Annotated in this window: 53 protein-coding genes, 2 pseudogenes and 1 riboswitch (2 of these 56 only partly in view); of the genes and pseudogenes, 54 read left to right on the top strand and 1 reads right to left on the bottom strand. The window is 40.6% G+C overall.

From position 1 onward, the window contains the following. From DOZ58_RS04025 to DOZ58_RS03920, 20 genes and pseudogenes are all read left to right on the top strand, one after another. Positions 1-41 carry the end of a formate--tetrahydrofolate ligase gene (locus DOZ58_RS04025; RefSeq protein WP_111887131.1) on the top strand. The gene continues 184 nt to the left of window position 1, outside the view, so 41 of the gene's 225 nt are visible here — the last part of the coding sequence; its start codon lies off the left edge, out of view; the stop codon is at positions 39-41. A gap of 34 nt (positions 42-75) precedes the next feature. Continuing rightward, positions 76-414: pseudogene (locus DOZ58_RS04015) on the top strand (formate--tetrahydrofolate ligase); the annotation flags it as partial. A gap of 97 nt (positions 415-511) precedes the next feature. Further along, positions 512-1,843 (top strand): annotated as a pseudogene (locus DOZ58_RS04005) (formate--tetrahydrofolate ligase); the annotation flags it as partial. Positions 1,844-1,904: 61 nt separating this feature from the next. After that, positions 1,905-3,434, top strand: a complete 1,530-nt coding sequence (locus DOZ58_RS04000; RefSeq protein ID WP_111887127.1) for a CdaR family transcriptional regulator — start codon at positions 1,905-1,907, stop codon at positions 3,432-3,434. A 230-nt stretch (positions 3,435-3,664) separates the two neighbouring features. Then, on the top strand, positions 3,665-4,891 hold the full coding sequence (locus tag DOZ58_RS03995; RefSeq protein ID WP_242988599.1) for an MFS transporter: 1,227 nt from the start codon (positions 3,665-3,667) through the stop codon (positions 4,889-4,891). Positions 4,892-5,052: 161 nt separating this feature from the next. Beyond that, positions 5,053-7,587 (top strand): pyruvate formate lyase family protein, encoded by a 2,535-nt coding sequence (locus DOZ58_RS03990; protein WP_162624409.1) that lies wholly within the window; start codon positions 5,053-5,055, stop codon positions 7,585-7,587. 33 nt (positions 7,588-7,620) lie between these two features. Further along, positions 7,621-8,595 (top strand): glycyl-radical enzyme activating protein, encoded by a 975-nt coding sequence (locus tag DOZ58_RS03985; protein ID WP_111887124.1) that lies wholly within the window; start codon positions 7,621-7,623, stop codon positions 8,593-8,595. Between the two features lie 61 nt (positions 8,596-8,656). Further along, positions 8,657-9,991 carry an aldehyde dehydrogenase gene (locus tag DOZ58_RS03980; RefSeq protein WP_111887123.1) on the top strand — a complete coding sequence of 445 codons (1,335 nt, stop codon included), beginning with the start codon at positions 8,657-8,659 and terminating at the stop codon, positions 9,989-9,991. A gap of 158 nt (positions 9,992-10,149) precedes the next feature. Beyond that, entirely contained in the window at positions 10,150-11,067 is a 918-nt protein-coding gene (locus tag DOZ58_RS03975; protein ID WP_111887122.1) for a phosphate acyltransferase, read from the top strand. Between the two features lie 11 nt (positions 11,068-11,078). Then, a complete protein-coding gene (gene buk, locus DOZ58_RS03970; RefSeq protein ID WP_111887121.1) occupies positions 11,079-12,182 on the top strand; it encodes a butyrate kinase in 1,104 nt (367 codons plus the stop codon). 28 nt (positions 12,183-12,210) lie between these two features. Further along, the gene (locus DOZ58_RS03965) at positions 12,211-13,461 is read left to right on the top strand and encodes an OFA family MFS transporter (protein WP_111887120.1); all 1,251 of its coding nucleotides are present in this window, start codon (positions 12,211-12,213) and stop codon (positions 13,459-13,461) included. 404 nt (positions 13,462-13,865) lie between these two features. Next, positions 13,866-15,215 carry an aminomethyltransferase family protein gene (locus DOZ58_RS03960; RefSeq protein ID WP_111887119.1) on the top strand — a complete coding sequence of 450 codons (1,350 nt, stop codon included), beginning with the start codon at positions 13,866-13,868 and terminating at the stop codon, positions 15,213-15,215. Positions 15,216-15,505: 290 nt separating this feature from the next. Continuing rightward, entirely contained in the window at positions 15,506-17,056 is a 1,551-nt protein-coding gene (locus tag DOZ58_RS03955; RefSeq protein ID WP_162624408.1) for a CdaR family transcriptional regulator, read from the top strand. A gap of 311 nt (positions 17,057-17,367) precedes the next feature. Further along, complete coding sequence (locus DOZ58_RS03950) at positions 17,368-18,513, top strand: 2-hydroxyacyl-CoA dehydratase subunit D (protein ID WP_111887117.1); 1,146 nt, start codon at positions 17,368-17,370, stop codon at positions 18,511-18,513. A gap of 1 nt (position 18,514) precedes the next feature. Beyond that, positions 18,515-19,816, top strand: a complete 1,302-nt coding sequence (locus tag DOZ58_RS03945) for a 2-hydroxyacyl-CoA dehydratase family protein (protein ID WP_111887116.1) — start codon at positions 18,515-18,517, stop codon at positions 19,814-19,816. Positions 19,817-19,840: 24 nt separating this feature from the next. Continuing rightward, positions 19,841-20,647: an acyl-CoA dehydratase activase gene (locus tag DOZ58_RS03940; RefSeq protein WP_111887115.1), complete on the top strand. Its 807-nt coding sequence runs from the start codon at positions 19,841-19,843 to the stop codon at positions 20,645-20,647. 1 nt (position 20,648) lies between these two features. Continuing rightward, positions 20,649-21,437 carry a carbon monoxide dehydrogenase gene (locus tag DOZ58_RS03935; protein WP_162624407.1) on the top strand — a complete coding sequence of 263 codons (789 nt, stop codon included), beginning with the start codon at positions 20,649-20,651 and terminating at the stop codon, positions 21,435-21,437. Beyond that, the gene (locus tag DOZ58_RS03930; RefSeq protein WP_111887113.1) at positions 21,424-22,227 is read left to right on the top strand and encodes an AAA family ATPase; all 804 of its coding nucleotides are present in this window, start codon (positions 21,424-21,426) and stop codon (positions 22,225-22,227) included. The genes DOZ58_RS03935 and DOZ58_RS03930 overlap by 14 nt, the downstream gene beginning before the upstream one ends. A 165-nt stretch (positions 22,228-22,392) precedes the next feature. Further along, complete coding sequence (locus DOZ58_RS03925; protein ID WP_111887112.1) at positions 22,393-24,690, top strand: methyl-accepting chemotaxis protein; 2,298 nt, start codon at positions 22,393-22,395, stop codon at positions 24,688-24,690. Continuing rightward, on the top strand, positions 24,691-25,902 hold the full coding sequence (locus DOZ58_RS03920) for a M20 family metallopeptidase (RefSeq protein WP_111887111.1): 1,212 nt from the start codon (positions 24,691-24,693) through the stop codon (positions 25,900-25,902). Between the two features lie 118 nt (positions 25,903-26,020). Here DOZ58_RS03920 and DOZ58_RS03915 read toward each other — a convergent pair whose 3' ends face one another. Continuing rightward, entirely contained in the window at positions 26,021-27,970 is a 1,950-nt protein-coding gene (locus DOZ58_RS03915; RefSeq protein WP_111887110.1) for an FAD-dependent oxidoreductase, read from the bottom strand. Positions 27,971-28,315: 345 nt separating this feature from the next. Here DOZ58_RS03915 and DOZ58_RS03910 point away from each other — a divergent pair, with 345 nt between their 5' ends. The 34 genes from DOZ58_RS03910 to DOZ58_RS03760 form a co-directional block, all read left to right on the top strand. Beyond that, on the top strand, positions 28,316-29,218 hold the full coding sequence (locus tag DOZ58_RS03910; RefSeq protein ID WP_111887109.1) for a LysR family transcriptional regulator: 903 nt from the start codon (positions 28,316-28,318) through the stop codon (positions 29,216-29,218). Positions 29,219-29,673: 455 nt separating this feature from the next. Continuing rightward, positions 29,674-29,857: riboswitch (cobalamin riboswitch) on the top strand. A 180-nt stretch (positions 29,858-30,037) separates the two neighbouring features. Beyond that, positions 30,038-30,988, top strand: coding sequence for an iron ABC transporter permease (locus DOZ58_RS03905; RefSeq protein WP_111887108.1), 951 nt, complete (start codon positions 30,038-30,040; stop codon positions 30,986-30,988). A gap of 14 nt (positions 30,989-31,002) precedes the next feature. Beyond that, entirely contained in the window at positions 31,003-31,731 is a 729-nt protein-coding gene (locus DOZ58_RS03900; protein WP_162624406.1) for an ABC transporter ATP-binding protein, read from the top strand. Positions 31,732-31,751: 20 nt separating this feature from the next. Continuing rightward, entirely contained in the window at positions 31,752-32,696 is a 945-nt protein-coding gene (locus tag DOZ58_RS03895; RefSeq protein ID WP_111887106.1) for an ABC transporter substrate-binding protein, read from the top strand. 8 nt (positions 32,697-32,704) lie between these two features. Then, the gene (locus DOZ58_RS03890) at positions 32,705-33,451 is read left to right on the top strand and encodes a nitrilase-related carbon-nitrogen hydrolase (RefSeq protein WP_111887105.1); all 747 of its coding nucleotides are present in this window, start codon (positions 32,705-32,707) and stop codon (positions 33,449-33,451) included. A gap of 420 nt (positions 33,452-33,871) precedes the next feature. After that, a complete protein-coding gene (locus tag DOZ58_RS18645; RefSeq protein ID WP_204355466.1) occupies positions 33,872-34,039 on the top strand; it encodes a hypothetical protein in 168 nt (55 codons plus the stop codon). A 944-nt stretch (positions 34,040-34,983) separates the two neighbouring features. Continuing rightward, on the top strand, positions 34,984-35,139 hold the full coding sequence (locus tag DOZ58_RS18460; RefSeq protein ID WP_162624405.1) for a hypothetical protein: 156 nt from the start codon (positions 34,984-34,986) through the stop codon (positions 35,137-35,139). Between the two features lie 370 nt (positions 35,140-35,509). Continuing rightward, the gene (gene eutJ, locus DOZ58_RS03885) at positions 35,510-36,361 is read left to right on the top strand and encodes an ethanolamine utilization protein EutJ (protein ID WP_111887104.1); all 852 of its coding nucleotides are present in this window, start codon (positions 35,510-35,512) and stop codon (positions 36,359-36,361) included. Continuing rightward, positions 36,351-36,653 carry a BMC domain-containing protein gene (locus DOZ58_RS03880; RefSeq protein WP_111887103.1) on the top strand — a complete coding sequence of 101 codons (303 nt, stop codon included), beginning with the start codon at positions 36,351-36,353 and terminating at the stop codon, positions 36,651-36,653. Before eutJ ends, DOZ58_RS03880 begins: the two co-directional genes overlap by 11 nt. Then, entirely contained in the window at positions 36,654-36,941 is a 288-nt protein-coding gene (locus tag DOZ58_RS03875; RefSeq protein WP_111887102.1) for a EutN/CcmL family microcompartment protein, read from the top strand. It abuts the gene before it with no gap. Continuing rightward, positions 36,934-38,271 (top strand): 4Fe-4S dicluster domain-containing protein, encoded by a 1,338-nt coding sequence (locus tag DOZ58_RS03870; RefSeq protein WP_111887101.1) that lies wholly within the window; start codon positions 36,934-36,936, stop codon positions 38,269-38,271. Before DOZ58_RS03875 ends, DOZ58_RS03870 begins: the two co-directional genes overlap by 8 nt. Beyond that, positions 38,268-38,816, top strand: coding sequence for a BMC domain-containing protein (locus DOZ58_RS03865; protein ID WP_111887100.1), 549 nt, complete (start codon positions 38,268-38,270; stop codon positions 38,814-38,816). The genes DOZ58_RS03870 and DOZ58_RS03865 overlap by 4 nt, the downstream gene beginning before the upstream one ends. 25 nt (positions 38,817-38,841) lie before the next feature. Next, positions 38,842-39,351, top strand: coding sequence for a cupin domain-containing protein (locus DOZ58_RS03860; protein ID WP_111887099.1), 510 nt, complete (start codon positions 38,842-38,844; stop codon positions 39,349-39,351). 160 nt (positions 39,352-39,511) lie between these two features. After that, positions 39,512-39,796 carry a BMC domain-containing protein gene (locus tag DOZ58_RS03855; RefSeq protein WP_111887098.1) on the top strand — a complete coding sequence of 95 codons (285 nt, stop codon included), beginning with the start codon at positions 39,512-39,514 and terminating at the stop codon, positions 39,794-39,796. 117 nt (positions 39,797-39,913) lie between these two features. Further along, positions 39,914-40,258 (top strand): BMC domain-containing protein, encoded by a 345-nt coding sequence (locus DOZ58_RS03850; protein WP_111887097.1) that lies wholly within the window; start codon positions 39,914-39,916, stop codon positions 40,256-40,258. A 10-nt stretch (positions 40,259-40,268) separates the two neighbouring features. Then, positions 40,269-40,703 (top strand): EutP/PduV family microcompartment system protein, encoded by a 435-nt coding sequence (locus DOZ58_RS03845; protein ID WP_111887096.1) that lies wholly within the window; start codon positions 40,269-40,271, stop codon positions 40,701-40,703. Between the two features lie 8 nt (positions 40,704-40,711). Next, positions 40,712-41,293, top strand: coding sequence for an ANTAR domain-containing response regulator (locus tag DOZ58_RS03840; protein WP_111887095.1), 582 nt, complete (start codon positions 40,712-40,714; stop codon positions 41,291-41,293). Continuing rightward, positions 41,290-42,768 (top strand): histidine kinase N-terminal domain-containing protein, encoded by a 1,479-nt coding sequence (locus DOZ58_RS03835; protein WP_111887094.1) that lies wholly within the window; start codon positions 41,290-41,292, stop codon positions 42,766-42,768. The genes DOZ58_RS03840 and DOZ58_RS03835 overlap by 4 nt, the downstream gene beginning before the upstream one ends. 299 nt (positions 42,769-43,067) lie before the next feature. Continuing rightward, a complete protein-coding gene (locus tag DOZ58_RS19230; RefSeq protein ID WP_371414191.1) occupies positions 43,068-43,655 on the top strand; it encodes an ethanolamine ammonia-lyase reactivating factor EutA in 588 nt (195 codons plus the stop codon). 5 nt (positions 43,656-43,660) lie between these two features. Then, positions 43,661-44,545 carry an ethanolamine ammonia-lyase reactivating factor EutA gene (locus tag DOZ58_RS19225; RefSeq protein ID WP_371414190.1) on the top strand — a complete coding sequence of 295 codons (885 nt, stop codon included), beginning with the start codon at positions 43,661-43,663 and terminating at the stop codon, positions 44,543-44,545. A 229-nt stretch (positions 44,546-44,774) separates the two neighbouring features. Further along, positions 44,775-46,142: an ethanolamine ammonia-lyase subunit EutB gene (gene eutB / locus DOZ58_RS03825; RefSeq protein WP_111887093.1), complete on the top strand. Its 1,368-nt coding sequence runs from the start codon at positions 44,775-44,777 to the stop codon at positions 46,140-46,142. An 18-nt stretch (positions 46,143-46,160) separates the two neighbouring features. Further along, entirely contained in the window at positions 46,161-47,063 is a 903-nt protein-coding gene (gene eutC / locus DOZ58_RS03820) for an ethanolamine ammonia-lyase subunit EutC (protein WP_111887092.1), read from the top strand. A gap of 21 nt (positions 47,064-47,084) precedes the next feature. Next, on the top strand, positions 47,085-47,741 hold the full coding sequence (eutL, locus tag DOZ58_RS03815) for an ethanolamine utilization microcompartment protein EutL (RefSeq protein WP_111887091.1): 657 nt from the start codon (positions 47,085-47,087) through the stop codon (positions 47,739-47,741). Between the two features lie 4 nt (positions 47,742-47,745). Further along, a complete protein-coding gene (locus DOZ58_RS03810; protein ID WP_111887090.1) occupies positions 47,746-48,333 on the top strand; it encodes a BMC domain-containing protein in 588 nt (195 codons plus the stop codon). 3 nt (positions 48,334-48,336) lie between these two features. After that, the gene (locus tag DOZ58_RS03805; protein ID WP_111887089.1) at positions 48,337-49,842 is read left to right on the top strand and encodes an acetaldehyde dehydrogenase (acetylating); all 1,506 of its coding nucleotides are present in this window, start codon (positions 48,337-48,339) and stop codon (positions 49,840-49,842) included. A 21-nt stretch (positions 49,843-49,863) separates the two neighbouring features. Then, entirely contained in the window at positions 49,864-50,157 is a 294-nt protein-coding gene (gene eutM, locus DOZ58_RS03800; RefSeq protein ID WP_111887088.1) for an ethanolamine utilization microcompartment protein EutM, read from the top strand. A 68-nt stretch (positions 50,158-50,225) separates the two neighbouring features. Beyond that, positions 50,226-50,990, top strand: coding sequence for a cobalamin adenosyltransferase (locus DOZ58_RS03795; RefSeq protein WP_111887087.1), 765 nt, complete (start codon positions 50,226-50,228; stop codon positions 50,988-50,990). A gap of 93 nt (positions 50,991-51,083) precedes the next feature. Next, positions 51,084-51,725 (top strand): phosphate propanoyltransferase, encoded by a 642-nt coding sequence (gene pduL, locus DOZ58_RS03790; protein WP_111887086.1) that lies wholly within the window; start codon positions 51,084-51,086, stop codon positions 51,723-51,725. A gap of 51 nt (positions 51,726-51,776) precedes the next feature. Continuing rightward, positions 51,777-52,463, top strand: a complete 687-nt coding sequence (locus DOZ58_RS03785) for a hypothetical protein (protein ID WP_111887085.1) — start codon at positions 51,777-51,779, stop codon at positions 52,461-52,463. A 65-nt stretch (positions 52,464-52,528) separates the two neighbouring features. Beyond that, positions 52,529-53,539: a DMT family transporter gene (locus DOZ58_RS03780; RefSeq protein WP_111887084.1), complete on the top strand. Its 1,011-nt coding sequence runs from the start codon at positions 52,529-52,531 to the stop codon at positions 53,537-53,539. A 64-nt stretch (positions 53,540-53,603) separates the two neighbouring features. Further along, positions 53,604-53,885 (top strand): DNA-binding protein, encoded by a 282-nt coding sequence (locus tag DOZ58_RS03775; RefSeq protein ID WP_111887083.1) that lies wholly within the window; start codon positions 53,604-53,606, stop codon positions 53,883-53,885. Between the two features lie 198 nt (positions 53,886-54,083). Continuing rightward, the gene (locus tag DOZ58_RS03770) at positions 54,084-55,475 is read left to right on the top strand and encodes an APC family permease (RefSeq protein ID WP_111887082.1); all 1,392 of its coding nucleotides are present in this window, start codon (positions 54,084-54,086) and stop codon (positions 55,473-55,475) included. A gap of 315 nt (positions 55,476-55,790) precedes the next feature. After that, complete coding sequence (locus tag DOZ58_RS03765) at positions 55,791-57,161, top strand: sodium:proton antiporter (protein WP_111887081.1); 1,371 nt, start codon at positions 55,791-55,793, stop codon at positions 57,159-57,161. A 209-nt stretch (positions 57,162-57,370) separates the two neighbouring features. Further along, on the top strand, positions 57,371-57,671 hold the 5' end (the start) of the coding sequence (locus tag DOZ58_RS03760) for a methyl-accepting chemotaxis protein (protein ID WP_111887080.1). The gene runs 2,690 nt beyond the window's last position; only the first 301 of its 2,991 coding nucleotides appear in the window; its start codon is at positions 57,371-57,373; the stop codon falls past the right edge of the window.

Below are 57,671 nucleotides of genomic sequence, written 5' to 3'. Positions count from 1 at the left end.
TTACGGCAATCACAAAGCCAAGGTGTCACTATCGGTATTAAAAGACAATCAGGATAAACCAGACGGTAAACTGGTGATCAACTGGAGCTTTACGGCAATCACAAAGCCAAGGTGTCACTATCGGTATTAAAAGACAATCAGGATAAACCAGACGGTAAACTGGTGCTGGTAACGGCCATCAACCCGACACCAGCTGGGGAAGGAAAAACGACCACCAATGTGGGTCTGTCCATGGCGCTCAACTACATTGGCAAGAAAACCATCACCACCTTAAGAGAACCGTCCCTGGGACCCTGCTTTGGGGTCAAAGGCGGTGCTGCCGGCGGCGGTTACTCACAGGTTGTGCCAATGGATGATATCAACCTGCATTTTACCGGCGATTTCCATGCCATTACTTCCGCCCACAGCCTGCTGGCAGCCACTCACAGGTTGTGCCAATGGATGATATCAACCTGCATTTTACCGGCGATTTCCATGCCATTACTTCCGCCCACAGCCTGCTGGCAGCCACTCACAGGTTGTGCCAATGGATGATATCAACCTGCATTTTACCGGCGATTTCCATGCCATTACTTCCGCCCACAGCCTGCTGGCAGCCCTGCTGGATAATCACCTCCATCAGGGAAATGCCTTAAACATTGATATGGACCGGATTGTCTGGCGTCGGGTGGTTGACATGAATGACCGGGCATTAAGAAGGATCACTGTTGCAAGAGGGAGTCGCGCCAATGGGATTGCCCGGGAAACCGGTTATGATATTACGGTAGCCTCGGAAATCATGGCAATTCTCTGTCTGGCCTCCAGCCTGACTGATTTAAAAGAACGTCTGGGCCGGATGATCGTCGCTTATAACACCGACGGTAAAGCAGTGACCGCCAACGATCTGGAAGCTACCGGGGCTATGGAATTGCTGTTAAAAGACGCCATCAAACCCAATCTGGTGCAAACTCTGGAAAATACCCCGGCCTTCATTCATGGCGGTCCCTTTGCCAATATCGCCCATGGTTGCAACTCAGTCCTGGCCACTAAAACTGCTTTGAAACTGGCGGATTACGTGGTAACCGAAGCTGGATTTGGCGCCGACCTGGGAGCCGAAAAGTTCTTTGATATTAAATGCCGTTATGCCGGCATCAGCCCCAGTGTGGTAGTGATTGTGGCAACCGTACGGGCGCTGAAAATGAATGGCGGCGTTGAAAAAGCAGAATTGGCCAACGAAAATGTCAAAGCAGTGGAACTTGGCAGTGCCAACATTGTTCAGCATCTGGAAAACCTGAAAAAATTCAACGTGCCGGTTGTGGTTGCCATCAACAAGTTTCCCACCGATACGGTTGCTGAATTTGATGCCATCAAACAGGCCTGTGAAAAAGAAGATGTTAAAGTCGTGCTCTCCGATGTCTTTTCACAAGGTGGAAAAGGCGGGGTCGAGCTGGCTGAAGAAGTGGTCAGACTCTGTGATCAGAATGCGACACCTTACACACCGCTTTATGCACTGGAACTGCCCATCGAAGAAAAGATCGAAACCATTGCCAAAGAAATTTACCGGGCTGATGGCGTGGTCTTCAGTTTAGAAGCCAAGCAACAACTGGATGAGATTGTTGCTCTGGGCTTTGATCATCTGCCGGTGTGCATGGCAAAAACCCAGTATTCCTTCTCAGATGATGCCGCTCTGCTTGGGGCACCCCGAAACTTTGACATCCACGTGAAAGAAATTCGTCTATCCGCCGGCGCCGGTTTTGTGGTAGCAATTACTGGTGCAATCATGACCATGCCCGGTCTGCCAAAAGTGCCGGCAGCCAACGGTATGGATATTAGCGAAGATGGGGAAATCATCGGTTTATCATAGCTAAAACAGCTATTCAAATGTAAAAAATTGTATAGGTAAATAATTTTGAGGAGCGAGATCCATGAAGCTAAGTATGAGTATTATAAAAAACAGCATCGAACCCTATATAAAATTTGGTCATATAAGCAATGATGAGTTGCAGCTTGATTCTTACGAATTATATGTTGCAGGCTCAGATGATTTGGATACTTCCAATCTATATATTTTTAAAGCCGCAGAATTCCTTAATCCTCAATATTTACCAAATAATTTGAATATCTTATGCTGCGGCATACCTGGAGATTTCAAGATGGAAAACTATTTGTACTTGAACATCCTTGTTGTCAGTAATATTTCAATTGAAATGATCCTCAATATTACTATTTCCACATTTAAAAAATACAATAATTTAAGTGAGAAATTCAATAAATTGGTCTATAAGGATGTCAATTTTCAAAAACTCATCGACTTAGCTACCGAAATATTAGAGATGCCGCTTTGTATGTTGGATTTAAATCATAACGTTCTGGCGATCAGTTCAAAAATGGATGCGCCTGATGATCTTATCTGGCAGGCAATGAAAGAAGGTTATGGTTATGAACATTATGATTTAGTTTCTATCAGCGAACCTAAAATTAAAGATATTATTAAATTAGATCCGCCAACAATTGAAATACCTTCGAATATCAGCGGTCATTATTTAAAAGTCTCAGCACTACTAAATGGCAGACATGCAGTGGCGATGATCGGCATGCATAAGAAAAATGATTTTTACAATCCCTTTGAAAAACATACGATTCAGCTATTTAATTATATTGTTGAACATATCAATGAAAATATTAATGCCTTTTATGATAAAAAGCCAGATCGGGGGTTTTTCTATGAGCAATTTTTACTGGATACCATATCAGGAGAATTATCAGATCGAAACGCCATCAATAAGCATCTCTTAAAGCTGGGGTTCAAATTGAGCTCAAAATACCAGATGGGTCTTATTTCATTTCGAAAAGGTATGATAAGAACGGATTATTATATTACAATTATGAATTATATTGAAAGAATCATAAAAAATTCAAAATGTGTTTTTTTGGAATCCAATATTTATATTATTATCCCACTTGAAAAGGAAAGATATTTAACCGATGAAATTCAATTAAAACTATCAGATTTTTTGGATTGCAATCATTGTTATTTGATTTTGAGCTCTGTTTTTGTAACCTTTCAGGAACTGCCAAATATAAAAGAAATATTTGACTTTATTGTAAAATTCGTTGATAAAGATAAGAAAAATATTTATCATTTTCATGAATATGTCAGTATTTACAGTATGGATTTATTGGCAAAAAAAATATCAATGGACAATCTTTTCCATCCGCTCATTCAAAAATTGATTGATTATGATCAGGAGCACAAATCGAACTACTATGAAACATTCAAGATTTTTATTCGAAATCAAAGCAGTTACACAATCACATCGAAAGACCTACACATGCATAGAAATTCGTTAAAAAATAGAATCAACCGAATTGAGGAATTGCTTGGAGATGATTATAAAAGACCTGAAATAAGAGAAGAACTGATATTTTACATGAGATATATGGATGAATTTTAACACGGCTAAACCGTAGCTTATAAATTTAAGCTGCGGTTTAGTATTTTTTTGAGGGTTTTGTAATGTGCATAATGAACAGTGTTAATTTTATGTCTGTGCACGATAGCATTGATTGCGATGTTCTGAAAACGATAAAATACCGCTATGAAGATTCGCGCGCGACGAATACGAATGAATTTTTCAATCCTTAACGGTGTTACTAGTGTAATCGTTAACGATTGTGTGTGGCAATGTTTAAACTAAACATAAACAACGCTGCGGAAAGGGGAAAAATGCAAAATAAGCAAAAATTAAAAATTGGGATTTATAGTGCTGCAATACTCATGATGGGGGTTATCGGAGTAGCTGGTTCATTATCAACAATTGGTGCTAACTTTCCGGATCTTAATCAAACAATGATAACGAGTTTAATTTCGATTCCTTGTTTGATAATCATACCAGTAACATTAATAACTGGAAAACTAATGGAAAGTGTTGCAAAAAAAGTACTCTTAATTATTGGAATATTGGCATTTCTTTTTGGTGGTATTATTCCAGGGCTGATGACAGATTTTACCATGATTTTAATCATGAGGGGTATCTTAGGTATTGGTATCGGGATTATCCAAGTTACGTGTTCAGCTTTAGTTGCTGAGAATTTCGAAGGGGCTGAACGTGAAAAAGTCCAAGGCAACATGACGTCGGCTCAAATGCTTGGATGTGGTGCAATGGTGTTTATTGGAGGATGGTTAGGTTCAATTGCATGGAATATCGGGTTCTACGTACATTTTATTGGAATTATTTCCTTAATGGGGGTAATTGCCCTGGTACCATTTAAAAAACCAGAAAAAAGCGTTGTTTCTAAAAATAGCGAAAAAGTAAAAATTACAACTCAAGCATGGGGTTGGATAGGATTGATGTTTATCTTTTTTATTGGCGGTCAAATCTATTCAAATTCGCTTTCTTTTTTGATCAATGACTATCAGCTTGGCACGGCAGCAACCGCCGGTTTAGGCTTAGCATTCTTTGCTTTCGGTGGTTTTGTTATGGGAATGTTGTTTGGGAAACTTGCAAATACCGCGAAAAGTCTAACTTTTGCGATTGGTCTCCTGTTATTGTCGGGCTCATATTTACTAGTAGCATTTGCCGGCAGTATGACGATGATTTATGCGGGCAGTCTTATTTGCGGAATTGCATTTTCAATTTGTATGCCGGCTCTGTTTATCGGTGCGGCAAGCTCAGTTGAACCGCTGGCGGTTGGGATGGTAGTCGCAATTGCAACATGTTCACTGAACCTGGCCATGTTTTTGTCACCATATGTTGTTAATCCGATCGCCGCTATGTTAGGACAAGGCGTAAATAATAACCAGATGGCATTTATCTTTGGCGCAGCGCTCATCGGGGCAATGGGAATCATTGCTTTAATCTGGGGATTTCTAAAAAGCAGGCGAGAAATACCTGAAATTGAAATGAAGTAGAATTCTTAAATATTCAATTGATATCTTTTTTAAAATTGATAAATGATACGTATCCGTTTTTCGATCTAGTGAAAAAAGATTAATAGCATCAGCAATCATTAATGCGGTTGGGTTGCATGATCAAATCGTGTAACCCAACAAATTTAGAGGAGGAAAAGAATATGAAAAATAATAGAGTAAGCAATATCGCTTCTGCTGTTGAGCCCTTCGACAAGGTGTGGGGTGTGGGTGCAGTGGGTAAAGTAACCGATCCTTCACCATTTCCAAGAATCAATGCGATCCTGGATGATACTCAAAAGACAACAAATGGTGAGGTTATTCCAGATCGGGCAATGATCATGACCGAAGTTTATAAAAAACTGCACGGTCAGCCGCATATTATTGTAGTTGCCGAAGCCATGGCAGAAGTGCTGCGCAAAATTCCTATTTATATCTACGAAAATGAATTGGTGGTTGGTACGTTAGGCTGTACAAAAAAGAATGCGTCAGTTTTCCCGGAATTTGGATTAAATTGGTTAATTGATGAAATGGAACAGGGGCTGCTGGGCTACAGTGAAAATAGAACTCATGACTATTTTACGCATTCGGAAGAGACATATAAACAATTAAAAAGTATCGAAGACTATTGGAAAGGCAATACGGTTGAAGAACGATTAATCCCAATTTTGACTGATGATGAAATCAAAGGATCCCATATGGAAAAAGGTGTTTTCTTATGCAATGGTTACATCTTCTGTGGGGCGGGCCACCTTGGCGTAAATTACGATCGATTATTTAAAATGGGTTATGGCGGGATAGCAACAGAAATTCAGGAACAAATTAAAAAATGTGATCAAACAAATCCTGATGATATAAAGAAAATGAATAATTTAAAAGCTGATCTAATCATGAATGAAGCAGCTTCTGATTTTATTCTTCGCCATGCTGCCCTGGCAAAAGAAATGTCTGAAAAAGAGCAAGACAGCAATAGAAAAGCAGAACTGGAAAAGATTGCCGGAATTTGTGAACAGATTGCCAAGGGAACACCAAGAACTTTTTATGAAGCAATCCAAGCCGTTCATTTTGCCAATACGATGGTAGAAATTGAATCAAACGGTCACTCTATTTCTTATGGCAGATTCGACCAATACATGTATCCGTTCTATGAAAACGACATTAAAAACGGGATTGCTACTAGAGCAGAAATGCAGGAATTAATTGAAAATTTCCATATCAAGATCTGGGATATGAATAAAATCCGCGATCATATCAGTATCGATATCTTTTCAAATGGCGGAATTGGCGGACCCGCGTTAACGGTTGGCGGTATTAAGACTGACGGGATGGATGGGACAAATGATCTGACCTTTATGGTCCTTGATGCCGTCGCCCATACCAGAGTGCCAACCCCATGGACAGCAGTTCGTTTGCATGCCAATACGCCTTATGAATTAAAAGTTAAGACCGCCAATTTGATACGGCTGGGGCTGGGTGAACCTAAAATATTCAATGACGATGTGACCATTCCGACAATGATTGCCAATGGAAGAAGTGTTGAAGATGCAAGAAACTACCAGGTAGTTGGCTGCGTAGAACCAGATGCAACAGGAAAAGAATACGGTTGGCATGATGCGGCGTATTTTAATATCAATAAAGTGCTTGAACTGGCTATCAATCATGGTCATTGTATGGAATGCTCCAATGACTGCCCTCGCTATGAACGGTGTGCAGGAGTGGGGAAATCTCTGGGGATTGATACGGGGAGTTTGGAAGAATTTGAAAAATTTGATGATGTTCTCCAGGCCTATGACACCCAGATGGAATATTGGTGTAACAATATGATTGCCATGCTGAACAAGACTGATGTTATTCATCAAGAGATTAAACCATTACCTTTCTTATCCAATCTCATCGAAGGCTGTATAAGCTCCGGCACTGATGTAACGGCCGGCGGGGCAATTTATAACTTCACGGGACCGCAAGCTGTTGGGATCGGCAGTGTGGGAGATGCATTGTCAACAATTAAGCAATTAGTTTTTGATGAAAAGAAAATAACCGGAAAAGAATTATTAACAGCAGCTAAAGATAACTGGGTTGGCCATGAAAAATTGTATGCCTATGTCAATAGTGATCAGGTCCATCATTATGGCAATGATGACGATTATGCCGATATGTTAACCAAAATCGGACTCGAGACATACTGTAAACACGTAAACGGCAAACCGACGGCCCATGGCGGTCATTTTCAGGCGGGGGCCTATTCGGTCGCCGTTAATGTCGCATGCGGACTAATGCAATACGCTTCCATTGAAGGCCGAAAAGCCTATGAGCCGATTTCAGATTGTATGGGAGCAACCCATACATTATGCAGTCCCCATGATGTTAAAGGGCCAAGCGCAATTGCAAATTCGGTTACCAAGCTTGATCACAGCCAGGCGGGCAACGGTACATTATTAAACTGGAAGTTTTCACCCGCAGCGTTGGATGGCGAGGTTGGCAGAGATAACTTAATATCCCTGATCGAAACATTCATCCAGAAAAAAGGAATGCATAGCCAATTTACTGTGGCCGATAAAGAAACGCTGCTGGCAGCCCAAAAAAATCCTGCCGACTATACTGACTTACTGGTTAGAGTCGCAGGTTACAGCGCCTATTTTGTGGAACTGAGTAAAGAATTACAAAATGATATCATCGGAAGAACGGAATTATCGTTCTGAGATTCTTAAAAGAAATTGGAGTCAGTGGAAGCTATGAACAGTAAAGCAGGTCTGGTGTATAACATTCAAAGATATACAATCCACGACGGCCCAGGAATAAGGACCGAAATATTTTTAAAGGGCTGTCCGATGCATTGTAAATGGTGCAGCAACCCTGAAAGTATTAATCCCAAACCGGAACTAGGTATTTATCCAATCAAATGCATCGGAAAAGACAAATGCGGTCTTTGTCTTGACGTCTGTCCACTGCAACCTGAATCTCCGTTGCTTTTTATGGAAAATCGGATTCAAAAAATTGATCGCCAAAATTGCCGGGACTGTCAGGTCTGTGCAAATGTCTGCTATTCAAAGGCAATTAAAACATGGGGCGAGCTGATGAGCGTTGAGGAAGTCATGAAACAGGTTTTAGCCGACCGGGCTTATTATCAAAAGTCCGGCGGCGGAATTACCTTAAACGGTGGTGAAGTCACTGTTCAATGGGAATTTTCCCTTGAGTTGTTGAAAGTATCTAAGCAAAATCATGTCAATACGGTGGTCGAAACAAGTATGCAATGTGATTTCAAAATACTAGAGAAATTTTTTCCGTACACGGATTTGATTATTACAGATATCAAGCATATGAATTCAGATCGCCATATGAAGTATTGCGGTGGCGGGAATACTCGAATTCTCAGTAATATCCAAAAGACCGTTAATGCGGGAATACCGCTAATCATCAGAATTCCGATTATCCCGGAAATTAACAACGATGAAGATAACATTAGAAGAACGGCAAGTTTTATCGCAGAAGAACTGCAAAATAAAGTGATCCAGGTTCAATTGCTTCCCTACCATAAAATGGGAACGGAGAAATATGAATCACTTGGTTTAGAATACCCACTGGGAAATGATTATAAGATGCCGGAGCGTGAAGTCTGGGAAAACAATATTTTAGAACTGGTTGAAGTGATGAAAGAATACGGTGTATCGGCAGTGGCAGGATCAAATGTGAAGTATCGTTTAGCTTAAGATAAGCAAACTGTTTTAATAAAGACAGCGAAAAATCAATGTAAATAAGGAGTTTATTAATATGACCAAACAATTAGGGGTTTTCGAAAATGCAAAAGAAGCTATTGAAGCGGCTAGAATAGCACAGCTCGAGCTGATGAAAAATCATACAATCGATGATCGGGAGGCATATATAGCCAATATTAAAAAAGTATTCATGATGCACATCGAAGAATTGGCTCAGCATGAGCTTGATGAAACCGGATATGGACGGTATGAAGATAAAATTATCAAAGATACCGGGGCGATCATGCTTGCCGGTGGGACCGAAACTTTGCCGAATCGTATATATTCGACAAATCAGGGGCTGACGGTAGAATTTCCAGCTCCTTTTGGTGTGATTGGCGGCGTAACTCCAGTAACGAATCCCGTAGCGACGGTGGCCGGAAATGGAATTGCAATCGTTGCTTCAGGTAATTCAATTGTGTTTAATGCCCACCCATCCGCAAAGGCATGCACGGCTAATGCGGTTAATCTGATTAATGAGGCGATCACAGAAGTAGGCGGACCATGTAATTTAATCACGATGATAAAAGATCCATCGATGGAATCGCTCAATGATATCATGGCATCGCCAGTAATTAAGGTACTGGTCGGTACCGGAGGACCGGCGATGGTAGCAACGCTGATGAAATCTGGAAAAAAAGTAATTGCCGCAGGCGCCGGTAACCCACCGTCGATTATTGATGAAACGGCAGATGTCGCAAAGGCTGCCGTAGGGATTTTCGGATCAGCTTCATTTGATAACGGTCTTTTGTGTGTAGCGGAAAAAGAACTGTTCGTGCTGGATAGTGTGTACGATAAGTTTATGGCAGAAATTTTAAAACAGGGTGCCAAGCTGTTAACACGAGCAGAAGCTGATATGGTAACGGCCGTGGCGATCAGTCAATTGCCAAATGGTGAGTATGCAGCAAATAAAAAAATGGTTGGTCAACATGCCAGCAAAATTTTGAAGGAAGCTGGTGTTGCTGTGGATGGCGACCCGAAAATTTGTGTATTTGAGGCCCAAAATGATGACCTGTTTGTTCAGACCGAACAAATGATGCCAATTTTGCCAGTCGTGCGATGTGAAAGTTTTGAGCAGGCAAAAGAGTGGGCGGTTGCGGCAGAGCATGAAAACAAACATTCGGCAACCATCTGGTCAAAAAATATCGATAATGTTACGGCCTTCGGCAAAATGATCGACACCACGATCTTTGTTCAAAATGGCGGGACCTTGGCTGCATTTGGGGTCGGCGGCAGCGGATCAAATGGCCCTACAATCGCCACCCCAACAGGCGAAGGTATCTGTGATGCCGGTACGTTTACAAGAAGAAGACGCTTTGCTATGGCTGATGGCGGAAACTATATTCTCTAAATGATAAGGACGAACGGATAAAAGGATAAATATAAATGATGATCGGGCTAATAAATGCTGTTTTACAAAATAGTGACTTTGTTTTCTTGTCTAATAGATTTAATAGTCTGAATCATCAGATTCAATAGGTACGTTTTATTTAAAGGGAGTAGACAATTATGAAGATCAAAAATTTTGCTGACTTGATTATTCAAGTGCAAAAAATGGATAAAAAGAGTAGGGTAGCGGTGGTCGCCGCACAGGATGAACACACGTTAGAAGGTGTGGTGAAAGCTGCCAAAGATAACCTGATCGTTCCAATACTCATTGGTGATGAAATAAAAATAACAGAAATCCTTCAGAATTTAGGCGAGCTTTCCGATGCCTATCAGATCGTGCCGGCAGGTGATGTTGAGACCTGTCTGAAAATTGCAATTCAGCTCGTACATGATAAAAAAGCAGATGTCATTATGAAGGGCAAGCTGGAAACCGGCCAACTGATGAAAGCCATTGTGAATAAAGAAAGTAATCTGAAAAAAGGCGGCCTGATATCATTAATCGGTTTCTATCAGTTCAGTAATGACAAGTACCACAAACTATTAGCAGTATCCGATATTGGGATGAATACCAATCCGGATTTTGATGGCAAGAAGGAGATTTTGTTAAACGCCCTGAATGTCCTGCATGCCTTTGGCGTGGCAAATCCAAAGGTGGCAGTTATGGGCGCTGTTGAGAAAATGAATCCCAAAATGCCTGATACGATCGATTCGGACAACTTGAAAAAGCTGAATGTCAGCGGGGCAATCAAGAATTGCATTATCGAGGGACCAATATCCTTTGATCTTGCCACCAATAAGGAAGCAGCTAAAATCAAAGGATATCAAAGTCCTGTAGCGGGCGATGCAGATTTACTGATTGTTCCCGATATTGTTTCAGGAAATATGCTGGTAAAATCATTTACCGGTTTTGCAGATGCTCAGACAGCCGGTCTGGTAGTCGGTGCTAAGGTGCCGATTGTTTTGACTTCACGGTCTGCGGAAGCATCTGATAAATATTATTCAATGGCATTAGCGGCCTATGTCGCTAAAAATTTTTAGGAGATGAGATAGTGAAAAAATATAAAATTCTAGCAATTAATCCGGGCTCAACTTCAACAAAAATAGCAGTCTTTTCAAATGATGAGATAATTTTCAGTAAAAATATTAATCATGATGTGGTGACCCTAAAAAAGTACAAAGAAATACAAGAACAGTTGCCGTATCGCAAACAAATGGTTACAGAGATGTTAAAGCAAGAAAATATACCCATTGAAAGTATCGATGTTTTTGTTGGCCGAGGCGGTGGTCTGGTTCCCATAAAGGGCGGTACTTATGAAATCGGACCGAAGCTTTTAGAACATGCCAGTAAGGGGATGGCCGGTCAACATCCCGCACAATTAGCGTCTCAGATTTGCAATGCTTTCAAAGAGGAATTTGGCGGTTCTGCTTACATCGTCAATCCACCGGACGTTGATGAATTTGATGAGATCGCCAGAGTTACCGGTCTTTCAGATGTCTATCGAGAAAGCCGAATTCATGCCCTGAATCAAAAAGAAGTGGCATTGCGATTTTGTCAGAACGTTGGCAAAAAATATGAGCAAACCAATCTAATTGTATGTCATCTTGGCGGCGGGATTTCGATCACGGCCCATCAACATGGCAGAATGATTGATTCTAACGACATTATCGGCGGCGATGGACCGATGACTCCCACCCGTGCCGGGACATTGCCGGCAATAAAAATATTGAAACTGTGTTTTAGCGGAAAATACACCGAAAAAGAACTTTATGACAGATTTAACAAAGAAGGCGGCCTGATTGATCATTTAGGAACGCAAGATATGCTTGAAGTGGAAAAAAGAATCGCTGCGGGCGATCAGCATGCACGGTTAATATTCGATGCAATGATTTATCAAATCGGTAAAAGCGTAGGAGCGTGTGCCGTGGCTTTAAAAGGAAAAGTTGATGCGATCATTTTAACCGGCGGTATTTCAAGAAGTAAATATCTGGTCACTGCCTTAAAAGAATACGTTGATTGGATTGCTCCGGAAGAAGTGATGGCCGGTGAATTTGAAATGGAAGCATTAGCCTCCGGAGTGCTGCGGGTCCTGAACAATGAAGAAGAAGCGCTGAACTATACAGGGATACCTGTTTGGCAGGGATTCTGCAGTTAAACAATGTTTTAAGAAAACGGAGAAAATTATGAATGTCGAAAGTAAAAAAAGATGGCTCTATCTAATAGCAGGAACGATTATGCTGATGTTCCTGGGATTATTGTATGCCTGGTCAATTTTCAAAGCACCGCTCAACAAAATTTTTGTAACCTGGACAGCCACGGATTTAACGTTAAGCTTTACGATTTCGATGATTTGTTTTTGCTTGGGGGGCTTTGTTAGTGGAAAGTTGACGAAGGTCTTAAAAAATCAACACATCGTTTTGATTGCTGCAGCATTATTGTTTTCAGGCTTCCTGGGCGTTTCAAAAATTAACCCGGAACAACCGGCGCAAAGCCTTTTGATGCTGTATGTATTTTATGGGATCCTTTGCGGAACCGGGGTCGGCATGGGCTATAATGCCATTATTAGTTCAGTTATTTCCTGGTTTCCGGAAAAAGCGGGAATGGCATCAGGGATATTATTGATGGGATTTGGTCTTGGCGGCATGGTTCTAGGCACATTTATCAATATTATGATTGGTCAATTTGGCTTACTGCAGACCTTTTTCTATCTGGCAATTGGCGTTTCGATCGTTATGGCGCTGGGTTCTTTTTTTATAAAAAAACAAGTGACGAAACCAGTCAAAGACGAAAAGATAAAACACGAAGCGAGCGGCGCCAGAAAAACCGAATATACTTCAATTGAAATGCTTAAAACTGGCGCATTCTGGTGCTTTTTCCTATGGGTCATCATGGTGAGCTCGGCGGGGTTGTTAGTTATCAATAGCGCCGCAACGATTGCGATAGCCTTTGGTGCACCAGCACAATTAGGCTTGATGGTGTCGGTATTTAATGGTGGCGGACGTGTTCTATTCGGCACATTATTTGACCGGATTGGCCGAAATAAAGCAATGATATTAAACAATTCTATTTTAGTTATAGCAGGGTTATGTCTATGCCTGGGCGCCTTGACGCAAAATGTCATTTTTGTATTTATTGGGATACTATTAGTTGGAACCTGTTATGGTGGCTCACCGGCATTGACATCTGCGGTTATCAATTCATTTTATGGCGTTAAAAATTATCCGGTTAATTTTAGTCTAACGAATTTTGCGATTATTCCAGCAGCATTGATCGGACCGTTGATTTCGAGCTCGTTACTGGAAAAATCTGGCGGTTCTTACAATTCGACTTTCATACTGATTATTGTTTTCGCCGCAATTGCCTTAACATTGAATTATCTGCTGGGTGTTAAAAGTGAAAAAGAGATCGGATCAGCAATACCGATTGAAGGCTAGCAGCCAATTATATTGAATTTAATAAGCAATACCGGGGCAGGATTTGAAGAAAATCAGCCCCGGCATTTTTTATTTAGGACACGATCTAAGCAGTCAAACAAAGATCAAAACTTTCTAATAATGATACCCATAAAGGGCAGACTGGCACTATTTTTAGAATGAGAGTAGTTGACCAAATATTGGTGTTATTTTCGTTGATATTGACATTGTAGTACCGGGATGAATATCTTATACTTAAACCATAGATTAATCTGATAGAAGAAAATAAATCCCAGCTGGAATTATTTGTTATTGGAAACAGATACAATATGCAAAAGATAGTTGACGAAATGCAAAAAAATACAATTAAATTACACTCGTTTTCGTCGGCTAATTAAACGAACTAAAACAAAAAAGGAGAAAAAATGTTTAATTCAGAAGTAATCAATAAAGGGGCATTTTTATTTAGTAATCATGCTGGTATTTTATCACCATATGAGTATACAGGGTATCGAAAAGAAGTTGTAGCCAGCAAAACAAGTGCATATGTCAGTACACAATTGTGTATTTCACCGGTTTATGATATTAAAGGACCTGACGCAGCTAAGTTCATGACATCAATTAGTGTAAACGATTTTACAACGACAAAAGTGGGTGGAATCAATCACTGCATCCTTTGTAATGAAAAAGGACAGATTTTAACTGACGGCGTTGTCATGAAAATTGCCGAAGATACCTTCCGGTGTTATTGGCTAAGCCCAGTCATTGATTATTATGTGTCAATAACAGATATGGATATTGTGGGTACTGACTTAACTGGTACCGAATTCTTTATTCAAGTTGCTGGCCCTAAATCACTGGAAATACTTGAAAATGCCGGCAAGTGTGATTTACATGATATCGGATATGTAAAACATCGGATGGCAAAAATTGCAGATGTTGATGTACGTATCTTACGTTTGGGAATGTCTGGTACCTTGGCTTATGAGCTGCACGGAGATATGGATAAATTAGAGCAAGTGTACAGCAGCATCTGGGAGGCAGCAAAACCATTTGGAGCGAAAAAACTTGGTTCACGGGCATATTGCATGAACCATACCGAAGGCGGATTCCCAAATATTTACATCCATTATCCATTGCCATTGCAGGAAACCCCAGGAATCAGAGAGTATCTGGAAGAAAATCCCCCTCATACAACCTTCCATAAAAGAGCCCTTCTCGGAAGTGTTGGGGATGATCTTGAAGTACGTTTCAGAACACCATTTGATGTGGGTTGGGGATCCCGAGTAAAATTCAACCATGATTTTCCTGGTAAAGAAGCACTTCAGAAAATAGCTGAAAATCAAAAAACAACATTAGTTACGTTAGAATGGAATCCCGATGATATTGCCGATATCGTCGCGTCACAGTTCAAAGGCCGTGATGTCGAGGCATATGAACCAATGGATGAGTATCCAACAGATTACAATTATAATCCATTTATGACTGAAGATGAAGAAGACCATTACTATTATCACCATGACAAGGTTATGGCCGGAGATAAGATGGTTGGGGTATCAGCAGGAAGACTCAATAGTATTTACTATCAACGAATGATTTCTTTAGGTTTTATTGACAAAGAATTTGCCAAAGAAGGCACCGAATTGACAGTTGTTTGGGGCAGCCCTGGTTTTCCACAAAAAGACGTACGCGTAAAAGTGGTTCAAACTCCTTATGTTGTAATGGAAAATAACAGTATTTTTGATGTTGAACAAATTCCCCGATATAAAGCATAAGAAAATAATTCAGTAATTCAGGAAACAGCTTGGCAAGAGGCAGTGAAAAATATCACTACCTCTTTTATAGTTATTTTAAGCCGACCAAAGTTAAAATAAACCGTGCGGCAGAAAACGAAAAATATTAATGAAGCCGGTAAAAAAAGTCCCGCATGATTCAATGGGTTGAATAAAGGTATATAATAAGTTAAGATTACAAAACGAATGCTATTAAAAAACGTAATGATCAGGTTAAAAAGGATCATCCTGAATTTTGAAAATGACTAGAGGTAAATTCGGTGAAAATAAACATGCAAATTATAGCAGATCAAATAGTAGATTTAAAACCGACGCTTCATCTAAGCGAAAATAAAAAATTGAACCTTATCAGTGCGAGACTTTTAAATTCGAATAGCGATCTATTTGAAACAGGCTATGTTTATGTCGGTTTGACTGAACAGTTTCAGACGTATGACCATTTTGAGGCTGCTACCGGCATCATTTTAATTGGAACTGCTGATGCCGCGTCATTAGCAGTTTTTAAAGATGTCGATTATCTTTTAATCAATAATGAAAGCCCAATTTCCGACGTGCTCAATAGAATATTGGGTGTATTTGATGCTTATAACTTATGGGATGAACGGCTTAAAAAATCGATAATCGATAAACACGACCTGCAATCGATTCTTGATATCGGATATGAAAAATTAACGAATCCGATTGCTTTGTTTGATAATACCCAGATTTGTTTAGCCAAAAGTGGCAACCTACCAAGTAATTACGATGAAACCGTTTGGCTTGAGGTTGTTCAGTTTGGCCAAATAAGTGTCGATTATTTTAGCACCTATGACAGAACCTATGTTGATACCTTAATGAAAGCCAAGGACGCTTATATAACCGAGCAAAAAAGTTCGCTTTACAAAGAAGAACGCTATAAACATATGATCGCAAACATTTTTGTCAATGAAAAAAGAGTAGGCAATATGGGTGTTGTAGATTTGATTGCACCATTTACTTTTGGTCAATTAAGTATTGTAAACCACCTGTCAAAGGTATTTGCCGATGCGATCAGCAACAATCATAACTATATGATTTCTACCCAAGGTATCGATTATGTAACCTTCCGGTTGATTTCGGGAAAGCAAATTGACCGTGAAACGGTACAGTATCAGTTATCAAAGCGAAATTGGAAACTCGAAGATCAATACTATTTGATAAATTTTGATTATTTTTATTCGGGAGATTTTTCAAAGAATGAAAAAAAGACGGTTTACTATGAATTTTGTGTAAATTTTATTAATCAAACATTACCGCAGTCAATTGTTTTTAAATACAGAGATCAGATTGTTGCGGTAATAAAAATAGATACAGAAGTGAATACCTACGAAAAAGTACATACTTTGCTGGGGGAAATAATTGACAAATTACACTGTTATTGTGGGATCAGCAATCAATTTAGTGATTACTATAACATTTTGTTTTATTACAAACAGGCAGTCAAAGCCTTATCTTTGGGTTTTCTGACTAAGGGCGAAGAGAAAATTTATCATTATACAAATTACTTTATGAAACACATGATCGATCTGTGCTCAAAGAGTATCGATTTATCAGTATTGCTGCATCCTGATGTGATTACCCTCAGCCAGTATGATACAAAAAACGGGACGGATTATGTAATGAATTTATATGTTTATCTTTTGTGCGGGAGAAACATCGCTCAAGCGGCCGAAAAGTTAATTATCCATCGGAATACCTTTAATTATCGAATCACTAAAATTATCGATATGATGAATGTCGATTTATCCGATGATGCGGTTACAATGCATATCTTAATATCCTGTTATATGAGCTTAAGCAGCTAAAGATCCGGTTGCCCTTCACAAGACCTAGCTATTATTACCTACAAATTTTAATAGAGGGTCTTTTTATTTCTTTAAAAATAGCAACCGCTTATATTTATGACTGATAATTGTCTTTAATCATTTATCGGGACGAAAGAATGATGATGGTAAAAATCGCGTGATCAGCCTAATGGAATGACATTTTGGAATAATAGTATTCCAAGGTTTCGTTTTATATTTATCAACAGGCCCTTTATAATTTTAGATAAGAACGTTTACAGAAGAACAGAAATCTGAAGACTGAGTATCTTTAAAAACGCAGGAGGAATTAAATGAGTACATCGAATCAAACCAATTCATTGGAATTTTTTAGAGATGTTGCTAAGAACTTAAACAATGAAGCGATTAAAGAATGGAAAAAAAATGGCGGAAAAGTTGTGGGTTATTATTATGCCAATGTTCCGGAAGAGCTTTTTACAGCCGCTGGCATCATGCCGTATCGAATTCGCGGAACCGGAGCCGACAGTACCGATCTTTCGGATGCCTACTTCAGTCAGATCAATTGCAGCTATGTCCGCTATAATTATGAAATGGTTCTGGAAAATCAATTTGATTTTCTTGACGGTGTGGTTTCCTTTAATGCCTGCGACCATCTCCGGCGCTTGTTTGAAAACTGGAAAGAGCGAAATCCGGAATTGTGTTTTCACTTTCTGGTGGTACCGCAAAAACTGGGGGATCTTCAGACCGCGCTTTATACAAAGGAGCTTGAAAAACTCAAAGAAAGCATTGAAGCAACCTATGATGTTGCAATAACCGATGAAAAGTTAACCGAAGCCGTTCAGCTGCACAATAAGACCCGAAAATTGCAGCGCAAACTGTATGAACTGCGCAAAAAAGAAAAACCGCCGATATCCGGGGCCGATGTTCTGGCGGTGATGGTTGCCGGTTACTCGATGCCTAAAAAAGAATACAATATTCGGTTGGCAGCGCTGCTGGATGAACTAAGAAATCAGACTGGGACGGAAAAACCAAAAGCGCGGTTAATGATTATCGGCGGAGAAATTGATGATCCCAATTTCATTGAGGTACTGGAAAGTCAGGGCGCAATGGTCGTCACCGATCTGCTCTGGTATGGTACCCGTTCATGTCTAAAGGATATTTCTGAAACCGGCGATCCGCTGGCGGCAATCAGTCAATACTATCTCAATGAACGGCCATCAGATCCCCGGACTTATGGAACCAGCTTACAGCGCTATGAGCAGATTAAGGAACTGGCCAAAGACGGCGAGGTTGACGGGATCATCAGTGCCCGATTGCTGCTATGCGATATCTTCGCTTACGAACAGGATGATTTTGCCCGTTATGCCAAGGAAAACAACCTGCCACATTTAAAATTGGAAATCGAATATAATCTTACCGGTATCGGTCAGCTGAAAACCCGGGTTCAGGCATTTCAGGAAACATTGGAGGGAAAATAAAATGACAAATCAATCAGTACCCGGGGTACAGCGTACCCAGGAATGTATCGGCCGATGGCAACATGTTTTAGGGATGATTCAAAGTGCCCCACCAGAAATGCAAAACCCGGTCTTAATTGGGCTGATCAATCTGGTTATGGAAAGTGATAAAAAAACCTTGGAATGCATTGAAACCGGAGCACCAATGGTGTCCACCTGGTATGGCAACGCCTCGGAGATTCTGGCGGCAATGGACATTCATTTTTTTAATCCCGTTTTTAATATTCTGGGACATATGTACATGACCGAACTCTATGATCTAGAAGAATCGGATAAGATTTCGCTGCCGGATGATATCTGCTCGCTGATTCGTCTCAGCACCTATGCCGTCCAGGATCATTTAGTGCCAAAACCAACTGCAATGCTGGCGATGCTCGAACCATGCGATGCCCAACCGGTTATGCACGAATCCTTTAAACATAACGGTTGGGCAAACGTTCCGGATTTTTCATTGGATTATGGCTATGGCACCAGTGAAGAGGATTATCAATATTTTGCCAATGAACTCAAAGGAATGATCACTTTTCTGGAGGCGGTGCACCCCGGCGTTAAAATGGATTATGACAAATTAAGAGCGGTGATTGAAGAAACCAATCGTCAGTATGAAACCTGGGCTGAATATAATGAATTAAGACGAGCCGTTCCCTGTCCGGGCGGATCATTTCAAGGATCGGTCGTTGCCTGGCCGATTACCCAGCATGTCCGGGCTGGCCAACAAAAGGCAACTGAACTGCTGCAAATGATGGTTTATGATGCGGAACAAAAGGTTAAAGCTGGGATCGGAGCAGTTCCGGATGAGCAGATCCGAATTCTGTGGGCCGACCTAGCCCCGCAATGGAATGAAGAGTTGGGGCAGTGGCTTGCAGAAGAATGGAAGGCCAATGTGGTTATGGACTTTCAGGGATACGCACCTTATACCCCCATCGATACATCAACACCGGAAAGCATGCTGCTGGGCCTGGCGCGACGATCAACCGCCGAAGTCCCGATGATTCGACAGGCCCGCGGAACCGTTGAAGTATTTCTGGAAGACATCACCCGGATTGTGAAAGATTACAGCATTGACTGCGTCATTTTCCCGGGCCATATGGGCCATAAAGATCAATCGGCAACGACTAAGTTTTTAAAAGAACTGTGCAAAGATTTAGACGTACCGTTGTTAAGTCTGACAACCAGCTTGTTTGATGAACGCTATACTCCGATGGAAGAGGTTAAGAAACAAATATCCGAATTTTTCAGAGTGACCGGCTTAAGTGAAAAATAGACATTAAATAATGGAGAGAAAAATATGTATTATTGTGGATGTGATTTAGGCTCGGCCACTGGCAAAGCGGTGATCGTTGACGATGAAAAAATTATTTCCTGGGCGGTCATGAATTCAAAAGGCAATCCCGAAAAGACGGCGCAGACTGTTCTGGAAAAGGCTATTGCAAAAGCCGGTTTGGATTCGCGGGAGGCCCTGTCAACGATTGTCGGTACCGGCTATGGTCGGGAAGGGGTGTCATTTATCCAGTCGAACATCTCTGAGATTACCTGTCATGCCCATGGGGCCTTTTGGATGAACGCTAACGTCAGAACTGTCATTGATATTGGCGGGCAGGACTGTAAGGTGATTTCGCTGAATAATCAGGGAAAAATTTTTGATTTTATGATGAACGACAAATGTGCCGCCGGCACTGGTCGATTTTTTGAGGCCATGGGGAGAGCCTTGGATTGTTCGCTGGAAGAGCTGTCTAAATTTGCCCTTGAATCTGATAATCCGGTCGCTATTTCCAAACAATGCAGCGTTTTTGCCGAATCCGAAGTGGTCACCCTGATCAACAAAGGGGCTGACATACACGATATTGCAGCGGGCATTCATGATTCAATCGCCCGACGTATTTTTTCCATGGCAAATAAAACCGGTATCAAAGCAGAAGTGGTCTTGACCGGCGGGTGTGCCCAGAATCAGGCGTTAATTCGCAGTTTGGAAAAGCGACTGAACTTTAAACTGGCCCCCTTATCTGAAAACCCGCAAATCGCAGGGGCCTTAGGGGCCGCGCTGTTGGGTCGCGATGCGTATTGTAATAATCATGTCAAAACAGGCGAGTGCTAAGATGAGTGAAATTAATGAAGCAATTGAATTTAACGAAATAAGCAAGAGCATTTTTAACTACGTTAATAAATTGGACGGATTGAAAAAAAACGTCAGGCGATATCAGGCAACGGTGCGGCCGTTCGAAGCAGACAGCAGTAAAAAATCCGGGTCAACGATCGTGCTCAGATCAGATACCTTTCTTGAACTGGGAAGCCCCGCAGCCGGTTCCATGTCGTTTGTGGTCTGTTCAGCAAGTGACGACAGCATCAATGATGGGGAGATCATTGTAATTGGCAGTGAAGTGGCGGAAAGCGAAAATAAGCAGATGCCTTTGGGACTGGTCATTCTGATTGCAGGCAGGGCACTGACTGAAGAAGACCGCTTTGCGCTGCTGAATTATTCGATACCGGCGGATCTGTGTGAAGGGTTCATGATCAAAAGCACCCTCGAAAACATCTGGTGTCGAATCAGTTATGAGGCTGCAGCAAAAGGTTTGAGTTTTCAGCGGATCGGGGAAGCATTGATCAGCCGGATCAAAGCGGAATTTCCCCCTGCCGAAGCCGTCAGCATCTTGTTTGTGACTTCCGAAAAACAGGATGTCCTCGGGTTGAAAGAACTGGGCGAACCAGTCAGTCAGATGGTCAAGGAAATGAAACGAAAAATCTGGGAAGAACGGGGCGTTGATATTTCCCAGTGTAAACCCGGCGGACACTGCGGCGCCTGTGAGGAAAAGGATGTCTGTCAGGAAGTTAAAAAAATCAGTGGCGCCTATCAGAAAGAAGCAGGAAAAAATCATGAAAAACTGTGAAATTGGCAACCAAACTAAACGCGTTATTGCCGTCTGCGGAAAAGGCGGAGTGGGAAAAACGGCCTTTACCGCCATGCTGACCCAGGCCCTGATGATCAATGAAAAAGCCGGAAAGTTGATTGTCATTGATGCCGATCCGGCCATTGGTTTACCAAATACCCTCGGGATTAAGGCCGAACGAACCATGGGGCAGGTCCGCGAAACGATTATTGACACCGCAAAACATGGCGATGCCGACGATAAAACGAAACTGGCTAATTTGCTGGATTATCTGGTGCTGGATACCCTGGTTGAAACGGATCAGCTGGCATTTCTGGCCATGGGTCGTTCAGAAACCCAGGGCTGCTATTGCTCTGTTAATACCTTGCTGCGCTGTTCCATCGAATTGTTAATGCAGACTTTTGATACGATTCTGATCGATGGGGAAGCAGGCCTTGAACAGATCAATCGGCAGGTTGTCAGTGAAGTGGATGATTTGATCATTCTCACAGATACCTCGTCGCGCGGCCGGGAGACGGTGGCCCATATCCGGAAAATGGTGACCGAGGATGGGGTTATTAATTGTCGCAAACTATGGGTGGTCATCAATCGAGTGCCTGACGGATTCGATGAGACGGTACTGAAACAGTCGATCGAGGCGATGAATGTGCCGGTTTTAGGAATCATCGATCTAGATGAAAATATTGTGGCCTATGATGCGGTGGGTAAACCGCTCACCGAGCTGCCTGCAGATTCACAGGCGGTCCAGCGTGTTCAGGCGATTTCTGAAAAATTATTGAATCAAGGTTAGAAGGATTAAGACTGATCAATCAATTTGACATAAGCCATGAAGGAAGCATACACCGATCCTTCTGCCTGTTTAAGGCAGAAGGACCGTTTTATTAGGTGGCCATAATAAAAGAATGAAAGAACGAAATAAAGAAAGCTAAAAAATGAAAATCACAAGGAGAAAAAAATGAAATGGCGAAATAAATTTTCAAGAAAAACACTGCTCACAATCGGCGTGCCGATCCTGCTGATTTATGCAGCCGCAATGGGCACGCTGCAGTTCTGGGCAGATGCCAAGCCTGGCTTAAATGGTTTTCTGATGATCCTGCTAGTTGGTCTGGCCGGGATTGTCGGGGTGATCCTGCTCTCAGTGAAAAAGACTGCCCGAAAACTGACGGCCATTGAGGAACTGACTGCGCAACTGTCAATCGAGGAATTAGGAATTGAACGGGAAAGCCAGCCTAACGATCTACTGGACGGCATCCTGGAGTCTTGCACGTCTATCGCCAAAGCGCTTCAAAACCAGGCTGAACAGGCAGAAAAGCTGGCGGTTGGGGATCTATCAGGGGAGATTGGCCCATTTTCTGATAAAGATCGTCTGGGGCAGAGCTTGATGACTATAAAAAATGCCATCCTCGCTGTTACCGACGTATTAGAAGCGGTTTCTGTTCAGGCGGAGCGGGGGATTTTTTCGCAAAGTGGGCCCACAGCATTAGTGACGGGTGCGTATCAGTCCCAGATGGGGTCAGTTAATCAGATCATGGCATTTGCTCAGGAAAAAATCGACTGGTTCACCGCAATTCTCGATGCCATGCCATTCCCCGTTCAGGCGATGGATAATCAGATGAAATGGACCTTTCTGAACAAATCCTACGAAGGTTATCTGGCCGCTGCCGGAGCGATTAAGGATCGTGAATCAGCGGTGGGGACGGATTGCTGCAATGCCGGAGCGACGATCTGCAATTCGGAAGATTGTGGGTATCGACGGTTGACCGAAAAAGGAGCAAATGATACCTATTTTGAATTTGCCGGGCTGTATAATAAAAATACCACCTCTTTTATAACCAATCGGCAGGGAGAGCAGATTGGTTTTGTCGAAATTACTTCAGATTTAACCCCTAACACAAAGGTGATAAACTACTTAAAAGCCGAAGTGGCGCGGCTTCAGCAGAACTTGCTGCGGATGGCCGAAGGCGATCTGAATTTTGACCTAACAATCACTGAAGCCGACGACTATACTGAGGAGGTCCGACAGCAGTTTGAACAAATCCGGGATCATTTGCAACAGGTTCAGGAATCCGTGGGCGGAATGGTCGAAGCGGGCATAACCATGACAAAAGCTGTGATCGAGGGAAATCTGGAAAAAAGGACTGATGTGTCGCAATTCAAGGGGACCTGGGCCGATTTAGTCAGTGGTATGAACAGCATTTTAGCAGAAATTGCCAAACCGCTGCAGGAAGTATCCGGGGTGATGGCTGCTATTGAGCAAGGTGATCTGCAGGTACAGGTTTGTGGTTCATATGAAGGTGAATTTAAAAATCTTAAAAATTCTGTAAATGCCACAACAGGGCAATTAAACAGACTAATCACGGATATTTCCGAGATTACGATCAATATTGGAAATGGAAAACTGGATATGGATAAGGTGTCTGACTTTGATGGCGACTTTAGCGATATATCAAATGCATTGAATACAATTATCGCAAAACTGAATCAGATGCTTGCTGATATTACCTGTGCAGCCGATCAGGTTGCGACTGGTGCCGGACAGGTTTCCAATGGTAGTCAGGCTTTATCACAGGGCTCTACTGAACAGGCGAGCTCAGTGCAGGAATTAACCGCATCCATTACGGAAATAGCTGATCAGACCAAACGGAATGCCATGGATGCAAACAAAGCACGATCTTTGGCCACCGATGTCATGAGCAATGCCATCAGCGGAAATGAGCAAATGGCATCGATGCAGGTTTCGATGGCTGAAATCAATGAATCCTCTGAAGAAATATCCAAAATTATTAAAGTCATTGATGATATCGCTTTTCAGACCAATATACTGGCGCTTAATGCTGCGGTTGAAGCCGCCCGAGCCGGCCAGCATGGGCGTGGATTTGCTGTCGTTGCGGAAGAAGTGCGATCGCTGGCAGCCCGGAGTGCCGATGCGGCCAAAGAGACAACTCTGCTGATTGAAGGTTCCATCAATAAGGTTGAAATGGGGACCCGAATTGCCGATGAAACAGCAGCCGCTTTAAAAGAGATCGTCGATGGCATTGAAAAAACAACCGCAATCGTTGTTAACATTTCAGAAGCATCAAACGAACAGGCCACCAGCATTGCGCAGATCAACGCTGGTATCGACCAGGTAGCCCAGGTTGTTCAGCATAATTCGGCCACCTCAGAAGAAAGTGCGGCAGCCAGCGAAGAACTAGCCAGCCAGGCAGAAATGCTGAAGCAGATGCTGAATCAATTTCAGCTGCGCAGAAGCTAAATGATCCAACGAAATATCGAGCCCATGGCTCGGCAACGAAAAAGACACTTTGCGATTAAGTTGGATTACCGCGCTTTGCAGGATAAAATCCTAGAACTCCAGCAGCATTTTCACCGACATCCAGAATTGGCATTTCAGGAATTTGAAACCACCGCATTCATCGTTAAACGACTTGAAAAGCTGGGGTACGAAGTCCAGCGGATGGATCCGACGGGGTGTACTGCTATGCTGCCGTATCAAAAGAAAAGACGGACAATAATTATTCGCGTGGAAATGGATGCCGTACCTATCCATGAACTGACTAACTCTCCCCACAAATCAATGCGCGATGGGGTGATGCATGCTTGTGGTCATGATGCCAATATGGCAGTGGCGTTAGTTCTGGCAGAAATTATTGCCGCCGATAACCATCCAGCTAGAGTCAACGTCAAATTTGTTTTTGAACCGGCAGAAGAAATCGGGAAAGGGACCAGTTTCATGCTGAAGCAGGGTGTTTTGAAAAGTCATCCTGTCGATGAATGTGTGATGTTTCATTTTGTGAATAAAGAAAATGCCGGGATGGAAGTGAATGATGGGGTGGCGTCAGCTACCCTGGGAAAAATAAATGTTCGGATCAAGGGGAAATCCACCCACTGGGCGGATAATACCCGCGGTATTGATGCCATTATGGTTGCCGGTAAAGTCATTACGATGGTTGAGATGCTGAATCAGACCTATCAATTGAATAATCCTTTCCGGATCGGCTTGGGAACCATCAAAGGTGGGACTTCATCATCCGCGATGGCTGGCGAAGTCGTCATGAACGGAAATATCCGGACAGTGACAAAAGCAGAATACGATGAGATTGGTGCAGAGCTGTATCATCGTCTTAAAGAAATAGAAAAAGAAGTTGGCGCAGATATCGAATTACATATCAATAAAACACCGGTACTGCCCATTGTGAATGATCAGAAACTGATTCGCCGCGCGATTAATGTGGGGCAGCAGGTCTGGGGAGCGTCATTTTCGCTGGAAACGACAGTTTATCTTGCCGGCGATAATGCTTATCAGTACTTAGAAGAAGTGCCAGGGATTCTGATGATTTTTGCAATGCCCGGAGATGTTAGCAATCCATTGCACAATCCGCATTTTGTTTTAAATGATACCTTTCTGTGGAAGGCTCTGGAAACCCTTCATGGCTTTGTATTAAAAAGTAATGAAGAACCAGGATAAAACCATTGTCTGGAGGCTGTGCTGTTAAAGCTATTATTTGAATAAGATAAAAAAACCGAAGATCCTAAATTTTTTAGGCATCTTCGGTTTCTGTTTAAATGGTTATGGATTGGTGATTTTATAAGTCAAGAGCCGCATAATAACCATGCTGAATGGCGGTTTGAACTTTGCCCGGTTTGACACAGTCACCGATGGGCCAGAATTCCATGACGGAACCACGCAGTGCTTCAACATCTTCTGATTTGGATTTCATGCCAGCTGCACAGAAGATCGTGTCCGCCGGGAAAACCACTTCATTGCCATCTTGATCGACCGCAACAACACCAGCTTTGGTAATGGCTTTAACCGTAGTGTTAAGACGGATATCCGCACCATCGCGAAGATTTATATTTAAAGCCATTTTATGGAAAGCATTGGCATCGACGGCAAAATCATCCCGGCATTCAATTAGGGTGACGTCTTTCTTTTCGCGGAGGAAGTGAATGGCGGATTCACAGCCAACCAGACCAGCGCCGATGACAACCACTTTCTGACCGATATTCGGATTTTCTTTGGCCAGCTCTGCGGCATAGATGACACGTTCGTCATCAATTCCAGGAATGTCCAGAACCAGTGGGTCCGAACCCAGGGCACAAATTAAGGCATCTGGTTTAATTTCGTCAACAAGTTTGGCATCAACTCGGGTGTTTAAGCGGATTTCGACGTTATCCAGTTGTTCCAGCTGATGGATTAACCATTGGCCAAATTCAAAATAGTTTTTCTTGAAATCAACATGAGCCTCGCAAAGAATCTGGCCGCCCAATTTGTCGGTGGCTTCGCAGAGAATCACGTTGTGACCGCGTTCGGCCGCAGTAATGGCTGCCTGCATACCGCCAGGACCGCCGCCGGCAACCAGGACTTTTTTAAGTTTCGCTGGGGCCGCTGGTGGCGAGAAGTACAGTTCTTCTTCTCCGATAACCGGGTTAAGGGCACAGGCGGTATCACGGGTCATAATGATGGTGTCAAAACAGACGTGACAGCGCATACATTTACGGATGTCTTGATCACGGCCTTCCATGGCTTTTTGCGGCAGGAACGGATCAGCCATCAGGCCACGGGCCATTTCTACAATATCGGCCTTGCCGGAAGCGATAATTTCTTCGCACAGGTCCGGATCGGTAATGGCACCAACTACTGCTACCGGGATGTTGACATGCTTTTTAATCGCAGCGGCATATTCGACATTGACACCATGTGGCAGGAACATATCCGGATGGGTACGGACAAAGGTTTCGCCGATTTTTTGATTACCAGCGCTGACGTGGATGATATCCACATATTCCTGAACGTATTTAGCGATTTCGATGGCTTCATCCAAACCATGGCCTTCTTCAAAAAGCTCCACGGCATTCATTCGGAATTCAATCGGGAAGCCCGGTCCGACGGCTTCGCGGATCGCTTTTAAGACCATTACCGGGAAGCGCATGCGGTTTTCAAAACTGCCGCCGAACTGATCGCAGCGGGTGTTTGTCGGCGAAATGAACTGGCTCAGCAACCAGCCATGGGCGGCATGCACCATTAGCATTTCAAAACCAGCGGTTTTAACCAGGCGGGCACCATTGGCAAAAGCTTCCACTAATTCCATGATCATTCCTTCATCCCATGGGCGTACGACAGTACCATCTGCGGCTACTTCATAAAGCGGTCCATAAGGGATATTGGTGGGATGGGGATTTTCCAGATTGGGCAGACCGGCAAACATTCCGGCATGGCACAGTTCAATGCTGGGGATTGAACCATGGCGTCGGATGGTTCGGGCACAATGGGTCAGGGATGGCATAATCAGAGGATTATCCAGCGCCAGTTCCTTGGTATGACCACGACCGGTGTCCAGCACATTGGCAACACCAACGGTAACATTGGCAGCGCCGCCTTTGGCCCGCAGCTCAAAAAAGGCAATGTTTTCCTGAGTTAAGGTAAGTTCCGGGGACAGTTCCTGCAACGAGATCGGTGCCGAAAAAATCCGGTTTTTGTAGGTGATGTTTCCAATTTTGATGGGGGAAAAAAGATTGGGGTACTTCAGGTTCATAAGTAATTCTCCTCTTAATTGTAATGTGGATAAATAATTACAAGTATTTTGTTAAATATTTATCATTGTAAACGAATTATATCATTCGGCGGATTTAGTGTGAAATTCAAAAAAGACCATGATCTATTCCAAAATAGAATAGTCCTTCTTGTATTCTTTAGCTTAAGACGAATAATATAAGATTAAATATAAATGAAGGTTTCTTGCCGGAAATTTATTAATCAGGTAGAATAAAGAGAGAAAGTTTCCAGATGTTTCAGGCGATCGCGTTAACCGCGGCGATTGCTGATGAGAGGACCTACAAGCTCATCAGCAGCTTAATCTGGAAAAGGAAAGGAAAAATCGATGCGAATTGATTTATTGAAAGAGTTTATTGCGCTTTCCAGAAATCTTAATTTCAGCAAAACGGCAGAGGAAATGTTTATTACCCAATCAGTATTGAGTAAGCACATTGCCGCCCTGGAAGAAGAAGTCGGAGCGTCTTTATTTACCAGAAGCCACCACCATTTGGAACTGACCGTGATTGGCCGGATCTTATTGACCGAGGCCAATATTATTGTCAATCAGTATGATGAGAGCATGAAAAAAGTAAAAATGGCCGTCGCCGGGCTTGAAATGGAATTACGAATCGGTTATCTCCATGCCCACACCAGGGAAATTCTGGGACCATCGGCGCAATTATTTGAACAGGCCTGTCCCCACGTTAAACTGACTTTGCTTTCCTGCGATTATGGCGATCTACCGCAAAAATTAAAGACCAATGAGGTCGATGTTATTATCACCCTCGATTTCGACCAGGAGCTGCTCAGTTCCTGGTGCGATACTTATAAATTATATCCCGATGTGCTGCGGGTGGCAGTCAGCAAAAACCATCCGCTGGCCAGAAAGAAAAGTGTGGCCATTGATGAACTCTTTTCACAGCGGATTCTGCTGCCGGCCAATGACAAATTCAATGGCTATGCAACCTATATGAATAAGGTTTTCAACGCCGAAAAAATACCCCCGAATAAGATGCTCCGTTATGAGTGTATCAGCTCATCCTTATTGATGGCCGAAGCCGGGGATGGAGTGGCGATTATTCCCGGAAAGCTCAAGTTCTATGCCAATGACCGGATCCGCTGCATTCCTCTCAAAGGGGATCAGTACCGATTTGATGTGATCGCAGCCTGCCGGAAAGAAGATAAGAGCCCGGCGATCCGCAAGTTTATTCAGGCCTTGACAGAAAGTCAGCAAATGAAGGAGGGGTAAGCATGGCTCTTAATCAGAAACAAATTTTGTAAAAAATTGAGAAAAACGATCTAAGACAGGTTGCTGTTTTGAATCGTTTTTCTCAGGAAGGGTTATTTTCGGATATTATTGATACTAATCTTTGTTCAGCTACAATGAAATTGTAACACCCTTGGGTCACTTTCTAGTTGACGTTATATTAGAAAATCATCTGAACGAAATATTTAAAAAATTTAGAAAGCTATAAATATAGTAGTTTATACTTTTTAGCGTAATAATACAATTTAGCGTAAATGGCATTACGCTAAATTGTATTATTTTTTGCGTGCTTAGACAAATAAAAACTCAAATATTAATACAATTAAGGCCGCCTTGTGATGAGGTGGCTTTTGTATTTTTTGAAAGAAAGTTAAAATTAAAAAATAATGTTATTGACATATGTTGATAATACTTTACAATTATGTTATTATAAGAGTAATTAAATAATTGTAATAGGATAATCGTTTCTGAACGATTAATAAAAGGGGAAGTTAGGTGAAAATCCTACACGGTCTTGCCGCTGTAAAAGTTTAGTTTTTTCAATAAACCACTGGGAAACTGGGAAGGTGAAAAAATGGGAATGCTTGAGTCAGAATATCTGCCTATTATTGTATCACAAGTACTCTACAAGTAATGGAGATGATTTTATTGTATAACATATAAACTCTTAGTTTTTAGTAGAAACTAAGAGTTTTTTTGATAAATATCTATAAAGGTTGTTAATCGTTTAAAAATAAAGCTATTTTTGACATTAATAATAAATAAAAAAGCAGGAATGTGAATAATGGCAGGAAATATTTTATGAAAAGTAAATGGATTAATTTGATTCTTATAATTGGACTGATTGGACTTGGGCTATTTGCAATAAATGTTGGTAAAGTGAATCTAACGGAAATAGATTCTGAGATTGGGAAAACGATTTTTTATAAAATTCGTTTTCCCAGAGTGTTGGCGGCGATATTTGTGGGAAGCGCATTAGGGTCAAGTGGTGTAATTTTACAAGGCTTACTCCAAAATCCTTTAGCAGATTCCTATACCTTAGGAATTTCATCAGGAGCCGCCTTTGGAGCATGTTTGGCAATTTACGTTAATATTGCCTTTGGGGTGGCACTGCCAATTCAGATTTTGGCAATTGTCTTTAGTTATGTTGTAATTGCAATTGTGATGTGGTTATCACGAGTAAAAGGCACCTTGGATTCGGCTAATGTAATCTTAGCTGGAATTATTATTGGAAGCATTTTTTCAGCAGGAATTAGCTTATTAAAGAGTTTAGCAGATGAAGATGTTGTTGAAATGGTCTATTGGTTGATGGGAAATTTAGCATCAAAACCTATTGAAAAAGTATGTGTTGTTGCGGTTATTACTGCGATTGGATATTTTATAGCATCCCGGTATATGGAAGAATTAAATATTCTTACATTAGGAAGAGAAGAGGCCAAATCCGTTGGAATTGCTTATGATTTTGTATATCGTTTATTATTATTGACAGCTGTCACATTAACCGCATTTGCAGTATCATTGTGTGGCATTATTGGATTTGTTGGTTTGGTTGTACCACATTTATGTCGTATTTTTGTTGGCGCAGATAATCGTAAAGTATTGCCAATGAGTGCCCTTTTAGGGGCCTTGTTTTTATTATTAGCTGATACTATAACCCGAACTGTTTTGCAACATGAAATACCAGTTGGGGTATTAACGACCATGGTTGGAGGGCCGTTTTTTATTTATATTTTTATTATGAAAAAGAGGTAAGCAGGATGATAAATATGAAAAATATTTATGTGAGTTATGGTAAAAAGAAAATCCTAAATGATATCAGTATTGAGTTTCATCCTAATATTTTATATGGGATTATTGGACCAAACGGGGTTGGGAAATCGACGTTACTTAATGTTATTTCAAGAGATATTCCAATGAATTCTGGGGAAGTGCTACTCAAGGGAAAACAACTAGGTGATTATTCTCAAAAAGAAATGGCGAAAGAATTATCATATATGAGACAAAGTACAATTGTAAAGTTTCCGTATACTCTAAAAGAATTGGTGTCAATGGGCCGCTATGCTCATGATAGTATGAGTCGTGAAGATAATGACATAATTATTAATACACGGATTAAAGAAAATGATTTAAGTGAGTATTGCGATAAACCGTTAACACAATTAAGTGGTGGTGAAGTACAACGTGCGTTTTTTACCAAAGTATTAGCCCAAGAAAGTAATGCGATTTTAGTGGATGAAGGATTATCAAATGCTGATATTTTTTATAAGGTGAGATTTTTCAAACAATTGCGTTCGGAAGTTGAGAAAGGTAAATTAGTGATCATGGTTATTCATGATTTATCCTTAGCACGAAAATATTGTGATGAATTAATTATATTAAACCATGATGGAATTTATGATTGTGGTAAAAGTGAAGAGGTATTAACCAGTCAAACATTATACGATGTTTTTAAAGTCAAAGGTGATTTTTTTAATCATTCTTTGGTCTTAGAATAGTAAAAAAAGGGGAGAAGAAAATGAAACGATTTAAAGCAATAGTGGCATTATTTTGTGTGTTATTAACAGGACTAATGGGGTTGACAGGGTGTTCAACGACAGAAGCGGTTCAAACAACAGGGGATTCAGAAATAAGATTTATTGATGATAGTGGTGTAGAAATTTCTTTGAGTGAGCCAGCAAAAAAAGTTGTATCACTTTATTCAGCACATACTGAAAATCTTTTTTCAATGGGTCTAGATAGTGAAATTATCGGGGTAGGAACCAGCGATAATTATCCTGAAGCAGTTTTAGAAAAAGAGCAATTTAGTTATAAAGATGATCCGGAATTGTTAATTGCAGCTGATCCAGATGTTGTAATCGCACGAACAATGATTGTTGAACGTTATCCAGATTATGTAAAAGCGATTGAAGATGCAGGGATACCTGTTATTAATTTATATTGTAGCAAGTTCGATGATTTTGATAATTATATAACGCGATTAGCAATGATTGTTGGAAAAGATGCGGAAGGAGAAGCGTTATTAGAGAACTTCCATTCTCAAATTGATGAAATACAAAAAAAAGGAGAAGGAATTGATCCTAGAAAAACAGCTTATTTTGAAAGTATTGGTGATAAATTTAAAACGGTAACGCAAGATTCCTTTGCTGGAAAAGCCTTAACTATAATTGGGTTAAATAACATTGCGCAAGATATCGAAAGTGATGGTAGTGCAACAGTTGTTGAATTTGGCGAAGAAAATTTATTATCAAAGAGTAATGAAATTGATGTCTATATTGCACAAGAAGGAACAATGAACAAGTTGATATCAGTTGAAACAATTGAGGCAAGACCAGGATTTTCTCAAATTAAAGCAGTTATAGAGGGCGAATTATATATTATTGATGAAAAACTTATTTCAAGTGCAACCTTAAGATATTTAGATGGATTAAAAGAATTACAAAACAAAATTTATGGGGTGTAAGTTGTTTAATGAAAAAAGATCTTAAAATAGGGGTATCATCGCTTATTCCATCGGAAGAAGATCTTGGCTATAATTATGAGATTATAGCCAATGCAATAAAAAAAAATCCAACCTTAGATTTAGTGTGTTTTAGTGAATTGTTTTTATGTAGCAAAATGAGTATGATTAATACGATAGAAAAAGAAGAAAAGCTGATAAGGTATACGAATGAGATAAAAGAATTAGCAAAAATCTATAATACCGCCGTTAGTTATGGATTAATTATAAAAAAAGAAGAACAATATTATATTGGACAAAGGGTAGCGCTTCCAAATGGAGTAGACTATCTTTACTGTAAGGTTCATCTAGGAAAAAATGAACGAAAAATATTTTCTGCAGGGAATAAAATTGATGTTTTTAAATTCAAAGAGTATACCTTTGGAATTCAGATTTGCTTGGATACACATATTATGGATATGAGTATCATGCAGAAGGAACAAGGAGCGGAAATTATTATTGCTCCTTTTAAAACACCCTATGATTCACAAAAAAGAGCAAAGAATTGGTCAAAGTATATGTTAGCAAGAGCTTATGAATGTAATTTTTGTATGATTTGTTCGAATTATTATGGGGGCATTCAAATTGTTAATGGTAATGGCATTTGTGTGAAAGAAAATTTGAAAAACAATTCATTTTTAGTTTATACAGTATCTCAAGAAAATGATTTCAATAAAAAGATCGATTACTTTTCTTATCGTAAACCAGAATTATATTAAAATTTAATATACCTAGTAAGAAAAAATGGTAGAAGTTATTGAAAAAAAAGTCAAAGTTGCTTTATTCTTTCAGAAAACCACTTTTTTAGATGCCGATAATTTCTAATTTAATTGGCACCTTGAACTGGTACGGATTGCCTCCACTAAAAAAGAATTAGACGAACACTTAGCAAAGGCCGTTTTACCGTCATTGTTGGTATAGTTGTAAGCTATACTGACTTGATTATCATCAACCGAACATTGTTTTCTTGATTACTGTAATCCAGATTTGCGAGGCTGTTTGTTGCTACTAACCTATTCTGTCCAGAAACTGATGGCATATGTTGTCCCCAAATTGTTGGACATGGTGTCAAAAATAATCGACAGTGTTTTAACGGAGAAAGAACTTAGCAGATTGCTCTTGCTCAGTTTATTTTTTAGATGGAATCCTTTAAAGCGATACCTCATCGGCAATACTCAACAATGTTTCACTCGGCCATTCTAGGACAACTCGGATTGAATGATCAGTTTCACCATGTGATCATCAATCAAACGTTTTTCCTGCTGGTCACCGAAAATCAGGCATTGGGTACAAAACTTGTCGACTAGTCGGGCCAGACCGCCGCTGAACTTCCCGGCGCAACAGGATCGCCTGCTCCAGAACCGTTTGGGGGATGGATCCCTGTGATCTCGATGCAGTCAATCGCTTGCTGGCCCAGGACAATGAGGAAATTGCGGCGTTGGAAAAAGAAATCAATGCCCAACTTAAGATTCTGGGGGTGGTAGTTTAGGGCGGTGAATTTCTTTTCGCTGCCAAGCACACTTAACTTGACGAAAGTGGTGGAAGTGGGGACAAAATACGGAATCGGAAACATCAAATAAACCATGAGGTGATGCTAATGAAAACAGAACGGTTCATTTATAATTTGAATTATCCGATCTATGAAAAAGAAAGTTGTGAAATTGAGGTGCGCGCTCTTTTTCAGTTCGATTTGAAAGAAAAAGTCTTTTTGCAAATAGAAAAGTGCATCCTTGCATGGTCGAGTACTTAGTGAAATCACTGAAAAGCAAAAGGATCTTTATGAGGCCCTGGGGGTTGATCCGCCATCGTTATAAATTTCGGGAATCCAGGATTTATTGTATTTTCGTTTTATCGTTAATTTCTAGTGGAAAATATTCTTATCTTTCGGCGCTGAAGACGCTATCGCTAAAACGACATTAGATGGAATCGCCTTATCGGGTATCATTTGGATGGGAAACAAAAAATCATGCACAAGAGCAATTAGATAAAATATTTGCTAAAGCTAAAAAATGCAGCAGAAACCAATAAAGCCAGGGTGGTTTATAATTTTAAAATAAATTAAATAAAGCAGGTTGACATTATTAAATTTATTTGAGATAATAAATCAATAATTTAATAGTACAAATGCAACGAAGTATTTGTATAAAAGCGACGGAGCTTCCATATGATTAGCCAGTAAAAGGGTAATGATATGGAAGTTTTTGCTTTTTATTGTAAAAGTTACAAAATATGAATTCAAGAGGAGAATGAAATGAGAAGTTTATTGGAAAACAAAGATATCAAAATATCATTTGATGTACCTGATGGTTATTTTATGGCACTTGAGTTTAAACAAGATATTTTTGATTGCGAAACATATAATTATAAACGTGCCGAAGAAATCTACGAAGAATTAAAAACAGCCTGAATTACCTCGTGTTTTACCACAGCTGAACTGCAGTTTACGCGGTTTCCATTGAAGTAATAATTGCACACAGGTTAAAGTGAGATGGAAAAATAGTTAATTAAAAATAAAGCAGGTTGACATTATTAAATAAATTTGAGATAATGAATTTACAATTTAATAGTACAAATGCAACGGAGTATTTGTATAAAAGCGACGAAGCTTCCATGTGATTATCCAGTAAAAGGGGTAATGACATGGAAGTTTTTTGTTTTTTATTGTAAAGGGTTGCAAAACATACGAAAATGAAACATAAAATGTGCAATAAATAGTTTTTCAAGACTTTGAAAAAGTTAGGATGAGTCTTGTGGATAAGAAATGAGGGCGAAAGGAAATGGATTTATTTAAAGAATCAGACAAGATTACATTCGATTTTATAAATATACTTAGCCATTCAATCACACCTAAAAATAAAGAGCGATTGATGGTAGGGGTTGATCTCGGAACCGCTTATATTGTCATCTGTGTATTGGATGAGAATAAGAACCCAATTGCTGGTGCGTATCGATTTGCGCAAGTGGTTAAAGATGGTTTGCTTGTTGATTATATGGGAGCATTAAAAATTGTTAAACAATTGAAAATAGAAATTGAAGATAAAATCGGCTGTGAATTAAAAGATGCAGCGGTGGCAATACCTCCGGGTACAACAATTAACGATACAAAGTATATTAAAAATGTTGTCGAAGGAGCAGGGTTTGATGTGATCAATGTTGTTGATGAACCGACTGCAGCCAATGCCGTTCTTGGTATCAAGAATGGTGTTGTTGTGGATATCGGCGGCGGAACAACCGGCCTGGCTATTATAGAAGAAGGAAAAATTGTAGCAGTTGCTGATGAGGCAACCGGAGGAACGCAATGCACATTAGTGATTGCTGGAGCTTATAAAATTTCATTTGATGAAGCAGAAATTGTAAAACAGGATCCGGATAAACAAGAAGAAATTTCCGGATTGCTAAGACCGGTGGCCCAGAAAATAGCTTCAATTATCAAAAAGCATATTAATGAATATAGTATTGATGGAATATATCTGGTAGGGGGAACAAGCTGTCTTTTAAATATTGAAAAGGTCATCGAAAAGGATCTAAACATTAAAACATACAAACCGAAAAACCCGCATTTTGTAACGCCAATTGGTATTGCCATGAATTGTGTGCCGGCTAAAGGATGTAAAAAATATGGATATTGAAATAATTAAATCGCCTTCTGACGGGGTGATTAAAATGATGAGAAGTCGTTTGTTTTCAAAAGATTTCCTGGAGAGTGAGAAATTTGATACCGTTGGATTAGTACAGGGAAAACTCGTGGAAATGTTTGTGGCAACTGATATTGCTGAAAAAACAGCAGCTGTCGATGTTGTTGAGATAAAAGGTATATGTCCCCAGCATTTTACCATGATTGCTGTACTGGGTGATGTTGCATCAGTAAAGGAAGCCCTGAATAATATCGCTAAAGAGTTTAAAGAGAGGGTGTCGCAGTAAATGAAGATTGGACGGGTTATAGACAGTATCTGGTGCACAAGAAAAGAAGATGAGTTAAGGGGATTAAAACTCCTGAGAGTGAAACTATTGAACCGCGAAAAAGAATCTGAAAATGGTGAGATTATCGTTGCTACGGATTTAATCGGAGCCGGAATCGGCGAACTGGTATTACTCACGAATGGAAGTGCGGCAAGAAGGTCAGAAGGATTAGAAAACGCACCGGTTGACTGCATCATTATCGGTATTATCGATGAAAAAAATGAAGATGAGGGGGATATACATGAATAGTGAATTTACAAACAGAATCATGGAAGCAGGTGTTGTCGGGGCCGGAGGTGCTGGTTTTCCAACATATGTGAAATTGGCAGCAAAAGCCGAATATATAATCGTTAATGCCGCAGAGTGCGAACCCTTGATACGGGTTGATCAGGAATTATTGCTTCACCATACCAACGATATATTAGAAGGTTTAACCGGTATTATCCAGGAAACCGGGGCTAAAAAGGGTTATGTTGCAATTAAAGCGAAACATACAGAAGTAATCGATTGTTTAAAAGAACAATTGAAGGATTCGGAAAATATTGAGCTTTTCCTGCTTGAAGATTTTTATCCGGCGGGTGATGAACAAATAACCGTCTATGAAGTTTTGAAAAGAGTGGTACCAAAAGGTGGAATTCCTTTGAATGTTGGCTGCATCGTATGTAATGTGGAAACGATTTTAAATGTGTACAATGCTGCCAGGGGAAAAACGGTGACAACCACTTATGTAACGATTACCGGCGATGTAAAAACCCCCGCAACCTTTTGCCTTCCAATTGGTATGAGTTATAAAGAAGCCTTGGCGTTATGCGGAATAGAAACCTTGACTGGAAAAGTTGGTATTGACGGCGGTCCAATGATGGGAAAGATAATCTTCGATTTTGAATTGCCAATTACGAAAACCACAAAGGCAATTATACTCTTAGATCAGAATTCTTCATTGATTGAAAATAAAACAAAAGGGAATGAGCAGGTATTAAAACAATCAAAGATTGCCTGCATACAATGCCAAAAGTGTACTGACCTATGTCCCCGGGATTTACTTGGTCATAATGTCAAACCCCATTTAGTCATGCGCATTGCAAACTATGGTTTATCAGATTTTTTAGGCATGAAAACAGCATTGGGCTGTTCCGAGTGTGGAGCCTGTGAATTATATGCCTGTCCAAACGGATTGTCGCCGAGAAAAGTCAATATTATGATTAAAAAGGAGTTAATCGCGGCTGGGATAAGCATTGATAAAGGCGGAGAACAAAAATCCATATCGGAAATGATAGAGTACCGGAAAATACCGGTTAAACGACTCATCGAAAGACTTGGGTTAAAAGAATATGATCGGTGTGCACCATTAAAAAGTTTTGCGTACAATGTGAAAAAAGTTGTAATTCCCCTTAAACAGCATATCGGAACATTGGCTAAACCAGTGGTGGAAAAAGAGATGATGGTCGATGAAGGGATGCTTATTGGCGAAATAGAAAACGGAAAAATGGGTGCGTGTATTCATGCCAGTATTTCAGGAATGATTACAGAAGTTTCCAATGAATCCATTACAATTGAAGCACGAGAGGATAGGATATGATAAATACAATTGGGTTTATCGAACTTAACAGTATTGCAAAAGGCATTGAAGTAGCAGATCATATGCTCAAAGTTGCCAATGTGCAGCTGATGTTTTCAACAGCAACTTGTCCGGGGAAATATATTACCTTAATATATGGCGACGTCGGCTCAGTGGAGAATTCAATAGAAGCAGCAAAGCTTTTAGGCGGCGAGTTTATTATTGATGATTTGATGATTCCAAACGTCGATGAGCAAATTTTCCCGGCCATTACCGGTTCCAGTAATGTTGAGAAAATAGGCGCGATCGGTGTGATTGAAAGTATGGCAATGGCCTCATTGATTGTGGCAGCAGACACCTGTGTGAAAGCATCAGGCGTGCAGCTGGTTGAATTAAGGCTGGGTTCCGGCATCGGCGGTAAATCCTATTTGGTCATGACCGGAGATGTTTCAGAGGTCGATGCCTCCATAGAATCCGGGGTTGCAGTGATCAAAGAAAGTGGGAATATCGTCTATTATACGGTCATACCATCGCCGCATAAGGACTTCAAAAATACTTTATTATAAATGAAAGAAAGAGAAGGACATAAAAATGAATAACAATATTGAACAGATAATCAAGGATCGAGTTTTGGATTTAAATATTTCTGAGGAACTGATAGCACAGATTGTGAATGAAGTAATGACGTCACTGACAACAGATGAGCAACAATTAAAAAAGGCCACTGAGCCTGACAGAATCAGACTGATCCGGGGCAACAGTGTGGTTTTTGAAAATTTCAATACCGGAAATCCAGATGATAAGGTTACCTTTAAAGAAATACTGACCATCGAAGAATGTCCAAACATGGCAACCGGTTTTTTGAGAATTGAAGAGTCCGCTTTTGACTGGTATTTAGGTTATGACGAGTTGGATTACATCGTAGAAGGAACATTGGAGATAACATATGACGGGAAAAAGTTCACCGGCCATGCCGGCGATGTTATCTTCATTCCAAAGGAAACGGCTGTTACATTCAGTTCACCGGATCATTGTAAATTTTTCTTTGCAGCATATCCCGCTAATTGGCAGGATCTGTGCGAAGATAAGCAATCGAATTAAGGTTATCAGCAAAGATTTCAAATGAAAGTTATTGTATCTGGTCAGATACATCATGACGAAGAGGTGCAGTCGTTACAAATGTGTTGCATCCGGGGTCAATGGTTCTCATTGAAATAAGAGTCAATACTCTGAAAAATAAGAAAATATTCAGGAGGAAAAAATGAGTACAACAGATGCATTGGGAATGATTGAAACAAAAGGTTTGGTAGGCGCGATTGAGGCTGCTGACGCCATGGTTAAAGCGGCAAATGTCAGATTAATCGGAAAAGAGCAAATCGGCAGTGGTTTGGTCACCGTAATGGTCAGAGGCGATGTGGGTGCGGTGAAAGCTGCAACGGATGCCGGGGCAGCCGCAGCCTCAAGAGTCGGCATGCTGATCTCGGTACATGTTATTGCAAGACCGCATGAAGATGTGGCGATGATTTTACTACAAGAAGCCAACTAAAGAGAAATAAAAATTAAGAAATGAATAGAAATTATAGTTAAAGTGTTGACAATTAAATAGTTATTTAATATCATTATAAAATAATCAGCGCTTTAACTAACATAGGAGAGTTCAAGAATGAATGAGAATGTCCAAAGAGTGATCCAGGAATACGTTCCGGGAAAACAGGTTACGTTAGCGCATATTATTGTAAATCCCGATAATAGCATCTATAAAAAATTAGGACTGGAAGAGAACCATAATTCGATTGGAATCCTGACCATTACACCCAGTGAGGCGGCCATCATCGCAGCGGATGTTGCGGTAAAATCAGGTGATGTTACCATCGGCTATGTCGATCGCTTTAATGGTTCCCTGGTGATTGAAGGCGATGTCGGTTCGGTGGAAGCATCTGTCGAAAGCGTTCTTCAGACATTGTCTCTGTTACAGGGCATGTCAATCCCAACAGTGACACGATCTTGAGGTTGAGCCAATGAAAAAAGTTATGTTTATCGGGCCATCAGGAAGCGGTAAGACAACTTTGTATCAACGAATGGGGTCTTTCGATATCGATTATGACAAAACCCAGGCTATTGAATTTCATAAAAATGTCATCGATACACCCGGAGAATACCTGGAAAATCGTGGTTACTATTCAGCGTTGCAGGTGACATCTGTGGAAGCAGATGTGGTGGCCCTGGTAATGGACTGTAAAAGCCGGTCCAATGTGTTTCCGCCGGGTTTTGCAAGGATGTTTACTAAACCAATCATTGGGATTGTGACCAAGATCGATCTGATGCTGGATGAAAAGGATTTCAGTTATGCAGAAGATTCACTAAGGTTATCGGGGGTTAATGAAATATTTAAAATTTCATCATTGAAAAATAAGAAGATCGCAGAGTTAAGAAAATTTCTTGAGTGGAGTTGAGGTTAGTTATGAGAATTATCGTTGTCGAAGATGAACCGGTAACCCGGATGGATATTCGGTGTATACTTGAAGATGCCGGATTTGAAGTTCTGGGTGAAGGGAAGGATGGTTTTGATGCCATCAATTTATGCACAAGCTATCATCCGGATATGGTGCTGATGGATATTAATATGCCTAATTTAGATGGCGTCAGTGCTGCCAAGATAATTCGCAGAGATAAACTGTGTAAGTGCGTCGTTTTTCTGACCGCATATTCCGACGATATATTTATTGAGGGCGCTAAAAAAAGCGGCGTATTTGGTTATGTTGTCAAACCGATCGATGAGAAGAGTTTGCTGCCGACAATAAAAATCGCCTATGCAAAATCACTTGAGTCCGAAAAAAATGAGCAAAAATTAAATGACATTACCAAAAGACTGGAAGATCGCAAAATGATTGAGAAGGCAAAAGGATTTTTAATGCAATCCGGAGGCCTCGATGAGGACAGCGCCTATAAAAAACTCAGATCACTGAGTATGGAAAAAGGCTACTCACTCCGGGTTATCAGCGAAACGATACTGTTACAGGCACAAAAAGGCGAAAAGAAATGAAGTATAAATGCGACCGCGAATTTATTATAAAACAATGTAAAGAGTTTACGCTGTTAAACAATGATGAAATCGAAGCGATAATTGACGTGGCTAAAATTCTACCATATTTTAACGAAGGATTTGACGGGGAGTCGTTTATTGATATAAAGGTACACGATAAAGATCTGGCGGTAGTGGTTGCTGAATCATATAAAAAAAAGAAATCAATATATGTTGACTCGTATTTAGGCGATATTATTTACCGTGAGAATGAACCGGCAGTATTTCGTTCATTTGATCTGGGAGTAACCACAAAAGATATCATTGGTATGAGTTTTGACCGTAACAAAAAGAAGATATGGACAAAACAAACAGTTGTGCCGATCATGCACAATAATAATGTCGTGGCCACATTAATACTTGAGAAAATACTGGATTTAAGATTGACCGTGGTGCCAGGGGCGCCATTACAGCGATCCCCGGAAAACGAAAAAATCGAGGAGCTATGGAGTTCGATTTTCGGTAAAAGCAATGAAAATGAAGCCTTGCAATTGCGCGAGGGTATTTTAATATTCGACGAAACCGGTCATTTAAAATATTTTAATCAACGGGCAGTTAAGATGTATCAGGAACTGGGGTTTAAATCCATTGAAAATCAACATTTTGATAACCTGAACTACACAACAAAGAATTTTGACGATGTTCTATCGAATATCGAAGGGACCTTTAGCAATAATGATGACAACCGTATCATTATTGAAAAAAGTTATGACGGAAAGGTGGCAATCGGCGATAAATTTTATCGCATTCACATCATTATCCGGATGAAAAAGACGGTTGATGTGATTGTGTTTATTGATGATATTACAGAAATGAGAAAATATGAAAAAGAAGTGAACAGTTATTTGGTGAGTTCACATGAAATTCATCACCGCATTAAAAACAATCTGCAAACGGTGGCTTCTTTACTGCGGTTGCAAAGTCGAAATGCTAAGGATCCAGAGGTAAAAACCATCTTAAGTGACAGCATCAACCGGATCATGAGTATTGCGGTCACCCACGAACTTTTAGAAAAAAAGTCAAATAATCTGGTTTCGGTTCAAGAAATGCTTGACAAAATAAAACAAAACATGATATCATTCGTCGCAACAGCTAATAAAGAAATTGAAATATCGGTTAAAGGTGCTGACTTTTTTGTTGACAGTGAAAAATCGACAGTTATTGCTTTGATTGTAAACGAACTGATTCAAAACTCGCTGAAGTACGCATTTCCCAATGGGGGTGTCGGTCACATCGAAGTGACAACTGCAAGTGATGGAAAAATCAAGATGATTGAAGTAAAGGATAACGGAATCGGTTACAAATCTGGAGAGAAAAAAAGAAGTGGTCTGGGTCTCAACATCGTTAAGGCTTATGTTTATGAAAAACTGCTGGGCAAATTAATTATTGAAACCGGAGATGAAGGTACCACAACTTCATTTGCCTTCAAATTATAAATTAATATTATAAATTGCGATGAAGCAATTATTTTAGGCGACGTAGCTTAAAGTTAGTTAGTTTGAATATCTAAAGCAGGTATTCAAATTTTAAGCTACTTTTTTTACTCAGACTGTTTAAGAAATCGAATAGCAAAATTTGACAAAAAAATAAACATTGCATTGCAAAGACGTAATGTAAAAAAGCGACGCAGCTTAAGGGATAAATATCAACTAATTGATGTTTATAATTTAAGCTGCGTCTTTTTTTTCAATGTTAGCGACATGGAAAATCATACTGGATCAAGAGGGAGAAATACATGGAAAACTTTAAAAGACAGGAAATTCTCAGTGTCGGAATAGATATCGGTACTTCAACCACACAGTTGGTTTTTACAAAAATTCTGCTGGAAAACATGGCATCAAGTTTCAATATCGCCCGGATAGAAATTATTGGCAAGCGGATCGTGTACCGCAGTGAAATTTATTTCACGCCTTTGACATCGAATGATCGCATTGATATGAATGAAGTCATGAAAATCATCGACAGCGAGTTTGCCAGGGCCGGAATTGCGAAAAAGGATATCGATATCGGCGCGGTTATTATTACCGGAGAAACCGCCAGACGGGCGAATGCCAGTGAAGTGTTACACAAACTGAGCGGTTATGCCGGAGACTTTGTGGTAGCAACGGCAGGACCGGTTTTAGAAAGCATCATTTCTGGTAAAGGCGCAGGTTCAGACAAGATTTCCAAAGAACACAACAACGTCGTCGCAAACATTGATATCGGCGGAGGAACCTCGAATGTGGTTGTTTTTGATCACGGGGAGACAGTCAGCACCGGGTGTCTGAGTCAGCACCGGGTGTCTGAGTCAGCACCGGGTGTCTGGATATTGGCGGTCGTTTAGTCAAGATGGATAAGCAGGGAAAGATAATCTACATCAATGAAAAAATAAAAAAAATCATTAAAAACGAAAAACTCGATATTGCATTGGGTCAGACTGCCAACGAAAACAGCTTGACAAAATTAGCGAAAATAATGGTTCATCAGCTTGAAACCGTTGTCGGAATTACGCCCCAGGATCACTACTACGATATGATGCTCACGATTGAAGATATGGTAATCAAGAACCCCATCAACTATTTAACATTTTCCGGCGGCGTCGCAGACATCGTCTACCACTACGATGAAAAAGAGGATGTTTTTAAATACCAGGATATGGGAATAATTTTGGGACGAGAAATCCGTCGTTCGGATTTATTCACCAAATTAAAGGTGATGAATGCCGAAGAAACCATTCGCGCTACCGTTGTCGGAGCGGGGTCACATACTACCGATATCAGCGGCAGTACGGTAACATACGATAAGTCAGCCTTACCCATTAAAAACATTCCGATTGTGAAAATACCATTTACGGATAAAAACAGTATCAGTGAAATAGCAGATGAGGTAGCAAAACGCATTGAATGGTTTAAACTGGAAGATGAATTTCAGATGGTTGCGATTGCTTTTGAAGGCATCAATTCACCTTCTTTCAAGGACATAGTAGCCTGTGCCGAACAATTGATCAACGGTTTGGAGGCGTTGATCAGGCATAATTATCCGATTATCGTCGTTTCCGAAAAAGACATTGCAAAAGTGCTGGGACAGACGATTAAGCGGCTGTTGAATAATGATCATCACGTGATCTGCATTGACGCTGTGACCGTCAGCGACGGAGATTACATCGATATTGGCAATCCCATTGCCGGCGGGATGGTATTACCGGTTGTTGTAAAAACATTGATTTTTAAATAGGGGACACAGGAATTTCCAAAGACATCAAGGCCTCTTTTGCAGGATGAGCAAATTGGCGGATGTGACTAATCCGATTATTCAAATTAGTCGCGACAGTTTAGTCAAAGGTTGAACTAATCAAAGTAGCGGTTAGTGGAAACAATAACCGGCACTTTGATTAGTTAACTAAAAGCTAAACAAAGTATTGATTGTCATATGTATGATAATCCAAAAAATAAGGAGTGAAAGTATGAAATTAAAAACCGTATTGTTTGGAAGAACCTACCAATTCAAAAATGTTAATGAAGTCCAGGCGAAAGCAAGTGAACAGAAATCCGGGGATCAGCTGGCAGGTTTAGCTGCAACTTCAACTGAAGAAAGAGCAGCAGCAAAAATAGTGCTGGCAGATATGTTGTTATCTGATATTCGCAATAATCCGGCAGTTCCCTATGAACTTGATGATGTTACCCGAGTCATTCAGGATCAGGTTAATGAAGCCGTGTATAAAGAAATTAAAAACTGGACCGTCGGAAATCTTCGGGACTTTATGATGTTGTACACTTCAACCGGTCCGATTATTCAAAGAATTGCAACCGGATTGACAGCAGAAATGGTTGCCGCCGTTACAAAAATCATGTCAAATATGGATCTGATTTATGCCGCGAAAAAAATCGATAATGTTGCTACCTGTGTCACCACCATCGGACAACGTGGTATTGCCGCAAATCGTGCCTTACCGAATCATCAGACCGATGATATTGACGGCATTTTTGCAGAACTCTATGAAGCGCTTGCCTATGGTGTAGGGGATGCGATGCTTGGCTTGAATCCGGTTCAGGATACCGTGGAATCAACAACTTTCCTACTTCAGAAACTATATGATTTCCGAATGAAATGGGAAATACCGACCCAAAACTGTGTACTTGCTCATATTACAACGCAGATGGCCGCCCTTCGTAAAGGCGCACCGTTAGATATGATTTTTCAATCCATTGCCGGAACCCAAAAGGCCAACGAATCATTTGGTGTAACCACCACCATGCTTGATGATGCTTATGATCTGGGAAAACGCGAATGTATTTCCGGTGGGAAAAACATCATGTACTTCGAAACCGGGGAAGGTTCAGAACTATCCTGCGACGCCCATCTGGGAGTTGATATGCTTACCCTGGAAGCCCGCACCTATGGTTATGCCAAACGCTATGATCCTTTTTATGTTATGTCGGTAGTCGGATTCATCGGACCGGAATATATTTATGACTCCGTTCAACAATTACGAGCCGGTCTGGAAGAGCATTTTATGGGAACGTTATCACTATTCCCAATGGGTGTAGATGTCTGTTACACCAACCATATGCCGGCCAGTCAAAATGATTCCGAAAACCTTGCATTATTACTGGCTCACGCTGGGATGCCAGCCTTTGTAACCGCACCAATGGGTGACGACATCATGCTTAACTATCAATTATTGGGAAATCACGACTGGCAAACACTGTTGGAATTATCGGGAATGAAACGAGTACCTGAATTTGAAAAATGGCTGCAAAAAATGGAGATTCTCGACCAATACGGTATGTTTACCGAAAAAGCCGGCGATGCTTCAATATTCTTAAAATAAAAAGAAGGGGTGATATAAATGATAAATGAAGCTATTTTAAAAGATACGATTCGCGACATTATTAAAAATGTTATTCAAGAAGAATTAAGCGAAGCAGGAACCGGTTCTGTAAAGAACCAGGTAATTAAGTCTGCCACGGCAGGCAGCATTGATGATGGTTTTGTCGAAGATGTGACTGTGGCAACCATGCAGGAAACATTCTTTATTCCCAATCCATACGATCGCGATGGATATATGAAAATGAAAGAATTTACGTCCGGTCGATTAGGTATTTGGAGAGCCGGTCCAAGATCTTTAACCAAAGCCTATATGAGATTTTTAGCCGATCACTCGGCAGCTCAGAATGCGGTATGGTCAGATGTTGACGTAACCCTGGTCGAAGACCTCGGATTCATCAAACTTTCTACAATTGCTGCGGATAAAGCAGAATACATCAAAAACCCTAACACCGGAAAAAAACTGACCGATGAAGCGGTAGAAACCGTCAAAAAAAATACCGTTAAGAATCTCAATGTGCAGATTGTTTTTGTCGATGGATTAAGCTCACGGGCCATTGAAAAAAATGCCGCAGATTTTCTTCCCGCTCTACAGCAGGGACTGGACTCACTGGGAATCACATACTCAACACCGTTCTTTGTCACCAATGGCCGGGTTGCCATCGGCGATGAAATCGGCGAAATAACAGATGCTGACGTAATTGCCGTATTCTGTGGCGAAAGACCAGGATTAAACTCAACCGGGTCTATGGGAGCATATATTACCTATAAACCAACAGTTGGTATGGAAGAGGCCAGAAGAACGGTCATTTCCAACATTCATGAACTGGGAACCGCACCGGTTGAAGCAGGTGCTCAAATAGCTGAGCTTTGTCAGACCATGCTCAAGAATAAAATGTCTGGTGTGGATTTAAAATTAGTATAAATTGGATAGGAGGATTAATTAGTGTTAGGAGAAATTATACGCGCTAATGTTGTGTGCCAGAATATTATTCCAAATGTCAGTGAAGATTTAGCTAAGGCGCTTAATCTTAAACCGCATCAACGCAGCCTGGGCCTGATTACAGGTTCCATCGATGATGTTACATTTATCGCTCTTGATGAGGCCACAAAAGCTGCTGATGTAGAAGTGGTATATGGGGAATGTATGTTCTCGGCATTTGTCGGAATTTTTACAACCTTTGCCGGGGAAGCATTTGGTATATTGGCCGGCGAAAATCCGGCTGAGGTAAAGAGCGGCCTGGATGCATGTGCTCATTATATCGAAAACGGAGCATATTTCGTCAATGCCAATGAAAAAGGTGAATCTATTTATTTAGCTCACTGTATATCAAGTACCGGCAGCTATTTATCGGAAACTGCGGAGATACCAGCCGGAATGCCGTTGGCTTATTGTATTGCCCCACCAATTGAGGCAATGTACGGTATTGATGCCGCACTAAAAGCAGCGGATGTAAAAATTTGCAAGACATTTCTACCGCCGACAGCGACATCAAACTTTTCCGGTGCCTTGATGAGCGGTTCACAATCGGCATGCAAAGCGGCCTGCGACGCGTTTGCCCAAGCGGTTCAATACATTGCCAATAACCCGATAGTAGGTTAAAATAATGACTTCCGTCGGTATAATTGATACAGTCGGTTTTGTGGGAGCTGTGAATGCCTTGGATACATGTCTTAAAACCGCTGATGTTGAATTTGTAAGGTTTGATAAAATGTCAGGCGGCATTGTATCCATCATCATCACAGGGGATGTAGCAGCTGTATCGGCCAGCGTTGCCGCAGGGGTAGAAGCGGCAAATCTGGCAGGGAAATGCAGAAAACATACCATCATTGCAAGACTAGACGATCAGACCAAAAAAATGCTCTGCCACAGTAATTCATCCGGGCATGAAGTTGTCAACAACGCTGCACCTACGAAAATTACTGTAATGGAAAATCAGGAAGAGCAATGTAGTGTAGTAGAGAAGTTAATTGGTGAAGACGCGATCACTGAAGATAAATCGTCAACATCCGTGTCGAATGATAAAGAGTATAATTACTCGGAAGAATCCCTGAATCTGATGACCGTTTCCAGGTTAAGAAAATTAGCCCGTGATATAAACATTAAAGGCATCAGCAGAGAAAAAATCAAAAGATCCCGTAAATTTGATCTGATCGCAAATATTTTAAATGAATTAAAAGAAAAGGAGGAATAAACTGTGCAGTTAGTAGACAAAGATTTGTTATCAATTCAAGAAACCCGCCAGTTGCTGAAAAATGCAAAGACGGCACAGACAAAACTTGCCCAAATGAGTCAGGCAGAAATTGATTTCATTTGTGCAGCGATCAAAGACGCGGCCATGCAAAACCTCGAAAAACTGGCGAAATTAGCAAATGAAGAGACTGGATTTGGTGTGGCCGAAGATAAAGTGATTAAAAACTATTTTGCTTCACAAGTCGTATACGACAGTATCAAAGACATGAAAACAGTTGGCATTGTCAGCAGCGATGAAATCAAAAAAATCTATGAAGTGGCTGTGCCAGTAGGCGTCGTGGCAGGATTAATTCCATCGACGAATCCGACATCGACAGTAATTTATAAGGCGCTGATTTCCATAAAAGCCGGGAATTCAATTGTTTTCTCACCCCATCCAACGGCTAAAAATTGTATCATCGAGACAGTGAGAGTGATTAAAGAGGCGGCTATCGCTGCCGGCATGCCTAAAGACTGTATTGGGTGCGCAACGATTATAACTCTGGAAGGGACCAATGAGTTATTAAAGAATATAGACACCAGTTTGATTCTGGCAACCGGTGGTGAGGCAATGGTAAAAGCTGCTTATTCATCTGGAAATCCTGCAATTGGTGTCGGACCTGGAAATGGCCCGGCATTTATCGAAAAAAGTGCGGACATTCCCCATGCCATCAAACAGATCATCGATTCTAAAACCTTCGATAACGGCGTTATCTGTGCATCAGAGCAGTCCATTATCATTGAAAAAGAATCTGAACAGGAAGTTCTGAGAGAACTCAAAAAACAGGGCTGTTATATGCTGACATCAGCGGAGAAAAAACTTCTGGAAAAAATAATGCTGACACCCAAGATGACAATGAATCCTAAAATTGTCGGTAAAACAGCTTTATATATTGCTGAAATGGCTGGGATCAAAGTTCCGGCAAACACAAAAGTTCTGATTGGGCAGGAAACCATGGTTGGACACAACATCCCATTTTCAAGAGAAAAGCTTTGCCCGATCTTAGCTTTTTACATTGAAGACACCTGGCCAAAAGCCTGTGACAGAGCAATTGAGATTTTGACGAAAGAGGGTGCCGGTCATACCATGATCATCCACTCGAAAAATGAAGAAATTATCAGAGAATTTGCGTTAAGGAAACCCGTCAGTCGATTATTGGTCAATACCGCCGGAGCATTAGGCGGCGTGGGAGCGACAACCAATTTACTGCCGGCCTTTACCCTGGGATGCGGTGCAGTGGGCGGAAGTGCGACATCCGATAACATCTCGCCGTTGAACTTACTCAATTTGCGACGCGTCGCCTATGGGGTCAAAGAACTGGCTGAAATACGAAACAGTATTGAATGCGCTAAAAGCAATTCAGTCGAAAAAACAGTAAGCGAAACGGAACTGAATCGAGCAGTTGAGAATAAACTCGAAGGTATTACCGATTTAATTTTAGAAAAACTTAGAAATCAATTAAATATTTAATTTTACTTGGAGGTAAATAAAATGGCAAACACAAATGCATTGGGAATGATTGAAACACGTGGTTTAGTAGCAGCGATTGAAGCGGCAGACGCAATGGTAAAAGCAGCAAACGTTACATTAATCGGAAAAGAACAAATTGGCAGCGGACTGGTAACCGTCATGGTCAGAGGCGATGTTGGTGCAGTAAAAGCTGCAACAGATGCCGGTGCTGCCGCAGCCGAAAGAGTTGGCGATTTAGTTTCAGTACATGTTATACCTCGTCCGCATGCGGATGTTAATGAAATGTTGCCACAGGAAAAAGGTTCCAATAACTAGGTCGATTATTCAGTTGATTTAAGTGATATGGGTTTCATATCACTTAAATTTATTAAGGAAGTGAACCAATGAATTTAATAACTGAAGATGGCATAAAAAAAATAATTAAAAGCGGCGAATCGATCACCGATAGTGAATTGCGACTTCCCCTTAAGTCAATGTTAACCCCATCGGCAAAGTCGGTCCTAGCAGATCATAAATTAAAGCTGGTGTTAATCGATGATGACATCGAAAAAAACCTAACTACCAGCGTAATGGAAAATGCCGGAGTAATGGCAGCAAAGAAAATTGGCAAGTTCAACTTAGAAAGTGGCGGTTTTTTAGACGAAAAGCCTGAGCACATGACTCAGCTTTACGGGAATCTTCTTGTCGGCAAGGATCATAAACGGATTAAACTCAGAGGCGAAGTCGATGTGTTAATGGGTGAAATCATGAAAGTTCAGATTCGCGCCAATGAACTCCAATTGACTGACCTGGTTTCGGATTTGCAGGAAGTCTTTGACTATATCGGTGAATTATCAAGATCAGAAGTTTTAAACGAAGCACTTGACACCAGTAAGATATTAGGGTTTAATCAACAGGAAATCCGCGATATGTCACATAATCCTAAAAAATACTTTGGTCGTGAACACTTATTTAATATTACATATAAGCTGGGAGAAATTCCAATTCTGCTCAATTCCCTTCGGGCGTTGATCAGAAAGACAGAAATCGCCTGTTATGAAGGGTTTAAGCTGGCAGATGGCACGGTGGGAAGAATCGACCTGATCCAGGGATATAACCGTTTATCCTCGGTTATGTATATTATTATTTTTAAGCATTTAGATCATTAATAGGTAATTGCGAAATTTAAAAGAATAGAACTATATTTGCTTTGATGTCAGTTTTCACAATTACCTAAGATAATTAATACTGAAAGGCGAGAGATGAGCGATCAAATAGAAAAAATCGTTGATATTATTTTTGAAAGAATCTATACCAGATTAAAAAAATCAGGCTATATTGAGATTGAAGCCTCAGGACGCCATGTGCATTTGTCTAGGGTCGTAATCGATAAACTCTTTGGCAAAGATTATCAGCTGACCAATATCAAGACGTTGTCACAACCCGGTCAATTCGTCGCCAAAGAACGGGTGATCCTTATCGGCCCGAAAGGCCAGCTCCAAAATGTTGTGGTATTAGGTCCGGAAAGAGAAAAAGTTCAGATTGAAGTTTCAAAAACAGATGCTAAGGTCCTGGGTGTTAATGCACCGGTTCATGAAAGTGGCAAATTAATGGGAACAGCGCCTATCGAAATCAGTGCGAACGGAAAAACAGTATATCTCAACGAAGGGGTACTGGTGGCGGAAAGACATATTCACATGTCATCGGAAGATGCTAAAAATTTATCAGTAAAAGATGGTGATCGCGTGAACATTGAGGTGAATACCGATCGTCCGATGATTTTTAAGAATGTGAATCTCCGGGTTTCCAATAAGTTCGACACCTATATGCATATCGATTATGATGAAGCAAATGCCTGTAACCTGGGGAGAAGAACATTAGGCTTAATTGTAAAAGCAGAGTAGCAATAAACAGACCTCAGATGTTTTACAATTAGCTTAGAAAGGAGTGAGTAAATGAACCTTGAACTGATAACCAACGAAGTGTTTAATCGTATAATTGAAAAAATTAATCAGCATCAAACAGAAATTGAAGCGATTCCGGGAAAAAAGCTTCTGCAATGCGATGACATGGCAATGGCAATCCCCGGATATGAAGCAGTAATGTTAGATACACTTAAAGATAAAAATGATTTTCTGGGATATGAATTTTTGGTTATAAGTAAACTAACAGTCGATGAAATGTCCGCTTCGGTCAATGGCGTTGCCATTAATGATAAAACTAGAGCATTACGCCAGTTTTTATTAACCGGGAAAGATGTTTATGTCCTCGAAGAAGGTCTTGAATACCGGATGTACAAAGCAATTGCAAATCCGGTCTTTTACAATGTATTCAGAGATCATGAAAAGCAATTGGAATTGTGCGGCGTTCGCATTATGAGCAGTGTGGCCCTGGAAAGCATGCTCATTTCCGAGGAAAAGGCAGTATTGCCGAAAACTGAGAAAAAAGAGACCCGGGCAGAGCCGACTATTGTCAATGGACTAACCACGGTCAAATACAGTACAGTGAAAAAATTAATCAACTATGAACTGGCAAAAAAGCTTGCGGCAGAACCAAACATCGTTTTAAAAATCGGGACATTGGTGACGCCCTATGCAAACGATGTGTTTAAAGAAAGCAACACAACCATTACCTTTATTTAACCAGATCAAAACCCTTAAAAAATAGCTCAAAATGATTATAATAAAAAAGAAACAGGAGAATTTCAATGAATGAAAATGTCAAAGGCCGGTTGCACAGAAAAAATCTTAAGTATGCTAAATACGGTATTGCATGGGCAGTAACGGCAGGATTAACCTATGGTGTGGGACCCACATTTCAAACATTTGCAATGGGAGAGGAACCATTTGCTACGTTAGCATTAATGAGTTTGATGTTAATACCAATGATTATGGCGGCAATGCAAGATGGTATAGCAGCAATTCTTGTTTTTCTAAAAAATGCACAGGCAGGCAAACATCGCGAGTATCTTAGAATTGCCTCAACAAAGCCGGGACGATTTATTATGCTGGCAGCATTCTTTGGCGGACCATTGGCACTTGGCAGCTATATGGCAGCGGTTACCTTGTGTGGACCGGTGTATTCCCTTATTTTCACGGCCATGTTACCCGCCTTTGGGGCACTGGCTTCACGATTGTTTTTAAAAGAACACATAAGCGGACGAGCCTGGGTGGGAATTGGTTTAGCTGTTGCAGGCGCAATTACCGTAGGCTGGATTCCACCATCAGGGGAAGCTTATCCCCACTTTTATATAGGTGTAATATTTGCATTGGTATGTGCAACTGGTTGGGCATTAGAAATGGTTGTTGCAACGGCAGGAATGGATTTTGTTGATCCGGAAATTGCAATTGGGTTCCGTTTTGTTATTTCAGGATTACTGTCATTTTTAGCTATTCCAATTGTTTCAGGGTTGGGACTCGTTTCTTTTGGGTACTTCTTTGAATCAATAACATCATTATCAGCGGTATGGATGATTGGTGCAGCTATATTTGCGGGAGGCAGTTACTATTTTTACTATCGGGCAGGAAATGCTGCTGGGGCGGCCCGGTCGATGGCAATTAATCCAATCATGACAATTAGTGCTACTGTTTTAGGTGTTGTTATTTTTGGTGCGACATTGCAGATTAATTTCTTTGTTGGTTTAGTTATCTTATTAGTTGGTTGTGTACTGGTAGTTGGGAAACCATCAGAGTTAATTTCGTTAAGAGATATTACGTAGATAGAAACATTCTCAAACTATACTACAATTATATTATTTAAAAATAGAAAGCAGGAGTTGAATTATGAAAGCGCCAGTAAGATTTTATATGATCAATTTATTGATTAAGAATAAAGAGGGAATGACTCCCCAAGAATTTCATACACAATTGAAACCCATATATGGAAATGAAAAACAATGTAACGAGACGGCCATTGACGATCATTTGATGTCGATGAAAGGTGTTGGTTTGGTGGAAGTTAAAAATGCGGTAGAAGACAAAGATAATAACCTGGTTGTTACTTATGCGATTACTGAATACGGCGCTACCCGGGCACAGAAATACATACCGGAATTTTTAATTTAAACACCTGATCATAAACTTTAAAGCAACATAATTATAGCAAAATGCTAATCAAAAATTGTCCCGCTTTATGTTAGCGACAATTTTAGATTGGTGTTTTGCTACCTTTTTAATCATTTTTCTGATCGACACTCAAAAATACGTAAATTAAAGGATTAAAATGAATAAATATCAATCAATAATGCTACAGAAAGGTAAAATATGAATACAAATAAAATTAGTTGGAAGCAAGGTTTGGTTATCGCATTAGGTGTGCCAATGTTAATTCTTCCCAATATCGGCTATTTTGCAGGTTACGTTGGCGTATTTTCAATCATTGTTTGGATGCTTTCAATCTCCCAGGGTTTTCTTCAAAACCTCGCCTATGGAGACTTTGCGCTGATGTACCCCGAGGCCCGGGGCTTGCCGGGTTATGTTCAGGCAATTTTTAAAGGGAAAAATTCCGAAGACTATGATATCAACAAATTTATTGGCGGATTTAGCGCATGGGGTTATTGGATGGCCTGGAATCCCGTTTTAGCAATATTTTCACTTCTGATCGGAACATATTTACATGGCATGATACCGGCTCTGGGCGGTTTTTCTGAAAAAGCGATTTCACTGGTGGCCGGAGCCGTTATATTTACAGTCTTAATCGGTATTAACAGAAAAGGTTTATCCGGAGGTGCCATGATTGGGAATATTCTAGCAGTGGTTGCATTGATCCCACTCGTCGTTCTTTCGATCGTACCCATTGTAACGGGACAGTTTCAGTTAAGCAACATTACCGCTGTGAGCTTATTTCCGGAAACATGGAGCTGGAATATTTCACACATCCTGATATTGCTGGGAATAATGGCAATGGCTCAGTGGAGTGCCTGCGCCTGGGAAACCGCAGCAGTCTATGCTCCGGATTATGAAAAACCCAAGAAAGATTTACCGAAAGCCTTATTCTTCTGTGGACTGATCTGTCTGGTAACCTTCGTGCTGGTCCAAACTGCTTGTGTTGGGACACTGGGAATACAGGGAATTATCGAAGAGCCTTATTCACCAATGCTTTTAATGGCAAAGATGTCGTTTGGCAGCGCAGGTGTATTTGTAACTGTCATTATGCTCATGGCATCGATGATTTTAATCATTCAGACAGCCTTGCTTGGTTCAGCCCAGGCGATGCAGTCAATGGCGGTGGAAGGTAATTTGCCGAAAGTATTGACAGAAACAAATAAATACGGGGTACCTGTCAAGGCCATGATTTCAATTGCTATTTTGAATTTTGTTTTGATTTTTATTGGAACCCCATCGGCGATTGTCGCCGGCTCGGCGATGGGCTATGTTATCGCCAATGGCATCACCCTTTTTGCTTATTTTAAAGCCAAAGGAGACCAAAAAATACTTGCGCCAAAATGGTGGAAATATGTCGGACTTGGTTTTTGTATGTTGAATATTCCCTTATATCTGGCAGGGATTTTCTATATCAATAAATTGGATTATGGTATCGCCCCGGCTTTAATTGGGGTTCTCGTACTTTTCCTTTTTGTTCCTTTCTGGCTTTATGCAAAGAAAGAAAATGCAGATAAAAAAGTGGTGCGGGAAGTTGATATAAAAACAAATTAATAATCGCCCCCACCCACGAACCGAAACAAGCGTATTGATTTTAAGCAACCGTCATTTCACTCCTGTAGGGGCGGGTATTACCCGCCCGTAACGTAAAAAGGCCACACCAATGCCTGCACCACAAACAAACCCGGGCAGGCGAATAATGATGCCAAATCGATTTTTCATTTAAACCGGTTAACAAAAAAAGTATTGACAGTCAATTGCGAGACAAATGAATGAAGGCATACATCCATAGGCAGTTCCGGTTTATGGAGATAGCAGTCTGAAATTTGTTTCGCAATTTTCTGTTAAAAAGTACAAAATGGAGAAAATATGTTTAATTTTGATGAATTATTGATCCTTTTTAGCGGACTGCTTCTTTTAGTGGTTGTGTTTAGTTTTATAAATGAAAAAACAATAAAGCTTCCCTATGAAATTGGTCTGGTCGTTTTTGGATTTGCATTTACCGTGATGGTCATCTGCGGTCGAACCATGAATGTCGTACAGATCCCCGAAGAATTTTATAATCTGTACCGCGAATTTAATTTCAACGATTTTTTATTTCATGGGGTTTTATGTTTCATGCTCTTTAGCGGGGCATCAAGAATTAAATTCAGTGATTTTAGTAAAGATAAATACTTAATCGGTAGCATGGCCATTGCTTCAACCATTGTCTCAACCATGATTTACGGGTTGCTCTTATGGGGATTGGGATTTATTATTCATGTGAACATCAGTTTGCTTAAGGCCCTTATTCTGGGTTCAATCGTCGCACCCACCGATCCCATTTCAGCCATGAGCATTCTGGCAAAAGCCGGGCTGTCCAAACGGCTGGGATTGATCATTGAAGGAGAAGCCTTGTTTAATGATGGTGTTGCAGTGGCTATTTTTGCCACCCTCATCAGTATCCTTAAACACACCTCTGGAGATATTTCAATTATAAGTTTTATCATAGAGCTGTCAGCCGAAGTTCTGGGTGCGGCCCTGATAGGATTCGTCATATCATTTCTTTTCTTTGAAATTTTCAAACGCTCAAAAGACCCCTACATTAAAATTTTCTCAAGCATATTAACCGTGATGATTGCGTATCTTATCTGTAATTATCTGGGCTTTTCCGGACCCATTGCAGCAGTGATCTGCGGGTTGTATTATGCAACCGGCATTTCCAGAATTCAAAAACAAAACCGTTGCGAGTTAATCCATGAAGTGCGGGAATTATTCTATTCATTTTGGTCAGTGATTGATAGTCTCTTAAACGGAATGCTGTTTCTCTTAGTTGGTTTATTATTTATCAGTATCAGAAACTTTAACACACTACCGATCACCATGATCATCATCATCGGATCAGGCGCCATTTTTTTTAATACCGTATCAAGAATGGCCGGAGTATCCACGGCATTGCTCTTTACCAGGAATCTGCCCGATGGTATGAAAAGAATGAAATTAGCTGCCTTTTTGACATGGGGCGGGTTAAAAGGCGGTTTATGCTTAGCCCTGATTATGGGAACAAACAATGTTTTATCATCACAAATCTATAACCTGTTCTTAGTTTCAACCTATGCCATTGTACTATTTACCACAGTATTTCAGGGTCTGACCGTGGGGAAGGCATATAAAATGCTAAATAATAAAAAGGAATTCAGGTTAGCGGATAAATCTCTCAAAAAACCATTATTTGCCACCGCAGACCGGGCAGACAGGTGATTTCCAAAATGAATCTTCACAACAAACAAACATAAACGGGCGATTAATAATCGCCCCTACGAACCGGAACAAGCATATGATTTTAAGAAAACGTCAATGTAATCCCGTAGGGGCGGGTATTACCTGCCCGCAACCTAAATAGCCACACCAACTCATGCATTACAAACAAACGTCAAATTCACAACAATAATTTATAGACGGAGACTGAAATGAATAAGTTTAACAGAAAGTCAATTGGAAATAAAGTAACATCATTAGTATTAGCATTTGTTGCAATGGCGTTACTATTAATCGGAATAACGGTTATTACTCTCAGCATTTATACTGAGAATAAACAAATAGAAGAACGCATGAACCTGCAACTCGACAGTACAATTAACCAAGTTGAACAAACCCTGGGTAACCACAGCGATGTTGTCCGCAGTTTGGGAAAGACCATTGGTGTAACCGGAAATCAAATGACAACCGAGGCGTATAGTGATCTTATCACCCAGTACATTGGCCTCAACG

Source organism: Acetobacterium sp. KB-1 (assembly GCF_003260995.1).
Classification (GTDB): Bacteria; Bacillota; Clostridia; order Eubacteriales; family Eubacteriaceae; genus Acetobacterium; species Acetobacterium carbinolicum.
This window is presented reverse-complemented; position numbering and strand designations above follow the sequence as displayed.

Coding starts and splice junctions, on each gene's coding strand:
- DOZ58_RS03795 (WP_111887087.1), top strand. CDS start 50,226: ATGAATTTAATAACTGAAGATGGCATAAAAAAAATAATTAAAAGCGGC.
- DOZ58_RS03855 (WP_111887098.1), top strand. CDS start 39,512: ATGAGTACAACAGATGCATTGGGAATGATTGAAACAAAAGGTTTGGTA.
- eutM (WP_111887088.1), top strand. CDS start 49,864: ATGGCAAACACAAATGCATTGGGAATGATTGAAACACGTGGTTTAGTA.
- DOZ58_RS03785 (WP_111887085.1), top strand. CDS start 51,777: ATGAACCTTGAACTGATAACCAACGAAGTGTTTAATCGTATAATTGAA.
- DOZ58_RS03860 (WP_111887099.1), top strand. CDS start 38,842: ATGAATAACAATATTGAACAGATAATCAAGGATCGAGTTTTGGATTTA.
- DOZ58_RS03980 (WP_111887123.1), top strand. CDS start 8,657: ATGACCAAACAATTAGGGGTTTTCGAAAATGCAAAAGAAGCTATTGAA.
- DOZ58_RS03765 (WP_111887081.1), top strand. CDS start 55,791: ATGTTTAATTTTGATGAATTATTGATCCTTTTTAGCGGACTGCTTCTT.
- DOZ58_RS19230 (WP_371414191.1), top strand. CDS start 43,068: ATGGAAAACTTTAAAAGACAGGAAATTCTCAGTGTCGGAATAGATATC.
- DOZ58_RS03935 (WP_162624407.1), top strand. CDS start 20,649: ATGAGTGAAATTAATGAAGCAATTGAATTTAACGAAATAAGCAAGAGC.
- DOZ58_RS03870 (WP_111887101.1), top strand. CDS start 36,934: ATGAATAGTGAATTTACAAACAGAATCATGGAAGCAGGTGTTGTCGGG.
- DOZ58_RS03895 (WP_111887106.1), top strand. CDS start 31,752: ATGAAACGATTTAAAGCAATAGTGGCATTATTTTGTGTGTTATTAACA.
- DOZ58_RS03900 (WP_162624406.1), top strand. CDS start 31,003: ATGAAAAATATTTATGTGAGTTATGGTAAAAAGAAAATCCTAAATGAT.
- DOZ58_RS03930 (WP_111887113.1), top strand. CDS start 21,424: ATGAAAAACTGTGAAATTGGCAACCAAACTAAACGCGTTATTGCCGTC.
- DOZ58_RS03780 (WP_111887084.1), top strand. CDS start 52,529: ATGAATGAAAATGTCAAAGGCCGGTTGCACAGAAAAAATCTTAAGTAT.
- eutJ (WP_111887104.1), top strand. CDS start 35,510: ATGGATTTATTTAAAGAATCAGACAAGATTACATTCGATTTTATAAAT.
- DOZ58_RS03850 (WP_111887097.1), top strand. CDS start 39,914: ATGAATGAGAATGTCCAAAGAGTGATCCAGGAATACGTTCCGGGAAAA.
- DOZ58_RS03880 (WP_111887103.1), top strand. CDS start 36,351: ATGGATATTGAAATAATTAAATCGCCTTCTGACGGGGTGATTAAAATG.
- DOZ58_RS03995 (WP_242988599.1), top strand. CDS start 3,665: ATGTTTAAACTAAACATAAACAACGCTGCGGAAAGGGGAAAAATGCAA.
- DOZ58_RS03945 (WP_111887116.1), top strand. CDS start 18,515: ATGACAAATCAATCAGTACCCGGGGTACAGCGTACCCAGGAATGTATC.
- DOZ58_RS03955 (WP_162624408.1), top strand. CDS start 15,506: ATGCAAATTATAGCAGATCAAATAGTAGATTTAAAACCGACGCTTCAT.
- DOZ58_RS19225 (WP_371414190.1), top strand. CDS start 43,661: ATGGATAAGCAGGGAAAGATAATCTACATCAATGAAAAAATAAAAAAA.
- DOZ58_RS03920 (WP_111887111.1), top strand. CDS start 24,691: ATGATCCAACGAAATATCGAGCCCATGGCTCGGCAACGAAAAAGACAC.
- DOZ58_RS03910 (WP_111887109.1), top strand. CDS start 28,316: ATGCGAATTGATTTATTGAAAGAGTTTATTGCGCTTTCCAGAAATCTT.
- DOZ58_RS03915 (WP_111887110.1), bottom strand. CDS start 27,970: ATGAACCTGAAGTACCCCAATCTTTTTTCCCCCATCAAAATTGGAAAC.
- DOZ58_RS03950 (WP_111887117.1), top strand. CDS start 17,368: ATGAGTACATCGAATCAAACCAATTCATTGGAATTTTTTAGAGATGTT.
- DOZ58_RS03770 (WP_111887082.1), top strand. CDS start 54,084: ATGAATACAAATAAAATTAGTTGGAAGCAAGGTTTGGTTATCGCATTA.
- eutB (WP_111887093.1), top strand. CDS start 44,775: ATGAAATTAAAAACCGTATTGTTTGGAAGAACCTACCAATTCAAAAAT.
- pduL (WP_111887086.1), top strand. CDS start 51,084: ATGAGCGATCAAATAGAAAAAATCGTTGATATTATTTTTGAAAGAATC.
- DOZ58_RS03840 (WP_111887095.1), top strand. CDS start 40,712: ATGAGAATTATCGTTGTCGAAGATGAACCGGTAACCCGGATGGATATT.
- DOZ58_RS03990 (WP_162624409.1), top strand. CDS start 5,053: ATGAAAAATAATAGAGTAAGCAATATCGCTTCTGCTGTTGAGCCCTTC.
- DOZ58_RS03810 (WP_111887090.1), top strand. CDS start 47,746: ATGACTTCCGTCGGTATAATTGATACAGTCGGTTTTGTGGGAGCTGTG.
- DOZ58_RS03875 (WP_111887102.1), top strand. CDS start 36,654: ATGAAGATTGGACGGGTTATAGACAGTATCTGGTGCACAAGAAAAGAA.
- DOZ58_RS03835 (WP_111887094.1), top strand. CDS start 41,290: ATGAAGTATAAATGCGACCGCGAATTTATTATAAAACAATGTAAAGAG.
- DOZ58_RS03905 (WP_111887108.1), top strand. CDS start 30,038: ATGAAAAGTAAATGGATTAATTTGATTCTTATAATTGGACTGATTGGA.
- DOZ58_RS03845 (WP_111887096.1), top strand. CDS start 40,269: ATGAAAAAAGTTATGTTTATCGGGCCATCAGGAAGCGGTAAGACAACT.
- DOZ58_RS03940 (WP_111887115.1), top strand. CDS start 19,841: ATGTATTATTGTGGATGTGATTTAGGCTCGGCCACTGGCAAAGCGGTG.
- DOZ58_RS03890 (WP_111887105.1), top strand. CDS start 32,705: ATGAAAAAAGATCTTAAAATAGGGGTATCATCGCTTATTCCATCGGAA.
- DOZ58_RS03960 (WP_111887119.1), top strand. CDS start 13,866: ATGTTTAATTCAGAAGTAATCAATAAAGGGGCATTTTTATTTAGTAAT.
- DOZ58_RS03965 (WP_111887120.1), top strand. CDS start 12,211: ATGAATGTCGAAAGTAAAAAAAGATGGCTCTATCTAATAGCAGGAACG.
- DOZ58_RS03865 (WP_111887100.1), top strand. CDS start 38,268: ATGATAAATACAATTGGGTTTATCGAACTTAACAGTATTGCAAAAGGC.
- DOZ58_RS03925 (WP_111887112.1), top strand. CDS start 22,393: ATGAAATGGCGAAATAAATTTTCAAGAAAAACACTGCTCACAATCGGC.
- DOZ58_RS18645 (WP_204355466.1), top strand. CDS start 33,872: ATGGAATCCTTTAAAGCGATACCTCATCGGCAATACTCAACAATGTTT.
- DOZ58_RS04000 (WP_111887127.1), top strand. CDS start 1,905: ATGAAGCTAAGTATGAGTATTATAAAAAACAGCATCGAACCCTATATA.
- DOZ58_RS03985 (WP_111887124.1), top strand. CDS start 7,621: ATGAACAGTAAAGCAGGTCTGGTGTATAACATTCAAAGATATACAATC.
- DOZ58_RS03975 (WP_111887122.1), top strand. CDS start 10,150: ATGAAGATCAAAAATTTTGCTGACTTGATTATTCAAGTGCAAAAAATG.
- eutC (WP_111887092.1), top strand. CDS start 46,161: ATGATAAATGAAGCTATTTTAAAAGATACGATTCGCGACATTATTAAA.
- DOZ58_RS03775 (WP_111887083.1), top strand. CDS start 53,604: ATGAAAGCGCCAGTAAGATTTTATATGATCAATTTATTGATTAAGAAT.
- DOZ58_RS18460 (WP_162624405.1), top strand. CDS start 34,984: ATGAGAAGTTTATTGGAAAACAAAGATATCAAAATATCATTTGATGTA.